Annotated in this window: 36 protein-coding genes and 5 pseudogenes; 31 read left to right on the top strand and 10 right to left on the bottom strand. The window is 56.6% G+C overall.

Translation table 11 applies throughout. The features are described 5' to 3' along the window. Together BHAP_RS09205 and BHAP_RS09200 are read right to left on the bottom strand one after the other, a co-directional pair. The coding region (locus BHAP_RS09205) for an IS110 family transposase (RefSeq protein ID WP_094730411.1) at positions 1–892 on the bottom strand (892 nt) is incomplete at its 3' end. Between the two features lie 892 nt (positions 893–1784). Beyond that, the gene (locus tag BHAP_RS09200) at positions 1785–3272 is read right to left on the bottom strand and encodes a C1 family peptidase (protein WP_094730404.1); all 1488 of its coding nucleotides are present in this window, start codon (positions 3270–3272) and stop codon (positions 1785–1787) included. A 295-nt stretch (positions 3273–3567) separates the two neighbouring features. On the opposite strand from BHAP_RS09200, the gene BHAP_RS09195 reads away from it, so the two are divergent. The 9 genes and pseudogenes from BHAP_RS09195 (at position 3568) to BHAP_RS09155 (ending at position 18642) form a co-directional block, all read left to right on the top strand. Further along, positions 3568–4551 (top strand): ABC transporter permease, encoded by a 984-nt coding sequence (locus BHAP_RS09195; RefSeq protein ID WP_169713200.1) that lies wholly within the window; start codon positions 3568–3570, stop codon positions 4549–4551. 36 nt (positions 4552–4587) lie between these two features. Next, entirely contained in the window at positions 4588–5595 is a 1008-nt protein-coding gene (locus BHAP_RS09190; RefSeq protein ID WP_094730403.1) for an ABC transporter permease, read from the top strand. 28 nt (positions 5596–5623) lie between these two features. Next, entirely contained in the window at positions 5624–7783 is a 2160-nt protein-coding gene (locus BHAP_RS09185; protein ID WP_169713199.1) for a dipeptide ABC transporter ATP-binding protein, read from the top strand. A gap of 364 nt (positions 7784–8147) precedes the next feature. Further along, positions 8148–9893, top strand: coding sequence for an ABC transporter family substrate-binding protein (locus tag BHAP_RS09180; RefSeq protein ID WP_094730402.1), 1746 nt, complete (start codon positions 8148–8150; stop codon positions 9891–9893). 1032 nt (positions 9894–10925) lie between these two features. Further along, positions 10926–11903 (top strand): aldo/keto reductase family protein, encoded by a 978-nt coding sequence (locus tag BHAP_RS09175; protein WP_094730401.1) that lies wholly within the window; start codon positions 10926–10928, stop codon positions 11901–11903. Positions 11904–12460: 557 nt separating this feature from the next. Further along, positions 12461–13507: pseudogene (locus BHAP_RS12170) on the top strand (ABC transporter transmembrane domain-containing protein); the annotation flags it as partial. 21 nt (positions 13508–13528) lie between these two features. Then, positions 13529–14308, top strand: a pseudogene (locus tag BHAP_RS12165) (ABC transporter ATP-binding protein); the annotation flags it as partial. A gap of 86 nt (positions 14309–14394) precedes the next feature. After that, positions 14395–16209 (top strand): ABC transporter ATP-binding protein, encoded by a 1815-nt coding sequence (locus BHAP_RS09160; protein WP_094730399.1) that lies wholly within the window; start codon positions 14395–14397, stop codon positions 16207–16209. Positions 16210–16416: 207 nt separating this feature from the next. Next, entirely contained in the window at positions 16417–18642 is a 2226-nt protein-coding gene (locus tag BHAP_RS09155; protein ID WP_244569379.1) for an alpha-galactosidase, read from the top strand. 240 nt (positions 18643–18882) lie between these two features. On the opposite strand, the gene BHAP_RS09150 is transcribed toward BHAP_RS09155, so the two are convergent. Continuing rightward, entirely contained in the window at positions 18883–19902 is a 1020-nt protein-coding gene (locus tag BHAP_RS09150; RefSeq protein WP_094730397.1) for a LacI family DNA-binding transcriptional regulator, read from the bottom strand. Positions 19903–19984: 82 nt separating this feature from the next. Beyond that, complete coding sequence (locus BHAP_RS09145) at positions 19985–20548, bottom strand: LacI family DNA-binding transcriptional regulator (RefSeq protein WP_244569378.1); 564 nt, start codon at positions 20546–20548, stop codon at positions 19985–19987. Positions 20549–20598: 50 nt separating this feature from the next. On the opposite strand from BHAP_RS09145, the pseudogene BHAP_RS09140 reads away from it, so the two are divergent. From BHAP_RS09140 to BHAP_RS09100, 9 genes and pseudogenes are all read left to right on the top strand, one after another. After that, positions 20599–21321, top strand: a pseudogene (locus tag BHAP_RS09140) (ABC transporter permease); the annotation flags it as partial. Positions 21322–21339: 18 nt separating this feature from the next. After that, the gene (locus tag BHAP_RS09135) at positions 21340–22296 is read left to right on the top strand and encodes a carbohydrate ABC transporter permease (protein ID WP_094730394.1); all 957 of its coding nucleotides are present in this window, start codon (positions 21340–21342) and stop codon (positions 22294–22296) included. Positions 22297–23201: 905 nt separating this feature from the next. Beyond that, positions 23202–26192, top strand: coding sequence for a beta-galactosidase (locus BHAP_RS09125; RefSeq protein WP_094730392.1), 2991 nt, complete (start codon positions 23202–23204; stop codon positions 26190–26192). A gap of 174 nt (positions 26193–26366) precedes the next feature. Further along, a complete protein-coding gene (locus tag BHAP_RS09120; RefSeq protein ID WP_094730391.1) occupies positions 26367–27452 on the top strand; it encodes a glycoside hydrolase family 43 protein in 1086 nt (361 codons plus the stop codon). Positions 27453–27821: 369 nt separating this feature from the next. Then, complete coding sequence (locus BHAP_RS09115; protein WP_094730390.1) at positions 27822–28841, top strand: LacI family DNA-binding transcriptional regulator; 1020 nt, start codon at positions 27822–27824, stop codon at positions 28839–28841. A gap of 274 nt (positions 28842–29115) precedes the next feature. Next, positions 29116–29241: a hypothetical protein gene (locus tag BHAP_RS12000; protein WP_275542110.1), complete on the top strand. Its 126-nt coding sequence runs from the start codon at positions 29116–29118 to the stop codon at positions 29239–29241. A 207-nt stretch (positions 29242–29448) separates the two neighbouring features. Next, entirely contained in the window at positions 29449–31884 is a 2436-nt protein-coding gene (locus BHAP_RS09110; protein WP_094730389.1) for an alpha-L-arabinofuranosidase C-terminal domain-containing protein, read from the top strand. A 74-nt stretch (positions 31885–31958) separates the two neighbouring features. Next, complete coding sequence (locus BHAP_RS09105) at positions 31959–33011, top strand: glycoside hydrolase family 43 protein (protein WP_094730388.1); 1053 nt, start codon at positions 31959–31961, stop codon at positions 33009–33011. A gap of 125 nt (positions 33012–33136) precedes the next feature. Continuing rightward, positions 33137–33664 (top strand): annotated as a pseudogene (locus BHAP_RS09100) (glycoside hydrolase family 127 protein); the annotation flags it as partial. 38 nt (positions 33665–33702) lie between these two features. On the opposite strand, the gene BHAP_RS09095 reads toward BHAP_RS09100, so the two are convergent. After that, complete coding sequence (locus tag BHAP_RS09095; RefSeq protein ID WP_094730387.1) at positions 33703–34068, bottom strand: VOC family protein; 366 nt, start codon at positions 34066–34068, stop codon at positions 33703–33705. A gap of 519 nt (positions 34069–34587) precedes the next feature. Here BHAP_RS09095 and BHAP_RS09090 point away from each other — a divergent pair. The 3 genes from BHAP_RS09090 to BHAP_RS09080 all read left to right on the top strand — a co-directional run bounded on the left by BHAP_RS09090 (position 34588) and on the right by BHAP_RS09080 (position 38318). Beyond that, the gene (locus tag BHAP_RS09090) at positions 34588–36180 is read left to right on the top strand and encodes a type 2 periplasmic-binding domain-containing protein (RefSeq protein ID WP_094730386.1); all 1593 of its coding nucleotides are present in this window, start codon (positions 34588–34590) and stop codon (positions 36178–36180) included. Between the two features lie 154 nt (positions 36181–36334). After that, a complete protein-coding gene (locus BHAP_RS09085; protein WP_244569376.1) occupies positions 36335–37342 on the top strand; it encodes an ABC transporter permease in 1008 nt (335 codons plus the stop codon). A gap of 13 nt (positions 37343–37355) precedes the next feature. Beyond that, positions 37356–38318 (top strand): carbohydrate ABC transporter permease, encoded by a 963-nt coding sequence (locus tag BHAP_RS09080; protein ID WP_094730385.1) that lies wholly within the window; start codon positions 37356–37358, stop codon positions 38316–38318. Between the two features lie 159 nt (positions 38319–38477). On the opposite strand, the gene BHAP_RS11765 is transcribed toward BHAP_RS09080, so the two are convergent. The 3 genes from BHAP_RS11765 to BHAP_RS09070 form a co-directional block, all read right to left on the bottom strand. Next, positions 38478–38636, bottom strand: a complete 159-nt coding sequence (locus tag BHAP_RS11765; protein WP_211279722.1) for a hypothetical protein — start codon at positions 38634–38636, stop codon at positions 38478–38480. 17 nt (positions 38637–38653) lie between these two features. After that, positions 38654–40252, bottom strand: a complete 1599-nt coding sequence (locus BHAP_RS09075) for a glycoside hydrolase family 43 protein (protein WP_094730384.1) — start codon at positions 40250–40252, stop codon at positions 38654–38656. A 485-nt stretch (positions 40253–40737) separates the two neighbouring features. After that, positions 40738–42156 carry an ATP-binding protein gene (locus BHAP_RS09070; RefSeq protein ID WP_094730383.1) on the bottom strand — a complete coding sequence of 473 codons (1419 nt, stop codon included), beginning with the start codon at positions 42154–42156 and terminating at the stop codon, positions 40738–40740. An 80-nt stretch (positions 42157–42236) separates the two neighbouring features. On the opposite strand from BHAP_RS09070, the gene BHAP_RS09065 reads away from it, so the two are divergent. Beyond that, positions 42237–42695, top strand: a complete 459-nt coding sequence (locus BHAP_RS09065) for a hypothetical protein (protein ID WP_143248777.1) — start codon at positions 42237–42239, stop codon at positions 42693–42695. A 95-nt stretch (positions 42696–42790) separates the two neighbouring features. Then, entirely contained in the window at positions 42791–43879 is a 1089-nt protein-coding gene (locus BHAP_RS09060; RefSeq protein ID WP_094730381.1) for a glycoside hydrolase family 43 protein, read from the top strand. 141 nt (positions 43880–44020) lie between these two features. Here BHAP_RS09060 and BHAP_RS09055 read toward each other — a convergent pair whose 3' ends face one another. Next, complete coding sequence (locus BHAP_RS09055; RefSeq protein ID WP_094730380.1) at positions 44021–45340, bottom strand: ATP-binding protein; 1320 nt, start codon at positions 45338–45340, stop codon at positions 44021–44023. 539 nt (positions 45341–45879) lie between these two features. Between BHAP_RS09055 and BHAP_RS09050 the strand changes: the two genes are divergently transcribed. The 8 genes and pseudogenes from BHAP_RS09050 to BHAP_RS11920 all read left to right on the top strand — a co-directional run. Further along, positions 45880–48069, top strand: coding sequence for a glycoside hydrolase family 127 protein (locus BHAP_RS09050; RefSeq protein WP_094730379.1), 2190 nt, complete (start codon positions 45880–45882; stop codon positions 48067–48069). 360 nt (positions 48070–48429) lie between these two features. Next, entirely contained in the window at positions 48430–50082 is a 1653-nt protein-coding gene (locus BHAP_RS09045) for an ABC transporter substrate-binding protein (RefSeq protein WP_158216463.1), read from the top strand. Positions 50083–50271: 189 nt separating this feature from the next. Then, positions 50272–51378 carry an ABC transporter permease gene (locus BHAP_RS09040; RefSeq protein ID WP_094730377.1) on the top strand — a complete coding sequence of 369 codons (1107 nt, stop codon included), beginning with the start codon at positions 50272–50274 and terminating at the stop codon, positions 51376–51378. Further along, positions 51375–52184, top strand: a complete 810-nt coding sequence (locus BHAP_RS09035; protein WP_094730376.1) for an ABC transporter permease — start codon at positions 51375–51377, stop codon at positions 52182–52184. The genes BHAP_RS09040 and BHAP_RS09035 overlap by 4 nt, the downstream gene beginning before the upstream one ends. Continuing rightward, complete coding sequence (locus tag BHAP_RS09030) at positions 52184–53878, top strand: ABC transporter ATP-binding protein (RefSeq protein ID WP_211279721.1); 1695 nt, start codon at positions 52184–52186, stop codon at positions 53876–53878. Before BHAP_RS09035 ends, BHAP_RS09030 begins: the two co-directional genes overlap by 1 nt. Before the next feature lie 110 nt (positions 53879–53988). Further along, the gene (locus BHAP_RS09025; protein WP_158216462.1) at positions 53989–55011 is read left to right on the top strand and encodes a peptidase C39 family protein; all 1023 of its coding nucleotides are present in this window, start codon (positions 53989–53991) and stop codon (positions 55009–55011) included. A 24-nt stretch (positions 55012–55035) separates the two neighbouring features. After that, complete coding sequence (locus BHAP_RS09020; RefSeq protein ID WP_244569375.1) at positions 55036–56079, top strand: AraC family transcriptional regulator; 1044 nt, start codon at positions 55036–55038, stop codon at positions 56077–56079. Between the two features lie 195 nt (positions 56080–56274). Beyond that, positions 56275–56445 (top strand): annotated as a pseudogene (locus tag BHAP_RS11920) (transposase); the annotation flags it as partial. 94 nt (positions 56446–56539) lie between these two features. On the opposite strand, the gene BHAP_RS09010 reads toward BHAP_RS11920, so the two are convergent. Continuing rightward, on the bottom strand, positions 56540–56761 hold the full coding sequence (locus BHAP_RS09010) for an IS3 family transposase (protein WP_476693456.1): 222 nt from the start codon (positions 56759–56761) through the stop codon (positions 56540–56542). Positions 56762–56780 lie beyond the last annotated feature (19 nt).

Here is a 56780-nt window from a genome sequence, read left to right as displayed (position 1 = left end):
TCGAGATGTTCCCGCCGATTGCGAGGAGGATGTTGCTTGCGGTCCTGGCGCCTATCCCGGGCATCGACGTCAGGACCGTGAGAAGAGGGTGATCGTTGAGGAGCTCCTCGACCTGCGAGGCGAGGTTGCGGCGCCGGTCCTTGATCTGTTTGATGTCGCGGGCGATCGAGGGGATGATGGTCTCGGCCATGTCGGTGCCGGGTACGGTAACGGTCTGTTCACCGATGGCCTTGAACATGTCGTCGATGATGCGTTCGGCACGTATCCCCTTGTCCTTGGCCCATCGTCTGACCTGTTCGATGCCAGCCTCGCGCATGCCCATGGGGCCTCCGTAGCGTTCGAGCAGGGCGAGGGTCGCGTCGCGGGTGACGCGTTCGCCCTTCAGGACGCGTTCGAATGCGGGGTGGGTCTGCAGGAGCAGGCTGCGTAGCCGGTTGATGTGGCGGGTGGATTCGTGGGCGAGGTCCTCGTCGTGGCCCGCGAGGATCTTCAGGGCGGCGAGGGTCTCGTCGTCCGGTCCTGCGTCCCTGAGGCTTTCGGGGATTTTGAGCGCGGCCCATGCGATCACGTACGCGTCCCTCCGGTCGGTCTTCGCGGTTCCGGGCAGCAATTGCGCGGTCCTGCGCATCGCGGTGCCGGGCAGGTAGGCGACCTGTACGCCCATGCTCCGGGCCACGGTCAGCGGCAGGGAGCCGATGGTGTTGGGCTGGTCGACGACCAGCAGCACGCGCCCGCGTCTGGAGAGCTTCTCCAGCATCGTGCGGATGGCCTTCTCGTCCTGTTTGAGTGGCTTGTCGTACAGGGTGTTGCCGTCGTGGTCGAGGGCGTGCGCGTGGTGCGCGCTCTTGCCCACGTCCAGTCCGACCCACACGTCGATGTCGTCCGGAGTCATCGTCATCCCTCCCGTCATGAAGGTTTCCGGCCGCCGTGGACCCTGCAAGAAGGTCCGGACGCCCGCGCCGCATCCACATTACGAAGAGACCTGCGCCATGCGTCCCGAAGCGTCCATACGGCCGGCCTGGTTCCTATCAGCGGTCTGCGAACGCCCCCGCTCCCGGCGACAACACCCCCCGGATCATCAATAACAGGGCAGGAAAGTCATACCGGAACCGGCGACCCGGCCCCGACCATTCGGGACCTACCAAACATAGTAATGGGTATCTGGTTGGTGCTCATACGAAGTGTATGTGGTTCAACGTGACGAAAACGGCAACATCACTGAAGTGCGTCAGTTCACCGAGGATGATACCGAAAGCGGCACCGATATCGCCCGCGAGACACGCGCATAACGAGTCCTTACTTGCAGGACGAGCTGGCTGCGAAGCTGACTGAGGGGTAGTTACACGGGTTGAACGTTCCAGTGGTGTGACTACGCCTCAGCCCGCTTCGCGGCCAGCTCCCCTGACAAGGGGAGCCGCGAACTCTTTAAATGAATTTCTGACGCAGGGTGCTGGACATAGCTATGTCAACTCGTGTCAATTCCTGCCACACAACGCAAAAATTGCCGTTTTTTGCGTTGTGTGGCACGGCAGTGTTGGAAGCCACAGCAGGCCCATTTTCAAGAATGGCGGATTTCCGCGGTTTTGCTGAATCGAGCATTGCCACGTAACAGCGTTTTACCGCTATAACGAGCTTGTGTGGCACGCCGTCTTGCCACACAACGCAAAAATCGTTAAAAATCGGTTGTGTGGCAAGAATGTGGCAAGAATGTGGCTCTGTTAAACCAACTTTGGCATATGTTTGTGAACTACCCCTCAGTCAGCTTTGCCGCAGCCGCCAGCGAATCACGCGCAGCGCTTGGTGAGTGGCTGCCACGGCTCGAGTTCAACCGGTTCAGCGGTGAGTAGAGTGCGCGTAGCGTCGTCGAGGTATTCCTTGCGAATAATGAGCTCGGTGACGAAGCGGTCGAACCACGCGTCGGACATCACGTAGTAGCCATCCACGCCGTTATCCTTGCCCCAGCTGTTCTCAACCTTCCAACGGTTCGGCTTGCCGTCTGCATCGAGATTCACGCCGGTGAACGTCATCGCGTGGTTGCTTGGGCTGTCGCCATATTCGAGCCCATCGGCCTTGTCGAGCGGGAAATCAGTACCGAACAGACGGTCAACACGCACGACGGACTGGTCGAAGAAACCACCCTTGCGCAGCGCGAATTGCGTGCAATCGCAAGCGAACCAAATCGGGTGACCGGCGGTAAGTTGATCCACGGCAGCCTTCTTGAACACGTCAAGCGGCACGTTGACGAACTCCATGTCGCCAGCTTCAGCCACGTTCGCGCTGTACTTGATACGATAGCGCTTGCCGAACGGCGTAGCGGCCATCGGGGAGTTGCAGAGCGTTGCGAAGTCGTTGACGTCGACTGGCACGTACTTCTTATAGAACTCGAGCGGCGTGATGCCGGTTTCGCGAATGACTGGACGATCGTCGATCCCGGAGTGCTTCTTATCGTCAGCCTTGTCGCCGCTGCACTTGCAGGACTTTTCAGCATCGGACTCAGCCGCATCCTTACCGCACTTGCATCCGGCGTCCTTCCCCGCACCCTTCTCCTTCTCGTCCGCGTCATCCTTCGTCCGCACAAACCAATCGAACGTTGCCGGCGGCTCGCCAAGCGAAATCGCGCAGATGCGGTACACAACCGACATATACTCGTCCTTCACCGCGCGCAGCTCGTCCGCCGAAGCGCCATCTGCAGCATGACGACGACGCAGCTCAGCCGCAAACGCGTGCAGCTTCGAGTTGAGATACTGCTTGAAATCCTCAGAATCGCGCGAGTTAGCAGACTCAGGGTACGCGCTCTTGGGCATAAGACCGTACTTGTTCACGAGAGCTGCGAACATCTGCCACCAGCCGCCATCGTCAGACGGCCCCCAGTTGATAGCCTCGAACACGCGGCTGTCGGTCGGCTCATCGAGCGTGGCGAGCACGTTTTCGAGATATGTGTTGGACTTTTCCATCGCATCCCAGAAGAACAGGTAGGTTTCGGAAAACTCGAAATCCTCAAGATTCCAACGATGCATAAGTTCGTAACGCAGCGTGTTGAGTGAAGCGAACATCCAGCAACGTCCGGAGTGCTCCTGATTGGTGATCGTGCCCTGCTTGAGTTCGATGGAGAAGTCGCGCGGCAGTTCGCGTGCACCGCGATAGTCGGTGGCGGCTTTGAGCACACCGGTGGATACGGCTGCGTCGGCGGCGATGAGGTTGGCGCGGTCGGCGTTGAAGTCGGCGGCGTACTTAGTCAGTAGCTCAGGTTTGATGGCTACGTTATTTGCCATGATGCTTCCTTTATATATGGCGATTATATAGAGCGATATATGGTGGGACAGTCAGCCGGTCATGAATGGTCATGCGTGAGATGAACCCTTGTCGCATTGTAGAACGCTTGTTCTCCACGATTATGAAATACAAAATTAACAAACGGGTCTAATACCGTTCAATTGCCCTTGTAGCAACGATTTGGCAATACATCTGAATCAAAGATACGTCAATACCCCATCTCATATAGTGGATTCTATTTTGCCTAGTCATCTCGCTGGGTTAATCCTTAATAAGTTTTATTGGAGGTGAAGGGTGCTCAAATACATCGTCAAGCGCATCGTGAATTATGTCGTCATGCTGTTCGTGGCAGTGTCGATGACGTATTTCCTCGCCAGTGCATTCATGGACCCGCGTTCAAACTACATGGATCGTCATCCGCATCCACCGGTTGAGTCGATCAATCATTCGCTGGATCTGGCTAACATCAACGATCAGACGCCGGTGATTCTTCGTTATTTCCGCTGGCTGAAGGGCATCTTCACCCGCTGGGATTGGGGTCTGGCTCCTGATCAGTCGCCGGTCGGCCCGGCTATCGCTTCGCGTATTTGGTCGTCGGTCGAACTGGTTACGCTCGCCACGATTATCGGCATTGTCGCTGGCGTGAGCATCGGCGTGTACACAGCCATCCGCCAGTACAAGTGGCAGGATCGCACGCTCAACATGCTCGCGACCTTCTTCCTCGTCATCCCGGCTGCCGTGCTCGGCTTGTTCGTAGTGATTATTGCTATCGCTATCAACAACGGCGTCGGCGTGCGTATCTTCTACGTCACTGGATTGTCGTCATATCAAGGCTCGAATCCGCTCATGTGGCTGCTTGACTTCCTGCAGCACATCATTTTGCCGACGATCGTCATGGCCATCCCGGGCACTGTCAGCTACCACCTCACGCAGCGCACCTACCTGCTCGACACGATGAACGCCGACTACGTGCGCACGGCTCGCGCTAAAGGCTTGACGCTCAACAAGGCCATCCGCAAGCACGCACTGCGCACCTCCCTCATCCCCACCACTGTGAACGTCGCATTCTCGATCACCGGCGTGTTCACCGGCGCGGTCATCACGGAAACGGTGTTCGCTGTCAACGGCCTCGGTCGTTACTTCGTTACGGCTATCAACACGAACGATATCAACGGTTCAGTCTGCATCGCCGCGTTCGGTGGCGTGTGCACGCTGACCGGCGCATTGCTTGCCGATATCCTCGCGGCATGGCTTGATCCGCGCATCCGCCTGAGCTGACGCACCAAGGCGCACCAAGGAAGGAAGCATTCGATTATGGCAAACGATAATCTCAATCAATCCGAAACTGCGGAAGCTCATCTCGATCTCGATCCGAAAGATGAGGCTGTTGCCGATTCTGTGCTGGCGCAGGAGAGCGAAGCGATCTCTGATTCCAATAAGGAAGAGGGCGAGTTCAAGCGCACAGGTCGCATGACGCTGTACGTGCGTCGTTTTATGCGTCGCCCGTCTGCCGTGTTTGGTCTTGTGCTGTTGCTGGTGCTCATCTTCTTCGCACTGTTCGGCTCGAAGCTGGGCAAGTATCGTTACGACGATATCGATTTCGCAGCACTGGCATCTGCGCCGAACGCTGATCACTGGCTGGGTACCACTTCTGGCGGTTCTGATATGTATGCGATGATCGTGCATGGCCTTGGTCGTTCACTGATTATCGGTATTGTCAGCTCGATCGGTACGACGATTCTCGCTGCGATTATCGGTACGTCGATCGCGTTCTTCCAAGGCTGGTTTGAGCGCGTGGGCATGTGGCTTCTCGATATGCTGCTCGTGGTGCCGTCCTTCCTGCTCATCGCTATGATGGTGCGTTCGTCGTCTGGTATGAGCGGCTGGATCTGGCTGATCTTCGGTCTCGTGGTGTTCGGTTGGATTGGTTATGCCCGTGTGTTGCGAACGTTGACGTTGAGTTTGCGAGAGCTTGATTATGTGCGCGCGGCTAAGTTCATGGGCGTCGGTTCGTTCACGATTATTCTGCGCCACCTTGTGCCGAACCTTGGCTCAGTACTGATTATTAACACGGTGCTCGGCGTGGTTGGTGCCGTTGGTTCTGAAACATCGCTGAGCTTCCTTGGCCTTGGTATTAAGGCTCCTGATACTTCGCTCGGTACGCTACTGAACGATGGTCAGTCGGTGATTTTGACTGCTCCGTGGGTGCTGATTTTCCCGTCGATCGTGCTGATCATGCTGACGTTCTCTGTGCAGCTGATCGGTGACGGTCTGCGCGATGCTATCGATCCGTACTCTCGTTCCGCTGGTAAAGCCCAGTGATGACGGCCGCACAGAAGGTAGACAAGTAATGAATATGTTCCGTAAAACCAAACCTGCCGAGTCGGCCCAGTCGTCACGGCAAACTCAGACCGCAACGTCCACGTACGATCCGAGCGACCCGAACGCGCCCGTACTCGAAGTCAAGGATTTGCGCGTCAGCTTCGCGTCTGAAGCTGGTACGGTTCGCGCTGTGCGTGGTATGAACTTCCAGCTGCACCGCGGCGAGACGCTCGGTATCATCGGCGAGTCCGGTTCTGGTAAGTCGGTCACGTCCATGTCGATCATGGGCTTGCTGGATTCGAACGCTAAGGTCGAAGGTTCCATCACATATCACGGCGAGGAGCTGCTGACCAAGTCCGACGCTGAAATGAGTAAGATTCGCGGCAACGGTATCGCGATGGTCTTCCAGGACCCGCTGTCCGCGCTGACTCCAGTGTTCAGCATCGGCGAGCAAATGGCCGAGGCTCTGACCATCCACAATCCGCAGATGAGTGCGGAGGATGTGCGCAAGCGTTCGATCGAACTGTTGACGATGGTCGGTATTCCGAACGCAGAGGAGCGACTTAAGTCTTACCCGCACGAGTTCTCCGGCGGTATGCGTCAGCGCGTGGTTATCGCTATGGCTATTGCCAATAATCCTGACGTGATTATCGCCGATGAGCCGACCACCGCACTCGACGTGACGATTCAGGCGCAGGTGCTCGACGTACTGCGTAAGGCACAGAAAGAAACCGGCGCTGCGTTGATCTTTATCACGCACGATCTGGGCGTGATCGCTGGTATTGCTGACGAGATCATCATCATGTACGCCGGCCGCCCGGTCGAAAAGGGCTCGGTTGACGATATCTTCTACCGTCCGGTCATGCCGTACACGATGGGCCTGCTCGGTGCGGTTCCGCGTCCGGACAAGACCAAGTCCAACCGACTGGTGCCGATTCCAGGCTCGCCGGTCAATCTCGTGAGTCTGCCGAAGGGCTGCCCGTTCGCGCCGCGTTGCCCGATGGCTGAAGATCGTTGCCGTACCGCAGAACCGGACCTGCTGCCGGTCGCTGGCCGCGACGGTCAGGTTGCGGCCTGCTACCGTTCCAAGGAGATCGTCGATCGCAAGCTCACGTTCCTCGACGTGTACAAGGTCGGTCAGGGCGTGCACTCGAAATTCGAGGGCGTGCCGCGCGAGCAGCGTGGCGTCGTGCTTGACGTCAAGGATCTGAAGAAGACGTTCCCGTTGACGTCGGGCGGTTTCCTGCGCCGCAAGATCGGCGTAGTTAAGGCTGTTGATGATGTCACGTTGGACGTGCGCGAAGGCGAGACAGTCGCACTGGTAGGCGAGTCCGGTTCGGGTAAGTCTACGACGTTGCTTGAGATCATGGACTTGAAGAAGCCTGAAGGCGGTTCGATCACGTTGTTTGGTCAGAACGTGGGCGAGAAGATGAGCCGTAAGGTGCGCGCTGAACTGCATAGTCACGTTCAGTACGTCTTCCAGGACCCGATGAGCTCGCTGGACCCGCGTCTTCCGGTGTACGATATTCTCGCCGAGCCGCTCAAGGTGCTGCACAAGTCCAAGAGCGAGATCAATACGCGCATCGATGAGCTGATGAAGCTCGTCGAGTTGAACCCTGATCAAGTGGATCGCTTCCCAACGCAGTTCTCCGGCGGTCAGCGCCAGCGTATCGCTATCGCGCGTGCGCTCGCAGTCAACCCGCAGTTGGTGCTGCTGGACGAGCCGGTGTCGGCACTGGATGTGTCGATTCAGGCTGGTGTGATCAACTTGCTGGAGGATTTGCAGAACAAGCTGGGCGTTGCCTACCTGTTCGTGGCGCATAATCTGTCGGTGATTCGCCATATTTCCAGCCGTGTGGCCGTGATGTATCTCGGTCATATTGTGGAACTTGGACCGACTGATGATATCTTCGATCATCCGCTGCATCCGTACACGGAGGCGCTGCTTAGTGCTATGCCGGTGCCGGACCCGCAGTACGAACGTACGCACAATCGTATTGTGCTGCAAGGCGAACTGCCTAGCCCAACCGAAAAGATCGAAGGTTGCCCGTTCGCATCTCGTTGCCCGCTGCGTTTGACATTGAGCGAAGAGCAGCGTCGCATGTGCGATACGCAACCGCCGAAGCTGCACGAGTGGGCTGGAGTGGATGATCGTCAGGTAGCGTGTCATTTCGTGGCTACTGCCTGAATCAAACCAACCGTAATAGCGTGCCCCGTTTAAGGAATCTCCAACGTGAATCACGTCACATTGTGTGGTTTTCCGCGAAGTGGACATGTGGTATCACGAAAGACCTAGACGGGGTAGGAATAAACACAAGACTTGGCGATGTCTATTTCTGTGGGACGCGATTGCTTATGCGTTGCATGTGCGATTTGTGGTAACACAGGAAGGATAGAGTCGGGGCCAGTTTGTGTCTGGTTCATCGATCAGCCAGATGCACAGGTCGTGTGAGTCATAACGGCACGCACGACACAACCCGGGCGGATGTGTCGCCTATGGTCGAAAAAGCCGGGAGCAGTACGTGACCGGCGAAGTAATGAGAGGAAACACAATGGATAACACGATGAAGAAGCGGCTGCTTGCTGCTGGTGCTGTCGTGTCGGCGCTTGCTATGTTGCTGTCTGGCTGCGGTGCAAGCAACTCCGACAATGGTAACGGTGGTTCCAACACCGCCTCGACCGCAGAAGAGCCGGCTGAGGGCATCGATATCGCCAACTGGAAGGGCACGCTGCCTACTCCGGACCCGACCAAGGTCTACAACAACCCGCAAGATCGCGACAACATCAAGGATGGCGGCACTCTGACGCTGGGCAACACCTACACCGCCAACTGGAACAGCTTCAACACCGACGGCAACACGCTGTACATGAACACCTACTGGGCAATGTACATGCCGTCTCTGTGGGATTACACCGCTGACGGTCAGGTTTCCCCGAACAAGGATTACCTGACCGACGTCAAGGTCACCAGCTCTGATCCGCTGGTCGTGACCTACGACATCAACCCGAAGGCCAAGTGGAACGACGGTACCGACATCACGTGGAAGGACTTCGAAACCACGTGGAAGACCAACAACGGTTCCGATCAGAACTACACGCCGGCTTCTACCGACGGCTACGATAAGATCGCTTCCGTCAAGGCTGGCACCAGCGACAAGCAGGCTGTGGTCACGTTCTCTGAGCCGTACTACCCGTATCAGGCACTGTTCAGCTCCCTGCTGAACCACAACTCCGAGGATGCAAAGACCTACACTTCTGGCTGGATTGACAACCCGCACAACGAGTGGGCTGCCGGCCCGTTCAAGGTTGAGTCCACCGACAAGGACAGCACCGTGTTTGTGCCGAACGAAAAGTGGTGGGGCGACAAGCCGAAGCTGGAGAAGGTCACCTTCAAGTACATGGAAGACACTGCTGAGATCAACGCCTTCAAGAACGGCGAGATCGACGCTGTGGGCGCCGGTTCCAAGGACAACCTCGAGGCTGTGCGTACCGTCAAGGATACTCAGCTTCGTCTGGGATACTCGCTGGCTACCTACGTGTTTACCTACAACGCTAAGGCTGGCGATCTGAAGGATATCGCCGTGCGTAAGGCTATCAGCCAAGCGTTTGATTCCTCTACTTGGAACAAGGTCGCTTATCCGGGCATGGACTGGAATCCGGAGCGCCCGGGATCTGAGGTCTTCCTGCAGTTCCAGAAGGGTTACAAGAACAACCTGCCGGCTGATATTCAGAAGTACGACGTGAGCGCAGCTCAGAAGACGCTTGAGTCCGCTGGCTACACCAAGGATGACGACGGCTACTACGGCAAGGATGGCAAGGCCATCGAGATCTCCTACGTCTACTACGGCGACTCCGCTACCACCAAGGCCAAGGCTCTTGCATATCAGGCTATGATGAAGAAGGCTGGCATCAAGGTGAAGGTTGATAACCGTCCTACCTCGCAGTGGTCTGACGATATGGCCAAGCACAACTATGAGGTCATGGCTATGGGCTGGTCTGCATCCAACCCGTTCGGCCAGACTTCTATCTACCAGCTCTATGGTTCCGACTCGCCGTCCAACTACGCGCAGGTCGGTTCTGATGACGTCGATAAGCTCGCCAAGGTTCCGGGCACCATCGAAGACAATGACAAGGCTGTTGAGGCTGGTAACAAGGCTGAGGCCGCAGCGTTCGAGCTGTACGGCACCATCCCGACCGATACTCCGCCGAGCTACGTCGCAGTCAAGAAGGGCCTCGCCAACTACGGTCCTGCTGGCTTCCAGACCAAGCACTGGGAGAACATCGGCTGGCAGAAGTGAGCTAACCTTGTCGGCTCCCTCTGACAGGGGGAGCTGGCTCGCGGTAGCGAGACTGAGGGGAGCGCGCGGGATGAACCTGTGTTGACAGTGTATTTACTGCTGGCATCTCCCTACATAATTGAACTTCCCGCCATGCCGGCCCGTTTAGGGAACATTCGGGCTGGCTAGTGGCGGGATGCGATTGCGTTCGTGCGTGTCTTATCTCTCCTTATTCCGCGCGCGCCCGCGATCCGCGTATAACCTCCCGTTCGGTGCTTTTCGCACCGCGGGAGGTTTTTTATTGTACCGTGCGACCATGCGCCTCCGCTGTCCGTGTGCTTCAGTTGTTCGTGCGTGGCAGAAAACGCTCGCTGAGAGTGCCCTCAGCGAGCGTTTTCTGCCATTCGTATTGGTGTGGTGTGTGGTTGCGTGTTTGTGTGGCTGGTGCGTGGCGGTTTTTGCTCGCTTACGGTGTCCTCAGTGAGCGTTTTCCGCCACGCGCTTTGATGATGCGTGGTGGTTTGGTCACGCGATGGAATTGACTCGTTACAATTCATCGCGTGACTATGCAAGCGTGACATTCTGGCGGACATTGTCTTATTTCCGCCGGAATGTCACAAAAGTAGGGGCTCAGATGTGATATTCCGGCGGAAAGAATGTGATCTTCCGCCGGAAAATCACAATATGCACCTTATTTCTGTGATATTCCGGCGGAGAACCGCTTACCCTCCGCCGGAAAATCACGCAAACAGGCAGTTTTCTGTGATATTGCGGCGGAATATACTGCCTTTCCGCCGGAATGTCACAGAAACCTCTTCATTCCTGTGTCTTAGGGTTCAGCTGTGTTCAGTAGTGCTCCACAATAGCGTTTGTACTGGCTGATATCGGAAAAAAGCCCAAAAACAGATCTAGCCCCACCCATCCAAACATCGGCGTTTCGTGGGTTGCGTTCAAGTGGGGTTGAACCTCTAGTGTTGTTAGCGTAAACATCGACACAGTACCGTGCACAAGACATATACATTCATATACATTCATATACATTAAGGAGTAACAATGAAGTACCGTAGCGTGGGCAAGGCCGGCATCAAGGTCAGTGAGATCGCCCTTGGTAGCTGGATGACCCGTCTCGAAGACACTGCAGCCGTCGACAACGCAATGGCCATCGCCGACGACGCGTTCGACGCTGGCATCAACTTCTACGACTGCGCCGACGCATACTCAGGCGGCGACGCAGAGCGCTTCCTCGGTCGGTTTATCGCCAAGCATGATCGCGAAGACCTCGTCATCTCCAGCAAGGTCTTCTTCGGTACCGGCAAGAGCGTCAATGGCCGCGGCCTGAGCCGTAAGCACATCTTCAACAACTGCGAGCGCAGCTTGAAGAACCTCGGCACCGACTACATCGACCTGTACTACTGCCACCGTTTCGATACGACCACCCCGCTCGAAGAAACGCTGCAGGCGCTGAGCGACCTCGTCGATCAGGGCAAGATCCTGTACTACGGCGTGTCCGAGGAGTGGAGCGCCGCGCGTCTCGAACGCGCCGAGCGCATCATCTCCGAGCGTGGTCTGCATCCGCTGACCGTCGTTCAGCCGCAGTACAACATGGTTGATCGTTATATCGAGCATGAGATCATCGAAACCTGCGAACGTTACGGCATCGGTATCACCCCGTTCTCTCCGCTTGCGCAGGGATTGCTGACGGGCAAGTATCGTAAGGGTCAGCCGCTGCCGGCTGGTTCGCGCGCGACGTGGCAGTCCGATCATCAGATCAATGATCTGCTCACCGACGAGAATCTCGACAAGGTTGAGCAGCTGAGCAAGATCGCTGATGAGCTGGGCGTGAAGATGTCGGTGCTTGCTTTGGCTTGGATTCTGCGTCTGCCGGTGATCAGCTCGGTGATCGTCGGCGCGAGCAAGCCGAGTCAGCTTGAGTCGAACGTGGCCGCGTCCGGTCTGGAATTGCCGGCCGACGCGCTCCAGCAGATCGACGCGATTCTCGGTTTCAAGCGCTTCGAGCGTCACGTAGGCTGATTGCGTGTCAACAATCGGGCACCTACAAACAGCTCTGCTGTTTGCTTAATGGTGCTGTCCTGGCAAGGGGAGCCGATAAAGGAATCGCTCGTGGCAGAAAATGCTCACTGACGAGTGTCTCAGTGAGCATTTTCTGCCACGCACATATAAGGCTCGAGCATATGACTACGCTCGCATACATCAGTGCGCATACATCAGTGCGTACGCGCCTGTACGCATACACCCGTGCGCATACGAGCGCAACACCGATCATTTCGCGACGAGCCGAAACAACACTCGCCGCACGCCCGACGAACACCCGTAAACCCGCATAAAACCGCCAAAACCCAAAGGCGACACGCCAAATCACCCAGCTTGAAACCTGCCACGGTTCGACTACGCTTATATACCGTTTGCGAATCCGAACAGAGGTTTCGGCCGGCGAAGAGAGCGCCGGTAGCGGGACGCTCGAAACACGACGGACGTGAATCGTGGCGGCAGCGAATGTCGCGCATGGCGAGGAGAACGCCATGCCATACCACAAGCAAACAAGACAAGAATGCGGGGGATTTCCTCACATGTACGTCGATCCGACGAAGAATCAAGACAAGGGCAATCTTAGGTGGATTATGCCCTATTGCAAGCCTGACCTGCCTCGCGTAGCTGGCTCAATCGTGCTGTTCTGCGTGAACAACACGATGGCGTTGACCATTCCGTTGATCACCGGTATGCTGGTCGATCAAGTCATCACGCAAGGCCACACCGAGCGGCTCATCCATTTCTGCATGCTGATGATCATACTGACCATCATCCGCGTAACCTCACGATACGGCTACCAAATGTGGATGGAACGTTTCGGCCAGAACTCTATCTACCGACTCGTATCTGACGAATACGAGAAGCTGCACGAGCTTGACTTTACTTACTTTAATCACACGCGCACCGGCGATATTATGAGCCGCTTGACGTCTGATACGGACGCCATCCGTCACGCATTGAGCTGGGTGAGCTATCAGGTTGCGGACTGTGTGGTCATGTTTATCGGCGCGCTGGTCGTCATGTTTTCGATTGACTGGCGACTCGCGCTCGCACTGTCTTGCGTGACGCCGTTCATCTTCCTGCTTACGCGCGGCCTGTCTACGCACGCGCATCCGCTGTTTTTCGCGATTCGTAACTCGCTCGCGTCGCTCAACTCGATGGTCGAAGAGAATATCGAAGGCAACCGCGTGGTCAAGGCGTTCGTGCGCGAGCCGTACGAGACGGAAAAGTTCGACGAGCGCAACGATGATTACATGCAGCGCAACATGGCGCTCGCGTACAACTCGCGTCGCTACATGCCGTGGCTGGATGGTTTCGGCTTCAGCTTGCAGTTGATCACGCTCGGCCTCGGTGGTTTCCTCGTGATCAAGGGCTACATGACGCTCGGTAATCTCGTGAGTTTCAACTCATTCCTGTGGATGATCGACGGCCCGGTGCGTCAGTCTGGCTGGTTGATTAACGATTGGCAGCGGTTCAACGCGAGTTGTATTAAGATTCGCAAGCTCCTGACTGCACAGTCTCGTATCGTTGAAAAGCCGGACGCGAAGGAGTCCGTCGAGCAAGCGGTGACGATCGCTGAGCAGGTTGGCGGCTCGCACCCGATTGCGCCTGATCGTATCAGCGGCGAAATCCGTTTTGAACACGTCAGTTTCGCGTTCCCCGACGATCCGAAGACGCCAATCCTCAAAGATATCGACTTCTACATTCCAGCCGGTGCGAAGCTCGGCATCCTCGGCGAAACGGGCGCCGGCAAGTCCACGCTCGTCAGCCTGATCTCACGTTTCTACGATCCGACGGTCGGCCATGTGCTGATCGACGGCATCGACGCACGCGATTGGCCGTTGACCACGCTGCGCTCGCAAGTGTGTATCGTCGCGCAGGATACGTTCCTGTTCTCCGACACGATCGGCAGCAACATCGGTTTCGGTGCGGGCGACGACGCAGCTCACGATGAGCGTTACATTCAGCGCATGGCTCGCATCGCCGGCGCGGATAGCTTCATCCGTTCGATGCCAGACGGTTATAACACGGTCGTCGGCGAGCGCGGTGTCGGCTTGTCTGGTGGTCAAAAGCAGCGTCTGAGCTTGGCTCGCGCGCTTGCAGATGACCCGAGCATTCTGATTATGGATGACACGACGTCGGCTGTCGACATGGAAACTGAAGCTGAGATTCAGAAGCACTTGCGTGAGATGGACGGTAACAAGACGATTATCACGATCGCGCACCGTATTTCGTCGGTGAAGGATTCCGATCTGATTCTCGTCCTTGAGCACGGTCGTATTGTCGAACGCGGTACGCACGAGCAGCTTGTCGCACAGCACGGCCGTTACTGGGATATCTATCACAAGCAGCTCGGCCTGCAGTCCGGTGCCGCGCAAGGGTACTGATCCGCGCGAGTATTCGAGTAGTCGAGTAAATCGCGTAATAGTCCGTAACCGCAAGTTTTTGCAGGGAATAGGAAAACACATTTATCATGGCACAACGCAATACTTTCCGCGAGGATGAGGAACTCGAGGAGTCGATCAACCTCCACGACATCCTGCGCGTTGGCAAATATCTCCAACCGTACTTCGGCAAGGTGGCTCGCATTCTTGCCGTTGTTATTTCGATGAGCGGCATTATTGTCGTCGTCCCGTATCTGACCAAGATCATGATCGATCAGGCGATTCCGAACAAGGATCTCGGCCTGCTGGGTATGCTCGCAGCGCTGTTTTTTGCACTGATCATTATTTACGAGCTGTGCTTGCGTTACCGTACGGTGGCGATTACGCGAGTCGGTCAGATGATGCTCAAGGATATGCGTCGTGATATTTTCACGCATATTCAGACGCTGCCGTTCAGCTATTTTGATTCGCGCCCGCACGGCAAGATTTTGATTCGCGTGGTCAACTATGTGAACACGCTGTCGGATACGCTGTCGAGTGGTTTGATCAACGTGATTTCGGACGTGTTCACGTTTATTATCACGCTGATTGTCATGTTTGTGATCGACTGGCGACTGGCGCTGTGGAGTTTGATTTTGTTCCCGGTGCTGATGGTTTGGGTGTATGTGCTCAAGATTTTCCAGCGTCGCGCGTATCGCAAGCTGTCGAATAAGCAGAGCAACCTGAACGCGTATATTCACGAGTCGATCGCAGGCGTGAAGACTACGCAGACGTTCGCTCAGGAGAAGGCGCAGTTTGATACGTTCCAAGAGCAGCAGGGCGATGTGCGCGCCGCATGGATGAAGGCTGTGCACATTCAGTTCCTCATGTGGCCTGGCGTGGCGACGATTTCGATGATGACGATTGCGTTCATCTATTTTGTTGGCGTCACGCATTTTGGCGGTGTGAGCGTAACCACTGGTGTACTGATTGCGTTCGTTGGTTACGCGAACAACTTCTGGAACCCGGTGATTAACATCGCGAACTTCTACAACCAGCTCATCACCTGCTCGGCGTATCTTGAGCGTATTTTCGAGACGCTCGACGTGCACCCGGAGATCGAGAACAAGCCTAATGCTGCTGATCTGCCGCAGATTCGCGGCAAGGTTGACTTCAACGATGTTGTGTTCCGGTATGAGGAGGGCGGTCGCAATATTCTGAACCTCGTCGACTTCCATGTTGAGCCAGGCCAGACGATTGCGCTCGTTGGTCCAACTGGTGCCGGTAAGACGACGATCGTGAGCTTGCTGTCTCGTTTCTACGATGTGTCGGAAGGCTCGGTGACGATCGACGGCTACGATGTGCGTGATGTGACGCTTGAATCGTTGCGTCGTCAGATGGGCGTGATGTTGCAGGATACGTTCATCTTCTCCGGTAACGTGCGCGAGAACATTCGCTACGGACGATTGGACGCGACTGACGAGGAGATTGAGGCGGCGGCGAAGGCTGTGCATGCGCACGAGTTCATTATGGAACTGCCTGACGGATATGACACGGTGGTTGAGGAACGTGGTTCGACGTTGTCGGCTGGTCAGCGTCAGCTGATTGCGTTCGCTCGCGTACTGCTTGCTGATCCGCGTATTTTGATTCTCGACGAGGCTACCTCGAATATTGATACGCGTACGGAGGAGGCGCTGCAAGCTGGTTTGCAGCACTTGCTGAAAGGTCGTACGAGCTTCATTATTGCGCACCGCTTGTCGACGATCGAGAACGCGGATGAGATCTTCTACATCGATCACGGTCAGATCGTTGAGCACGGTTCGCACGCCGAGCTGCTCGCGAAGAAGGGTGCGTACTACCGACTCTACGAGTCGCAATACGCGATGATCCGCGTCGCCACCGGCGCCGACAAAGTCAGCCAATAAAACGCACGCGTAAGCGCGTCTTTAATTGCAGGACGAGCTGTCAGCGTAGCTGACTGAGGGGTAGTTCACACCCTTGGAACGCTCCAAGAGTGTGAACTACCCCTCAGTCAACTAACGCCGCCCCAAAGAGAAACCCTCGCTACCCATTCACCCCGCCTATCTGGCATAATCGAGCATGACATGTATTTTCATCAAGGGGGAGCGCCCATGTCCATCATCGTTAACGATAATCTCCAGCAGTTTCACCTGACCAACGGTACGGTCAGCATGGTCCTCAAAGTCGTCGATGGCAAACTTGTCAACCTGTACACCGGCGCAGCAGTGCCCGATAGCGACTTCAGCTATCTCATTGACGATCATTTCCGCGTCCAATCAGCCACGCCGAGCGACGAACATGAGGGACGCTTCGCTGAACATCAGCGTTTTGAATATCCCGAGTTTGGCCACGGTGATTATCGTCACCCGGCGATCGAAGTCGCACAGTCGAACGGCTCGCGCCTGACCGATCTCAAATTCACTGGCTACGCAGTACACGACGGAAAGTCACCATTGCCGGGAATGCCGTCTACGTTCGCCGCTGTCAACGCCGACGGTCGCACGATCAACGATGCGTCAGACGCTGCAACCACGCTCACCATTGATCTGACCGACGAACTGACCGGCCTGAGCGTCCGCCTGTTCTACACAATTTTCCGCGATGAACCGGTTATCGCCCGCAGTGCGCATATTCGCAATAACGGCAACCAGCCGCTCACCCTCACTCGCGCGGCTAGCTTTAATCTCGATCTGCCGGATGCAAACTGGGACATGATCGAATTCACTGGCGCGTGGGCGCGCGAACGCGAACCGCACCGCCAGCCGCTGCACCAAGGTATTCAGCAGATCGAGTCGTTGCGCGGCGCATCAGGCCCGTATTTCAGCCCGGCCGCCGTATTCGCACGGCCAGAAACCAACGAGGATGCTGGCGAAGCGTTCGGACTCACGTTCGTCTACTCCGGCAATTTCGATCTTCACGCCGAAGTTGATACGTATCAGTCCACTCGCCTGCAACTCGGCATCAACCCGTTCGGCTTCGCATGGCATCTTGAACCCGGCGAATCATTCCAGACCCCGGAGGCGCTGCTCGGCTTCTCCGCCAACGGCCTGAACGCGCTCAGCCAAACGTTCCACCGCATCGTGCTCGATCATCTGCAGCGTCCGACATGGGCGCGCCGTGAACGCCCGGTGCTGATCAACAACTGGGAAGCCACCTATTTTGACTTCACCGAAGATAAACTCCTCGAACTCGCGCGGCTCGCACAGCAAGCCGGCATCGAACTGTTCGTGCTCGACGATGGCTGGTTCGGCGCGCGCACCTCCGACAACGCTGGCCTCGGCGATTGGGTTGCTAACCCTGACCGCTTGCCGCAAGGAATCGCCGGTATCGCAAGCAAAATCAACGATCTCGGCATGAAGTTCGGCCTGTGGTTCGAGCCGGAAATGGTCAACAAAAACTCCGACCTGTATCGTGCACACCCCGACTGGGCGATCGCCACGCCCGGCCATATCCAGTCGGTGTACCGTCACCAGTACGTGCTCAATTTCGCCAATCGGGACGTGGTCGACAATATTTACGACCAAATGCACGCGATCCTTGCGAACGCGAACGTGGCGTACATCAAGTGGGATATGAACCGGTTCATCACTGAAGCGTTCGACGCTACGCGCGGCGCTGAACATCAGGGCGAGCTTATGCACCGCTACATTTTGGGCGTGTATGCGCTCTACGAGCGACTGTTTGCCTCGTTCCCCGACCTCATTATTGAGGGTTGCGCGTCCGGCGGTTCGCGTTTCGACTACGGTATTCTCGCGTATTCGCCGCAGATTTGGACGAGCGACGACACGGATGCGGTCGAACGCATGTCGATTCAGTATGGCACGAGTTTCTTCTTCCCGGTTGCCACGATGGGTGCGCATGTTTCGATTACGCCGAATCATCAGACTGGCCGCAGCGAGCCGCTTTCGACGCGCGCGAATGTCGCTATGTTTGGTACGTTCGGTTACGAGATGGATTTGACGTCGACATCGCAGGAGGATTTGGCCGAGATCGCTGATCAGGTTGCGTTCTTTAAGAGTCATGCTGAACTGTTGCACAACGGTGATCTGTACCGTTTGGTTGCGCCTTTCGATCATCGTCGCATGGCGTGGATGAGCGTGTCGGCTGATCGTGCGCACGCGATCGTCGGCGACTATGTGATTCTCGGCGTGCCGAATAAGCCGAAGTCGCGTCTGTATTTACGTGGTTTGGACACGGACGCTCGCTACCATGTGACCAGTACGGATGGCAAGTTTGACGCGGTACGTTCCGGCGGTGAGCTCATGCACGTCGGCATCGACGACACCGATCTCGGCCCCGATTTCGCCTCCCGCATCTACCTCGTCGATCGCGCATAGTCGGGTGCCCGTGGATGGCAGGCCCTTTTACGTGCGTGGCAGAAAACGCTCGCTTAGGCTACCGTCAGCGAGCGAAAACCGCCACTAGGATGTGTGCGTGGCAGAAAACGCTCGCTGAGACCACCGTCAGCGAGCGAAAACCGCCACTAGGATATGTGCGTGGCAGAAAACGCTCGCTGACGGTAGCCTAAGCGAGCGTTTTCTGCCACGCACACGGGGTGACGTGCGATCACTACGTCCTTATCGCGTGGACTCGCGCACCACGAGGCGCGTGGCAACGGTCATATCGCGCACCGGCGACTTATCACCCTCAATGCGCGCGATCAGCGCGTCCACGGTCTGCCGCGCGAAATCATCATAATCAATTGCGATAGTCGTCAGCGGCGGCGTATAAAACTTGCCCTCTAAAATCCCGTCAAATCCGATTACCGACACGTCTTCAGGAATCCGCACTCCGCAGTCAAGCAACCCACGCATCACGCCGATCGCTGACTCATCGTTCACACAGACCACGCCGTCAAACGTCACTCCAGAATGCCGCGCCACGTCAACGATTGCCGCATACGATGACTCGCGGTTCCATGACCGATGCGGCACGAAATGCGACGGCGTAGGCTCAATCCCATTGCGTAGTAACGCTCGCTGGAAGCCGGCCACGCGCTGCCAGCCAGAGTCGCGCGCGCATTTAATATCGTCATAATCGGCGTAATCAGAACAGTAAAACAGTAGCCGCTGGCATCCGCGCGACAGCAGGTACGAGGTCGCCGTAAACGCTCCCTGCTCACACGGTGCGCTCATCGTGTCATATCCAGTGTGATATTCGAGCGGACTAAGTAGCACGGCTGGCTTGCCGGCGAGTCTCGCGTGCACATCAGCGATGGGTAGTTTGGTTGGGCTGAAGATCACACCGTCACAGATCGCGCTCGAAATATATTGCAGTACGGATGATTCGTTTTCGGTGGCGGACTGTGTCTGCTGAACAAGAATCTGATATCCACGGCTGAATGCGTACTGTGAAACCGCGTCCGACAGGTGCATTGAGTATGGGTTATGCAGATCCTGTACGACGAGTGCGATGGCGTTCGACCGGCCGGAGCGCAAGGTTCGCGCAGACAAGTTAGCGCTGTAGTGGAGCTTTTCGGCGACTTTGAGTATTTTATCGCGCGTGGCTGCGGAAATACTGGGGTCGTTGCGTAGCGCGTACGATACAGTGGCTTGGGAGACGCCGGCTTCTGCGGCGATGTCGCGCATAGTAACCATTGCCGGTGCTCCTTTCGTGGCAAGTCAGTGCCGCTATATTGTACTGCACAGTGTATCGTCGCGTGTCGGCACGGAGCCACCCCTACCGCGTCGACTCGCGCACCACGAGTCGATAGTTGGCAATCAGTCGCTTAGGTTCGCGCTCGCCGGCCGGCAATTCGTCGTCGCTGTTCAGCTGCGCCAAAATCGTATCAATAGCTTGATGTGCGATGTCATCGAAGTTGAATGCGATTGTGCTTAAGGTCGGATTGCTGAACGCGCCCTCGTTGATCCCATCGAAGCCGATTACGGACACGTCGTCAGGGATACGCAAGCCGCGATCTTGGATGCCGCGCATCGCGCCGAGTGCAAGTGCATCGTTCGTGCATACGACGCCGTCGAACTGAACTCCTTGATCAATGAGGGCAATAATGTTGCGATATCCATCTTCTGTCGTCCAATCGCAGAGCGTGAATTGTTGCGCTGTGGGCTGGATACGGTTGCGCAGGAGTGCTTGCTCAAATCCAGCCATGCGCTGAATGCCGGTATTAGGGCTTAGCGAGGCTTCTTCGTAAGGAAGATAGTTTATTCCAAGGAAGAATAGTTTGCGGCATCCGCGCGAGATAAGGTAAGACGTTGCAGTAAATGTGCCTTCGAGACAGGACATGACAATAGAGTCAAGTTCCGGCGCGGTCTCAGAAGGGGACAGTAGTACGGCTGGTTTACTTCCAGCAGTTCTTTGAAACCCCACAGTTCTGGGACATCATGCGCAACACTGTTGTGATCGCTCTCGGAACGCTGGTCCTCGGCTTCCTCGCCCCAATTGTTCTCGCCCTGCTTATTAACCAGATCGGTTCCAAGGGCGTCAAGGGTTTCGTGCAGACCATTACTTACATGCCGCACTTCATTTCGACGGTTGTTATGGTCTCGCTCATCAACATTTTCCTCGATCCGAACACCGGCATGATCGGTAAGCTGTTCCCCGGTCAGATTCTGATGGAATCTACCAATGCGTTCGCCCCGATTTACTGGCTGACTGAAGTCTGGCAACACTGCGGATGGAACGCCATCATCTACCTTGCGGCACTCTCTGCTGTGGACACGTCACTGTACGAAGCTGCCAAGATGGATGGCGCCGGCCGACTCCAGCTCATCCGTTACGTTGATATTCCAACGATTCTACCGACTTGTATCGTCCTGTTGATTATGAACATGGGTTCTGTCTTGGCCGTCGGCTTTGAGAAGGTCTGGCTGATGCAGAACGCTATGAACCTGCCGGTTTCCGAGGTTATCTCGACGTTCACCTACCGCATCGGTATTATCGGCTTCCAGTTCAGCTACGGTACTGCTATCGGTCTGTTCAACACCATTATCAACTTCATCTTCGTGGTCACCGCGAACTACATTTCCAAGCGCGTCACCGAGACGAGCATCTTCTAAGGTGGGGAGGGTTCTATTATGAGCGCAACAACAGCAATGCCCGCCGAGAAGCTCGACGGCAGTCAAATTCCGTGGAACAAGCACAAAATGCAGTCCAAGGGCGTTGGCGATTGGATTGTCGACGTCATCATGTGGATTATTATTGCGTTGGTCGTCATTGCGGTGATTTACCCGTTGTGGTTCATCGTGATCGCATCGTTCTCGAATCCGCAGATGGTCAGTAGTGGTGAGGTTACTCTCTTGCCTAAGGGCATCACTACCGCTGGTTATCAACGAGTTTTCGCTGATGATCGTATCTGGCAAGGCTATCTGAACACGATTATTTACTCGGTTGTTGGTACTGCCGTCAACCTGATCGTGACAATTCCGGCCGCGTTCGCCCTATCTCGCAAGGACCTGTGGGGACGCCGTGTGATCATGTTCCTGTTCACGTTCACGATGTACTTCGCGGGCGGCATGATCCCGAACTACCTGCTGTTCAAGGACCTCGGCCTACTCAACTCGATGTGGGTGTTCATCCTGCCGACTGCAGTGTCTGTGTGGAACCTTATTATCGCGCGTTCGTTCTTCGACACGTCTATTCCTGAGGACCTGCACGATGCAGCTCAGATTGATGGTATCGGCTACTTCGGTTACTTCATGAAGATCGTCTTGCCGCTGTCTTCAGCGATTATCGCCGTGCTTGCACTGTACTACTTCGTCGGCCACTGGAACGATTACTTCACCGGCTTGATCTACGTGAACAAGGAAGAGAAGTATCCGTTGCAGAACGTGTTGCAGTCGATTCTGCTCGGTGCGCAAACCGCTGCTACTGGTTCGACCGGTTCTGGTGTGAGTGCGGTTGCTCAGCAGCAGATCGCCGATCAGATCAAGTATGGTGTGATCATCGTCTCCACCCTCCCGCTGCTCATCCTCTACCCCTTCCTCCAGAAGTACTTCAACAAGGGCGTCATGATCGGCGCGGTCAAGGGCTGACGCGTTAAGCGCGAAGCCCGGTGGGCTTCGCGTAGCGTCAGCCTGAGCGAGGTGATAACCGAGCGAAGGTCGGATTGAGCCCTCGCGTCAGCGAGGTCCGTTGTTGCAGGACTGAGCCTACGGACAGTCCGGTGGGCCAGCCCTTCCGGAGGCCGTAACTGAGCGCTATCCGCCCACTCTCCTTGAGTTACGGTCTCCTGCGGGCCTTTCGGAGGCCGTAAGTCAATGAGAGCTTGCTGTTCCTGCTGAGTTACGGCCTCCCACAGGACTTCCAAAGGCCGTAACTGAGCGCTATCCACTCGTTCTCCTTGACTTACGGCCTTCTGCGGCCCCTTTGGAGGCCCTAACTGAGCGCTATCTATCCGTTCCTATTGACTTACGGTCTTCTACCGGCCTTCCCGAGGCCGTAACTGAGCGCTATCCATCTGCTCTCCTTGAGTTACGGCCTTCTGCGGCCCCTTTAAAGGCCGTAACTCAGCACTATCGGTCCGTTCTCATTGAGTTACGGTCTCCTACAGGCCTTTTGGAGGCCGTAAGTCAATGAGAGCTTGCCTTTCCTGCTGAGTTACGGTCTCCCACAGGCCTTTCGGAGGCCGTAACTGAGCACCATCCGTCCGTTCCTATTGACTTACGGCCTTCTAAGGGCCCTTTGGAGGCCGTAAGTCAATGAGAGCATGCTGTTCCTGCTGAGTTACGGCCGTCTGGAGGGCGGCACGGGGAGTGGCGTTGATGCCCTTCGCTCCTAGATATCATCAAGTGCTGAGGGGCTTTGTTCAATTCCGGCCCGCGCGGGTTTTCTCTCCTTTCGCCCCGCGCGGGCCTTTTTTCATACCCGTTTGTTCAGGTTTGCATTTGAGCTACAAACAATGATCCAATACAGTCATCCGACAAGAAAGTGACCAATCATGATCGAAACCACACATGAACCCACATCAACGGTCACACACGCCGTCACCTGTGACCACAACCGTATCGTTATCGATGGCAAACCGCGTGTACTCCTATGCGCTTCGCTATTCCCGTTCCGCGTGCCGCGCGGCCAGTGGAAGCAACGACTTGAAGCGGTTAAGCGTCTCGGATACCACGCGATCGACGTCTATATTCCGTGGAATTTCCACGAAACATCGCCCGGTGTATGGAATTTCTCCGGTCGCCACGATATCGAGGAATTTCTGCGGATGACGCACGCTGCCGGCCTGTACGCGATGGTGCGACCCGGCCCGTACATTTGCTCCGAGTGGGATGGCGGTGCAATCCCTGCGTGGGTGGCCACCGATCCTGAACATGGCGGTGGCGACGCGTTGCGGCAAGACGATCCGCGTTTCTTGAACGCTGTGCGCGAGTGGTACAACCACATCCTGCCGATCATCGCGCGTCAACAATACGGTCACGGCGGTCCGATCATCGCCGTGCAAGCTGACAACGAGCTCGATTTTTACTCTTGCCGCGACCCGCGCGGTTACATCGGTGCACTTGCTGACATGATGCGCGCCGCCGACATTGACGTGCCAATCGTTGCGTGTGCAGGTCAAGGTGACATCGAGCGCGCGTTCGGTGGTGCGGCCGGTGTTACTCCAGCTGTCAACTTGTATGCGGACGATAATGGCGTCGACATGGATGCGCATATTCGTTACTATCGCGCGGCTGCTGACCGCTACGATGTGCCGCTGATCGTGACGGAAACGAATCGTTGGCATCGCACGCTGCGCCGCATGGTTGGCAATGGTGCGCGGTTTATCGGCCCGTTCTTGCAAGTGTCTGGTTGGGATTTCGATTTTACGACGTCGGTGAATAACTGGGGTCGTCTTGAATCGTTTATGACGCATGATTATGATTTCGGTGGTGTGATCGACCCTGCGGGTCAGGAACGGCCGGACGCGGACGATGCGCGCCGTCTCAGCGCCATCATCGGCGCGCTCGGCGTGCGTTTGGCTGATGCTGAACCGGCTGAGGAACAGTCAGTGATGTTCCGCACGGTTGCGGATGGTACATGTTGCTGTACCAGTACGTCTGGTGAAGCGGTTAAGTCGTGCGAACAGGCTGATAATTGCGCGGCCTATGTATCGTCTGCGACGAGCACTGCGCTTGGTGTTGGCATACTTGACTTGGCTGGTGGTGGTCAGCTGCTCACGTTGACGAATGTGTCGAAGTGTGCGTTGGCAGTACGCACAGTATCTGATACGTGCAAGCCTTCGCTGCCAGACGTGACGTTACCGGCTGGTGCTGGCGCGATGATCGTGCGTGATCTGCCCGTTGATGATCGGTTGATATTGCGTGCGACCAGTGCGGAATTGACGGGGTTGCGTAATGCAAAGTCGTTGAGTGATGACAGTGTTGCGACGATCGGTGATCGAATGATCACTGCCACGATCGAGTTGTCCGCGCCGACTATGCGCGAAGGTAACGTGTGGGCTGCGTTCAAAGTCGGTGACGATACGGCGATCGCAGTGAGCAATCAAACTGGTGATGTGGATACACATATTGACAATGGCGTATTACTGGTTACAGGCACCGAAGGCGCGGTTACATTCACTGCTTGTGACGGCGAACGTTCGTATCGTGTCGTGATTGCTCAACCGGTTAAGCAATACGCACCAACGAGTGCTCCAACTACCACCCTCACCAGTGTTGATGAATCGACGGCAAGCAACGAGCATCCGGCATGGTCGCCAATCGCAAACACTGACGGCCGTGCGCTCGCGATGGAAGACGTTGGTATCTATGCCGGATCTATGCGTTATACCGCCGAACTGAACGATAGCAATATCACTGGTATCGTCCTGCGCGACGCTGCCGATACGATCAGTGTACAGTGCGGCAGTGTTGTCACTCCGTGGCAAGTCAACGGTGGTGGCGCACTCTATGTACCATTTGTTGACGATCATGATCGATCACAAACGATCAATGATCAAATGATCACTGCCGACGATGCTGTGTCAACCAAATCGGCTGCATCATCAGCGCACACACTGAGCGTTACTGCACGTATCTGGGGTCACTCGAACTTCGACGATGCGCGACTACCATCGCTACGACTCACTGCGAAACGCGGTATCACCGGTGCGCTCGCTGTCAAGCAGTTCTTCGATCTCGGCTCAGGCTGGCTCACTGTCTACGATCCCGACGATCCAGCAGAAGAACAACATCTTCAGCGTGCCGGCTTAGTACTCGGAGCCAACCCTGAACCGCGCGGCGGACTTGGCGGACGCACCACCGACGTATGGCCGCACAAACTCGCGTACACGCAGGCGCTACATGTTGGCGACACTGCAGCGGCACTGCATGTGCGTCACGGTCAAGCTCGCCTTGACGTGCGACTCAACGGTCATGCAATCGGCTCTATTACGCCGTTGTTGCCAACGCTATGGCTTGGTGATATACACGACGGAGACGAACTGACGGTCGCTGTTTGGCGTACATGGGGCGAGGACGCAGGCCGCATGACGCTACTCACTGGTCGCGAAGTAACCGGCTGGTCGATGTCCGCACAAGGACTTGAGGAGCTGCATGCGTCTGCTGATCGCGCGTTTGATCATTCCACCACTTCGACTGATCGTAAAATCGCACAACTACCGCTCGACGTGCAACCCGGTGATGGCGTATGGCTGCGTGTACCGGCTGCGGCGCTCGCTGATGCGCTCTGCTCGATGAATACGGTGGTACGCTTCGACGGCGATGGCTTACAGTTAACTGCATTCACCGATTCGCTGTGCTTGGGGCGCGTTGTACTCGGCGGACTGCCGGGCACAGTGTTCGGCGGTGGTCGCGGTGACCTATTCCTTGTTCCGCAAGGCGAGGGCGATCTGCGGCTGTACGTCGAATCCACGGGGGACGTTCCGGGGCGGCTGACGGGCATCACGATCGGCGGTCCCGTCGATCTTCCGCGCGGGCGGTGACCCGCGATGCCGGGCCGCACGCCGCGTCGGCCCGGCATCGCGGGGGATGATGCGGCGGACATTGACGGCAGATGGAATTCCACCATCCCCTGTAGCATTGTTATCGTTAACGGAACAGATTTGGCCACATCGACGCGCATCGATCGCGCGTGGCCGATGGCAAGGAGGCATTGCATGAAAACACCCATCGATCTGACCGATCCATACGGCTACCTGTTGGTCCACTTCATCGAAGATCCGAACGGATATGCGGAACGCATCTATCTGGACCTGTCTGAGGGGGACAATCCCGAACGCTGGCACCCGCTCAACGCGGGCAATCCGATCCTGACGTCCCCGCTCGGCACGACCGGCGTGCGCGACCCATATCTCGTGCGCAATCCCGAAACCGGCCGCGTATACGTCATCGCCACCGATCTGCGCGTCTTCGACCCCGGCAAGGACCAATCCAAGCAGAACTGGAAGTTCTGGAGCCATCACGGCAGCACGAATCTGATCATCTGGCATTCCGATGATCTGGTCCACTGGAGCGAACCGCATACGCTTGACGTTTCGCGCCGCGCGAACGGCACCCGCGCCCAGCTCGGCATGGCATGGGCTCCCGAGGCGCTGTGGGTGCCGGATTACTATCCGGCCGGCTCCGAAGCCGAGCACGGCGGTAGCCGTGGCGCGTTCGTGCTGTACTGGTCCAGTAAGCTGTTTGCCGACGACGATCTCGACCACGCGAATCCGGACGTGTACGACCGCGTGTTGTGGGGTGCCACCAGCGACTTCACCGACGGCACGTTCTCGTTCGGTGGCGTGTTCATCGATCGCGGCCATGCGACGATCGACACGACCATGATCCAGCGCGTGCTGCCGGACGGCTCCATCCGTACGTACCGTGCGACCAAGGATAACGGTCCAAAGGCCAACATTTGGCTTGATTCAACCGATGCGAAGCGTTGGTGGGAGTCGGACGCGCAGTGGCATGTGATTCAGGAGAACATTGGCGTTGATTGGGAACCGAATCATCACCCCGGTGGTGTGGAAGGCCCAGCCTTGTTTGCCTCTCACTCTGATGATCGCGTGTATCTGTACGTGGATGTCATTCCGTCCATCGGATATCGGCCGATGGTCTCGCACGACCCAGATAAGGGCTTCGATTACCTGCGTTCCGACGACTTCTACATGGCTCCGCACACCAAGCATGGCGGCGTGATCTCGCTCACCCGAGCCGAATACGACCGCGTCGCCGCGGCGGACGGTACCATCGGCTGATGCCGTAACGGATCGCCGCTGCTCGAGGACAAGGGTGCGTACTACCGCCTCTACGAGTCGCAGTACGCGATGATCCGCGTGGCGCAGGATTAGCGCGGCTCTGGTTCCGGTTCGGTTGCGGTGGGTGCCCTGAGCGGGGCATCCCTGTGACCCTCTATCGGTTTTGCCTCGGTGGGCTATGGCTCTCCGGGGCATTTCTTATAGAGGCTTGGGGTTTTGCGTCGGGTAAGATGGGAGACTGTTCGATCAGGAACCGTCCGGCATCGATCCATGCCGGGGCGGGCGACTGATCCCGGAGCGACTGATCCCGGAGCGATCGATACCGGGACGAGGCCGATATCGGGACAAACAAATACGGGGTGGTGACGCATGGCTGTGACGATGAAGGACGTGGCGAGGCGGGCTGGTGTCTCCGTGGCGACGGTGTCGTATGCGCTGCGCGGCGGCCAGTATGTCTCCGAGGAGGTGGCCGCAAACATCCGGGCGGCCGTCGAGGAGCTCGGATACGCGACCAACCAGTCGGCGCGCTATCTGCGCAGCGGTCGCACCGGCGTGATCGCGGTCGGCGTGCATGAACTCGATATTCCGTATTTCTATTCGCGGTTCGCACAGCACATGGTCGATAGGATCGAAAATGCCGGATACAAGGCGCTCGTCGCCCGATCGGGGTGGAATGCGTCCAGCGTGCGCGAATCGTTGGAGCGGCTGTCCGATCAGCCGAGCGACGGCATCATCGTCCATGCCGGGGGGGTGCCGTCGTCGGAGCTCAAGCGTCTCGGCAAGGGCAGGCAGGTCGTGCTCATCGACGATTTCTCGGCAAGGCCCGGGCTGGACACGATCATCGTGCCCGGTGAGCAGGGCATCCGCATGGCGACCGAGCATCTGCTGGATCGGGGGTGCCGTGACATCGCGATGGTCGGGGTGCCTTATATGCCGAAAAGTCGGCTCGGGCAGCGGGTCAGCGAGGTCATGCGGCTGCGCGGCTATGTGACGGCGCTGGAACGGTCCGGGATCGAGTACCGGCGCGATTATCTGTATGACGGCGAGTGGAACATGGACGTCGGCCGTGAGATCGCGCATCGGATCGTCGCCGACGGCATGCCGTATGACGGCATCGTGTGCGCGACCGATTCGCTGGCGGTCGGATTGGTGCGAGGTTTCGCCGACCGCGGCGTGCGCGTGCCCGACGCGGTGCGCATCGTCGGATTCGACGGCATCTCGCTGGATGACTATGTGGTGCCGTCGATCACCACAGTCGCGGTCGATATGGACGATCTTGCCGACAAGGCCGTCGGCATGCTGATCTCCCGGATCGAGGGGGATTACGACGGTGCGCCGCGGCACGAGGAGGGACGGCTCAAGCTGTGCGTGAGGGAGTCGAGTCGCTGAGCAGTATCGTATCGTTTTGATATCGCCGAAATGGTTATTTATCGGTATAGTGGTGATTTATGCCGATTTTTTCTTTATATTCTTCGAGAAAAAATTATTATTTCTGAGTAATCGTTGGAATTACGCCATTATCTCGTGTCGTATCGATTTGACAAAAAGGCCGGACGGTCGTATCGTAATGGGTGTCAGAACGATATGAAATCGGCGAGGACGATCTCGCCGGCATCGCTCTGCCACGAGGAAAGGTGGATGACATGTACTCACGTACAAGGCAGTGGGGTCGCATCGCGGTGGCTTCGACGCCGCCGCGTGGAACGACTTCAAGGCCGGCCTCAAGAAACTGAACATCGACCAGAACGTCGAACTGTGGCAGAAGTGGTACGACACCTACACCAAGTAGCGACGACGTGACGGCCGCTGGAGCGAACGTCGGCGGCCTGACCACAACTGTGCGGGCCGAACGGTTGCGTCATGTGGGATTCGCGGGACTCTTCATCATTGTCATTTCCTCCCCCCGCCCATCCTCCGGATCGCAGCCGAGCGGCCCGTCTTTCATCCGAAAGCCATACCAACGACAACCAATGCAAAGGAACTAGGAATCATCATCATGAACGATATCGATCGAATCACAGTACGGCCGACAAGCGATTGGCGTGACATCAGCCCCGACCTGTGGGGCGTGTTCTTCGAGGACATCAGTTACTCTGCAGACGGTGGGTTGGCCGCGGAGATGGTGCGTAACGGGTCGTTTACGTTCGACCGGCGCGATGGGCTTCGCTGGAGCGGATTCACGGCATGGAAGAAGACGATCCCCGCGGGATCGCGCGGCGCGTTTTCGTTGACCGAACGCGGCGCGCTCGCCGACGAGAATCCGATGCATGCGGTCGTCGAAGTGGAGAAGGCCCCGATCGTCCTGACCAACGAAGGATTCGACGGCATGCGCGTGCGCGGTGGCCTCGGTTACCGCTGCTCCTTGTGGGGCGTGACGCGCGACGCGCAGGCGGTGCGCCGTGGTGCCGACGGCGGGACGACGGCGATGCGGGTGCGCGCGTCCCTGATCGACGATGACGGCGGCATCCTCGCACAGGACACCATGACCTTCGCCGGCGCGGCCGACGGCACCGCCGGGCAGTGGACGCAGCGAAGCGTCATGCTGCACCCCGACCGGGACGCGGCGAACGGCCGGCTTTCCTTCGAATTTCTCGATGCCGGTACGCTGGAGATTGATTTCGTTTCGTTGGAGCCGGATGAGGCGTGGCATGGTAACCCGTTGTTGCATCATTTGCGTGCTGATCTTGTGGACGTGCTCGCCGATTTGCACCCGCGTTTCATGCGCTTTCCTGGTGGATGTATCGCCCACGGATACAGCTTGGCGAACATGTATCACTGGAAGCATACGATCGGGCCGGTGGAGCATCGCCGTCAGCAGTTTAACTGTTGGGGGTATCATCAGTCGTATCGTCTGGGATATTTCGAATACTTGTGTCTGTGCGAGGCTATCGGTGCGAAGCCGTTGCCGATCGTATCCGCTGGTGTCTGCTGTCAGAACACTGATTCTGGTCCTGTGCCCATCCCGCAATCTGAAATGGGTGAATACGTGCAGGACGTGCTCGACCTGATCGAGTTCTGCAACGGCGATGCGACGACTGGTTGGGGTGCGAAGCGTGCCGAATTGGGTCATCCTGAGCCGTTCAAGCTGGAGATGATCGGCATCGGCAATGAGGATCGAATCGACGAGGTCTTCGAAAATCGATTCATGCAGATCTATGACGCGGTTCGGGAACGTTATCCGCAGATTAAGGTGGTCGGCACTGTCGGTCCGGCGCTGTTTGGCGAGGATTACGACAATGGCTGGGAGGTGGCGCGCCGTCTTGGTGTCGACATCGTCGACGAGCATTCGTATCAGGCGCCCGCATGGTGGTTCCAGCATCTTGACCACTATGATGACATGCCGCGATCTGGTCCGAAGGTGTATCTGGGTGAATATGGGTCGTGGGGGTCGACGTTGCTTAACGCGCTTAGTGAGGCTGCGCTCATGACTGCCATGGAGCGCAATGGCGACGTGGTCTCTATGGCATCTTATGCGCCGTTGTTTTGTAAGAACGGTCATGCTAGTTGGAACCCGAACCTTATCTACTTCGACAACGACCGGGCGTACCACACCTACAGCTATTGGGTGCAACGCATGTTTGCCCACAGCGGCGCGAACCGGGCGCTGCCGGTCTCGACGACCGGCGATGTGTCGTTCGAGCGCCCGTTGACGGGTCCGTCGGTGCTGCGTTGTCTCAGCAAGGACGGCCATCGTCTCTCCGATATAGTGGTCGGGGATCGCGACGGTGAGCTCGGACGGTGCGCGGAACTGGTGCTCGCCGACAACGATCGCTGGACGGATAGCGGCATCAGCTGGCAGGCCGACGAATACGACATCCGATGCAACGTGACGGTGCCCGACGCCCGATCTTACTGCCGGGTCGCATTCGGCGACGTTGACGGGAAGGACCACTGGTCCATCGGTCTGAGGACGGAGCCGTCGAAGATCACATGCGCGATCTCGGTGATCCGAGACGGCTACGGCACCAGCTATGTCGAGCCGGAACCCATCGACGCGTCGGTCGTCGGCGGCCAGACGATCGCACTCGCCATCCATGTCGGGGACGGCGGCAGGACGGTGCGGGTGACCGTCGACGGAGGACATGAGATCGTCAGCGTCGAACCCGTGCGCGAGATCCGTCGTACGGTCGGCATCGTGCATGATGACGCGAAGGCAATGACGTTGGTCCGCGTGGTCAACGCCACGGATCGTCCGATGGAGGCCGATTGCTCGGCCTGCTCGGCTTACTCGGCGATCTTCGGCGGACGGGCACTGCAGTCCGTGCGGGCGTTCCGGACGGTGCTCACGGGCGAGCCGGACGCCGGGGTCGGAGGGGAGGAGCCCCCGACGGTCCCGGTCCGGGAGCGGGTGGATCTGTCCGACGCGCGGTTCGAATGCCCGGCATGGTCGTTCACCGTGGTGGAGATCCCGGACTCCGGCTCCGACGAGTGACGATCGCGGCGACCTTCGCCGGTGCGCCGGTGCGCCGGTTGAGGCGTCTTGACGCAGAAAGGAAATCAGCAATCATGACCATCAGCACCGTTGAAGCCGCGGATTCGACCGAGTGCGGCGCGGGGACGATCGCTTCGCCCGGAGTGGGCGATCCCGTGACCGCGGGACTGGCGCCGGGTGCGCTTGCGGGGTACTGCTACGTGTATTTCGCGGCACCGGACGGCCGGCCTGAGAACGACCAGAAGGTCTACTTCGCGTTCAGCCGCGACGGCCTGCACTGGAACGGGCCGATCTCCGACATGACCATATGCTCCACGATCTCCGAACGGGCCGTGCGCGACCCGTTCCTCATGAGACGATCCGACCGCGACGGATTCGTGCTGATCGGCACGGATCTCGACTTCAACGCCCCGTGGTATGCGAAACCGGACGGCGGTATTGATTTCGCGGCCACGGTCCGCCGCGGCAGCACCGGCATATGCGTGTGGGAATCGCCGGATCTGGTGCATTGGTCGAACGAGCGGGTCGTGGACGTCGCCTCCTGCGTCGGCGCAGGCAACGCATGGGCGCCGCGGGCCATATGGGACGGCTCGCGCGGCGAATACCTCGTGTACTGGTCCAGCTGCACCAAGGCCGACGACTACGGCAGACAGCGCATCTGGGCCGCATGGACGCGGGACTTCACCGCGTTCGGCGAGCCGTTCGTGCTCATCGAACGCGACCATTCGGTCATCGACGCGGCGTTGAGCGTCTGCGGCGGGCGGATCGTCATGTACATCAAGAACGAGGACGAGAAATACGTGTATGTCGAGACGGCCGACGACCTGCTCGGACCGTATTCGCGACTGTCCAACCCCACGTTGGAGCGGTTCCCCGGCGGATTCGAGGGGCCGACGTCGTGCGTGCTGCCGGATGGCCGCATCTTGCTGATGACCGACGAATACCTGCCAAGGTGGGTGGGATACCGTCCGTTCGTCTCCGACGATCCTCTGGCGGAGGACTCGTTCCGGGCACTTGGTCCGCAGGAGTTCTCCCTGCCGGCGGGCGCCAACCATGGCAGCATCGTCGCGTTGGATGCGCGGCAGTGGGCGATGGTGAACGATGGACGATGGAATCGCAAGGGCTGACCGAGCTGCGCGTATCCGCCGACGCGGCGTTCTCGTACAACTACGACCTGCCGAACGATGCGGCGTACTCCGAGTCGTGCGTGGCGATCGCGCTCGCGGTGAAGCTGTCTGTCGAGGCGGATGGTCGTGTGTCGCGTGAGGTGCGTGATGGCTACCTGTATTTGACGGGTGAGTGGAACGATGGTGATGTGGTGTCGTTTGATTTTGCGATGCCGGTGCGTATGTTGGCTGCGAATCCGTTGGTGCGTGAGGATGTTGGTCGGGTTGCGTTCACGCGTGGTCCGGTGACGTTCTGTGCGGAGGAGAAGGATAATGGCGCGAATCTGCATTTGCTGCATGCGGATGTGGATGAGGTGTTGGCTGATCCGTCTTCGGTGAAGGTGGAGGAGTTTGCGTTCGAGGCTGGCACCTCGGGTATTGATGATCAGGGTCAGGGTGAGGTTGATCCTGTCTCCCGCCGGATGGTGCGTTTGGAGGTTCCTGCGTGGCGTGAGCCGGTTCCTGCTGGTGTTTCGGCGGAGTCTCCCGCGTTTGCGCCGCTGTATGCGGATTATGCGCCGGTTCGTCGTGAGCCGGTGACGGCGACGTTGATTCCGTATTTTGCGTGGGCGAATCGTGGTGAGAACGAGATGACCGTGTTCCTGCGCGCGTAGTGGTATCTCCGCGCGAAGCGCGGAGATACCGACCTCGCTTAGTCCAGCATCGCCTCGATGTTGTTGCCGTCGGGGTCGTGGATGAACGCGGCGTAATACGTGGGGGAGTAGTTCGGGCGCGGGCCCGGTGCGCCGTTGTCGACGCCACCCGTCGCCAATCCGGCCTGATAGAACGCCTTGATGGCATCCTCGTTCTTGGCGCGGAACGCGATATGCGTCGGCACGACGGGATTGCCGTCCTTCGGCGACTCCAGCCAGATGCTGTCGCCGTCCTCCGTGTTCGCGAAGCACACGGCACCGGGGAACTCATGCTTCTTCACATAGCCGAGCGGTGCGAGCAGCTCCTCGTAGAATCCGGCGCGCTCGTTCGCATCCTTGACAAACAACCCAACATGATCGATCATGGCCAGTCTCCTTCGGTGATTCAGTCACTTCGCATTATAGTCGTGGCGAGACGCAGTCGGGTTCGGTGCCCGCTATATCATATCGTTATGATATAGCGATGTCCATGCACGGCGAATGAGACGCCATGCATGACGAATGACATACGCCGATCCGGGTGCATGGACCCTATGAAAGAATGCGGTGCCGTCTCTGACCACGGTGTCGGCCGACATGGACGATCTGTCTGAACGTGCGGTCTCGATACTGATCGACCGTGTCGAGAACCGCTATGAGGGCGTGCCCGGCGAGTTGCAGCAAAGCTTGAGCTTATCGTGCGTGAATCCTCCAGGTGAGGTGTGCAGCACTGCTCCCGTCTGACTGCTTGTCGGACGGATTTTTGATGGGGCAGTTCTTCCGGACAATTTCTCATAACGATTTGACGAGGAGGCGATGATGTAATATTGTTTGATATCAGAACGATATGAGAGTTGAGAAAGGTCTCATACCGTATCGTTCGGCCACAAAGGAAAGGTGGGGTAATGAGCAAGGATGCAAGACTATGGGGTCGTACGGCGGCGGCGCTGGGTACGGCGGCGGCCATGATAATGGTCGGCGGCTGCGGTGGTGGTGACAAAGCCGCCACCGACGAGAACGGCAAGCCGATCGTGACGATCATGTCGTCCAAGAACAGCACGACCAAGATCAATCCGGATGAGACCAAATGGTTCAAGGAACTCGAAGCGGCGTGCGACTGCACCATCAAGTGGGATGTCGTCTCTGTCGATGCATGGCAGCAGCAAAAGAACGTCGTGCTGACTTCGGGCGAAGTCGCGGACATCTCCATCGGTCTGTTCGAGCAGTCTGATCTGGCGGCGTACCCGTACTTTGAGGATCTGTCCGACGACCTTGACAAGCTGCCTGCGGTCAAGAAGTTCTTTGAGTCGCGTGATTACGCCCGCAAGTCCGCTACCTCGGTGACGGACGGAAAGATCTACCAGATCCCCAACGACGTGGTCTCTTCGGGCGAAAGCAACAGCACCGGCCAGAATCTCATGATCAACAAGGCATGGCTGGACAAGCTAGGTCTGGAAATCCCCCAGACGTGGGATGAGCTGACCAAGGTTCTTGAGGCGTTCAAGACACAGGATCCGAACGGCAACGGCAAGGCCGACGAGATCCCGTTCAATATCCGTGCAATGGAGACTCAGGGCTTCGGCTGGTACTCGCCGTTCCAGCTCATCGATTCGACTGGTATCTCCACCGCCATGACCTCCCAGGCCGGCATGGAGGGCGTATACGTGAAGGATGGCAAGGTCGGTAACTTCCTGCAGACGGACAACTTCCGCAAGACGGTCGAATACCTCCGAGATCTGACCGCCAAGGGACTGATTCCCAAGGACGGTTGGAGCAAGGACAGCTCCAAGTGGGAATCCGAGCTGAAATCCGACGGCAAGACCGCGATCACCGGCATGGCGATCAATTGGAACACCGCTTCGTTCGGTGACCTTCAGGATCAGTATGAGATGATCCCGATCCCGTCCGCGACCGACGACCCGGCTGACGCCACCGCCGAACAGGCGCAGGACGCGTCCTATAACGGTTTGGAGATCAGAGCCGACGCCCCGAACAAGGAGGCCGTCTTCAAGGTCATCGAAAAGATGATGGACACGGACATCTCCGTCGGGCAATACTTCGGCGATCTCGGTACCTATGTGGAGAAGATCGGGGATCTCCACTACAAGATCAAGGAGGATGCGTTCGACGGCAACAGCCTCCTCTACGGCATGGGCAACCGCGGCTACGCGTATTTCCCCAAGGGGATCAAGATCGAGAACAACCCCGGCGAGCAGTTCGACAGGGAGACCAGAGTGTACAGGGAGCAGGCTCCTGGACTTGACAGCGACGACTTCTGGCCTGGCTACGTGACCCCGAGTGACGAGGACACCAAGACGCTCGCCGACAACCGCACCCAGCTGCTCAATTACGTGGTGACTCAGACCGCGCAGTGGGTCAGCGAAGGAGGCCTTGACGATACCAGCTGGAAGGAATTCCAGGACAAGATCAAGACGCTGGGTGTCGAGGACAACATCAAGCTGTGGCAGAAATGGTATGACGAATACGCCAAGCTGTGACGGTGGCGGGGCCTTCGCTTCAAGATGAGGCCGGTGCCTGTTGCGCCCGGCCCGCCGCCCTGGACACAGGGTGTCCCTTGGCCGGCGGTCTGACCGATCTCCATCATGCGATCGGCGAGCCGTCGGCCAAGGGGACGTTCAGAAAGAGAATCTTATGACAGATACAAGCATTCCGATGCGAAACGTTTCAATGCACCGTGACGCCGCCTATGCCGACGTGGCCAAGAGCGGCAATGAGCTGCAGGACCACCGGTCGTTGTTCGCCCGCCTCGGCGCACGGATAGACGCCTTGGTCGGGCCCAAATGGAGGCTGTGGGTGTTGTCGTTCCCCTGCCTCGCCTTCGTGGCCCTGTTCGCCTATGTGCCGATGTACGGCCTGCGGCTGGCGTTCTTCGACTTCAATCCTAGGGAAGGCATCACCGGCGGCAAATTCGTCGGTCTGAAGTACTTCGCGAAATTCGTGAGTTCGCCGATGTTCGGGCAGGTATTGAGCAATACCATCCGTATCAGCTTGTGGACACTGGTCATGAGCTTCATCGTGCCGATCTTCCTTGCATTGCTGATCAATCAGATCGGCAGCGCGAAGGTCAAGAACTTCGTGCAGACCATCACCTACATGCCGCACTTCATCTCCACCGTCGTGATCGTGGCGATGATCAACATCTTCCTCTCCCCGAAATCCGGTATTCTCGGCCGTTTCTTCGGCGATGTGAGTCTCCTGTCCAATCCGGACATGTTCACGCCGATCTATTGGATTTCCGACATCTGGCAGCACATGGGCTGGGACTGCATCATCTATCTGGCGGCGCTCTCGAGCGTCGACCTAGCTCTGTATGAGGCCGCGAAGATCGACGGCGCGGGCCGCTTGCAGCTCATTCGCTACGTCGACATCCCTACGATCATGCCCACCATCGGCATCATGCTGATTCTCAAGATGGGTGGCGTGCTGTCCGTCGGATTTGAGAAGGTCTTCCTCATGCAGACCGCACTGAATCTGTCGAGCTCCGAAGTCATATCGACCTACGTGTACCGCATCGGTATCCTCGGCAACCAGTTCAGCTACTCCACGGCCATCGGTCTATTCAATACCCTCGTCAATTTCTTCTTCCTGATCCTTGCGAACTTCATCTCGAAGAAGGCCTCGGACACGAGCATCTTCTAGAGGAGACAGTCAAATGACACATGCAGTTGCAACACCGGCCGGAGTACATACCGTCAACGATACCATTCCTTGGAATCCCAAGGTTCGTCAGCGTAAAACCCTCGCCGACTGGATCGTCGACATCATCATCGCATTGCTGCTGATTGGCATCGTCGCCGTGATCGTCTACCCGATATGGTTCATCGTCATCGCGTCGTTCTCGAACTCGACGATGGTCAATCAGGGTCGTGTGACCGTATTGCCAGTGGATTTCAGCGTGGCTGGCTATGCCAAGCTGTTCGAGGATTCGCGCATCTGGCAAGGCTATGCGAACACGCTGCTGTACTCGATCACTGGCACCGCCGTGAACATGATCGTCACCATGCCAGCTGCATTCGCGCTGTCCCGGCGTGAATGGAAAAGCCGCCGTGTGATCCTGTTCCTGCTCACCTTCACCATGTTCTTCGCCGGAGGTCTGATTCCGAACTACCTGTTGTACAAGGATCTCGGCATCCTCAATTCGATCTGGGTCTTCATCCTGCCGGGTGCGGTGTCCGTCTACAACGTGATCATCGCGCGTTCCTTCTTCGAGACGTCCCTTCCGGAAGATCTACACGATGCGGCCCAAATCGACGGCCTGTCGTATTTCGGATACTTCTTCCGCATCGCACTGCCGTTGAGCGCCGCGATCATCGCGGTGATTGGACTGTACTACTTCGTCGGCCACTGGAACAACTTCTTCACCGGCCTTGTCTATATCCGAGATTCCTCGAAATACCCATTGCAGAACGTCCTGCGTGACATCCTGCTCGCCAACCAGACCAACGCTCAGAGTGGAGGGGGAATGAACGGCGCATCCGCCGCCGAGCAGCAGGAGCTCGCCGATCAAATCAAATACGGCGTGATCATCGTCTCCACTCTGCCTCTGCTGGTGATCTACCCCCTGCTGCAGAAGTACTTCAACAAGGGCGTCATGATCGGAGCGGTCAAGGGCTGACTCGTTGGGCAGACAGCCCTGTGGGCTGTCTGTAGCGTCAGCCTGAGCAAGCCGGTAGGCGGGTTCGTAATTGCATGGCTGGCAAGCCCTTGAGTGAGGCCCGATGGGCCTCCCGACGGCGACGAGCGAAAGGGTTCGTCAATATATATGAACAATAAATCAACCAAGGCGCCAACCATCCATAGATACACTCACCGTGCGGCCGTCTTCGATCGAAGTGTCCGCATGGTCGTTCTCCATTCTGGAGGTGCCGGACACGCGATGATCGTCCGGAATATGTGAAGCCCTTCCGCTTGCCAAGTGGAAGGGCTTCTTCATTGGCTTGTTCGTACTCGCTACTTGGCCGTGACCGGGCGCAGGCCGGCGAGGCAGCCCAAGTAGCCTTTGGACACCTCGGTGCTGAGGAAGGCGGCGTCGCAGGAGGCCAGCAGGCGGATGTGGGGCAGACGGTCATCGGCGTGATCCCGGTAGATCGGATAACCGCCAACGGAGATCGCATCGTACGGCAGATCGTTGGTGCGTGTGACCAACGTGACGGCTCCATCGCGGATTTCGGACTCGTGTGCGTTGTCCGACTCGTCCGGCTCTTCGCCGAATTCGAGGATGGTGCCGTTGAGCCTGATCGAATATCTGCGATCGCCGCGGTATGCTCCCTCCCACACGGTGAGGGATTCGCCGTTGTCGTACGTTGTGGCGCTCGCCGTGTGCGCTGCCTGGTCGAACGTCAGCGATGCGTAATGGTCGTTGTCTTGTCGAATGCGGATCTCGTCGGTTTGCTCCGGGGCGGCGATGATTGTGAAATCAGTGTGGTCCACTTTCGTCCACAGCCAATCCGGGTGGAGGGGGATACGCAGTGGTTGCGGTTCGCGCTGCGCTTGGCTGCTCCGGGTCGGTTGATCGCTGCCTTGCCGTTCTCCTTCGCCTGATCGTGGATTCCCGATCGCGGTGATGTGCGGCACGAGTCCTGTGCCGGGGGCGAATACCGGCCAGCCATTCTCCCATTCGACGGGGAATACAAACGGTTCGCGGCCCATGAAACTGTAGCCGTTGACGATTCGCGAGCCGAGGCAGACACCCCACCATCGTCCGTCGCCGTCCTGCATGATGTCGCTGTGACCGATATTCTGCACTGGGAATCTTCCGCCGAGAGTCCGGTGGGAAAGGATCGGGTTGGCGGGGTTGCCCTCGAAGTAGTCGGTCAGCGAGTCCGACCGTGCGACGGATTGCGCGTGCTGACGTTCGGTGCCCGCTTCGGCGGCGAACAGATAGTAATGGCCGTCCTTGCGCAGCAAATGCGGCGCTTCGGCCCATACCGCACCTTCGAGCGCGCCGTGCCACAGCACATGTTCGGGGCCGGAAAGTGACCATGTCGTAAGATCGAGACTGCGCAGGTAGATATCGGATTGGTAGGGCCACTGCTTGTCATATGACTGATGGCTGGCGAGCCACCATGCCGAGCCATCCTCATCCACGAATACGTCCGGGTCGTTGCCCACGGCACCAGTGACCCAGTGAGGTCCTTCCCATGTCGCGCCGTTGTCGTGCGATAACAGGACGAAATTGCCGTGGGCCTCGCACATACGGCGCAGTTCATCCGGGTCGGCACCGCCGGCGAGCGCGCGCTGCCGGTCGATGCTGGTGACGGTGCTGACTATGACGATCGCGTCGCCGATCATGCGGATGCTGGGCGCGAATACGCCGCGGTTGTCGGATTCGAGGTATTTGAGGAACAGCCGTTCGCCCATGTCTTCGTCGATGGCTGGGCCGGCGTAGTCCCAGTGGGCCAGATCGTGTGAGGTGTAGATGGGCAGGCCTGGCACCAATCCGAATGAGGATGTGACCAGCCATGCCTTGCCGTCATGCCACATCCATGAGGGATCGGGGTGAAATCCATGCAATACGGGGTTGATTATTGGTGCCGATGCGGTCATCATTGGGCCCTTTCTGGCATTTGACTTGTGCGAAAGCGTCGAGCGAGTAGCTTTCAATGTTGCTCATATCGTTATGATATCATAACGATCTTATATTGGTGCCGGCTTGGAACTTTGGGCTTCGGGGTGGCTGTGTCGTGGCGTCTCCGCGTTTCGCGCGTTGATGCTGTTCTGCCTATGCATCCTCGATCTGCTATGCGGGCGGCGTCCCGCAATTGCGGATGGCCTACGCCGCGTTTTTTGCTCGCCTGTCGGCTCGCCTTCGCCTAGAAACGTCCCCGGCGTTTCCTTCACAGTTCAGCCCTTAACGGGGGGTAAGGAGCCCCTCCTGTTTCTGGTAATAACTAGTTACAAGGAACAGGGAAGTTTTTTGCTCCCCTTCAGGGGCGGTCGCAGACCGACTGAGGGGGTACGCCAGTAAACAGAGCCGACGCGTGAAGCCACCTAGGCGCAGCTGTCCCGCGGTCTAAAGTCCCCGCCGAGCCGGATCATCCCATAGTGGCGAAATCGACGAGCGTCACGGTGCTGTCCTGCGCCGCGTGCTCCGTTATCTGCTTGTCGAATCCGGTTTTGGAGAACAGCATGTAGTGGCTGTGGCTGGGGTGCAGCAGTTCGGATCGACTGCGCAACGTGTCGAGTTGCTTCATTCCGATGGGGATGCTGCGCCATTTGCATTCGCAGAACAGCAAAGTCCGCAATTCCTCCCCGCGGGCTACGATATCGATTTCCTCCTGGCTTCTGGTCCTCGGACTAGCGCCCCACCATCGTCCCGCGTCGAGAATCAGGAATGGCAGATCACTGGTGTCGTTGCGAGCCCATAGCCATTGCATGCAGATGTCCTCGAACACTTGCCCCATGAAATCATTGATCGTCCGCATGATGCGATCCGTGGCGAGCTCCGCATGTCCGGATTGGATCAGTGACATGTTCGTCGGAACATACCGGTACCAGAACCGGAAGAACGAATCCTCGATCCGATAAACCGTCTTCCGTGGCGAATCCTCTGCGAATGGCGTTTCCTTGCGTATGATGCCTAGATCGATGAGATTGCGCAGGTATGTGGAACACGTCGATGTCTCCATGTGGCAGGCTGTCGCGATTGTGTTCAACCGTGAGGCGCCGGACGCGATGGCTTGGATTATGGCGTTGTACTCGGCCGGATTGCGCAGCTCCTGTTTGAGCAGGTTGTCCGGCTCCTCGAAGAGATAGCAGTCCGGGTCGATGATGTTCCAGCGAATGTTGTCACGGATGCTCGCACCATCATCGATTTGCCGCAGGTATTGCGGGATACCGTCGGTGATCCCGTATGCGATCGCGGCGTCCTCGTTGCCGTACTTCGGCAGGAATTTCCGCACGTCGACGTACCCGAACGGTTCCACTTTGATCTGTGCGGTTCGTCGGCCGTAGAGGGGGCTTTCGTATCCGAGTACTTGTCGTTCCATGAACGACATCGACGAACCGCACAGAATGAGCATGAGCCTGCTGTCGTCCTTGTGCCGATCGATGGCGTGCTGCAGGATGGAGTTGATGGAGCGGTCGGCTTTGGCGAGGTAAGGGTATTCGTCGATGACGAAGGCCATACGCTGTTCGTGGGCGAGCGCGAACACGGCTTCTAGTGCTGAGTCGAAATTTCGGTAGATGGGCGCGGTGTCCAATGAGCGGGCCGGATCGGGGTCGGCGGTGCCGCTGCTGGTGTACATGGCGATGCTATGGCTGAGGGCTTCGAGGTTTCTGCTTATGTTGGATTCGATCGCAGAGAAAAATATGGTGGGGCGATCGGCGAGGAATTGGTTGATCAACGTGGTCTTGCCGACTCGGCGGCGTCCGTACACCACCACGCATTCGAATTGTGCGGAGCTCCAGCGGCGATTCAGTGCCGTGAGTTCCCTGTCTCTTCCGACGAACATGCATGCCTCCTCTTGGTGTGTTTCCCTGCCTCAATGCAAATTGTAGAATCGTAATTTACTAAATTACGATTCTACAATTTGTGGTAGCGGAGTGCAATCCGAGTCGCGGCTTGTCGCCGATGTCGGCGCGCTGTCGTCAGCATGAGCCGATCGGCAAGCAGCGTGCAAGACCTCCATTCTTCCCCTCACACGGGAGTGTGAACGCACAACTACCGCTCGACGTGCAACCCGGTGACGGTGTGTGGCTGAGCGTGCCGGCTGTGGCGCTTGCTGATGCGCTCTGTTCGATGAACATGGTGGTGCGCTTCGATGGCGACGGTCTGCAGTTGACTGCATTCACCGATTCACTGTGCTTGGGACGCGTTGTCCTCGGCGGATTGCCGGGCACGGTGTTCGGCGGTGGTCACGGTGACCTATTCCTGGTGCCGGAAGGCGAAGGTGATCTGCGACTCTACGTCGAAGCCACGCGCAACGTCTCCGGTCGACTCAACTCCATCACGATCGGCGGTCCCGTCGATCTCCCGCGCTTTCATCGCTAGGCCACCCACCTTAAATACGCTATACTATAGTACTTGACACGATTCAATTACGATTCCGCTTACCTACCAACGCTACATACACAGAAGGGTTCACTATGAAGACTCCCATTGATGTGACTAACCCGTACGGCTACCTGCTCGTCCATTTCATCGAAGACCCTGAGCATTACGCCGAACGCATCTATCTCGACCTGTCCGAAGGTGATAATCCTGAGCGTTGGCACCCGCTCAACGGCGGCAACCCAATTCTGACATCCCCGCTCGGTACTAAGGGTGTGCGTGACCCGTATCTTGTGCGCAATCCTGAAACTGGTCGCGTCTACATCATCGCTACCGATCTGCAAGTGTTTGCGCAGGGTGGTGGCTCAGACGGTAGCAGTGACTGGTACGCGTTCTCGCATCATGGAAGCACTAATCTCATCATCTGGTATTCCGATGATCTTGTTCACTGGAGCGAGCCGCACGCGCTCGATGTCTCCCGTCGTGCGGACGGTACGCACGCTGAACTCGGCATGGCATGGGCTCCTGAAGCCTTGTGGGTTCCGGACTATTATCCGGCTGGTTCCGAGGCTGAACATAACGGCAGCCGTGGCGCGTTCGTACTCTACTGGTCAAGTACGCTGTTCGTTGACGATGATCATGATCACTCAGATTCGAGCATTTATGATCGCGTATTGTGGGGCGCAACACAGGACTTCACCGACACGACGTTCGAGTTTGGTGGCGTATTTATCGACCGCGGCCATGCGACGATTGATACGACGATGATTCAGCGCGTGCTGCCGGACGGCTCCATCCGTACGTACCGTGCGACCAAGGATAACGGTCCAAAGGCCAACATTTGGCTTGATTCAACCGATGCGAAGCGTTGGTGGGAGTCGGACGCGCAGTGGCATGTGATTCAGGAGAACATTGGCGTTGATTGGGAACCGAATCATCACCCCGGTGGCGTGGAAGGCCCAGCCTTGTTTGCCTCTCACTCTGATGATCGCGTGTATCTGTACGTGGACGTGATTCCGTCCATCGGATATCGGCCGATGGTCTCGCACGACCCAGATAAGGGATTTGATTACCTGCGTTCCGACGATTTTTACATGGCCCCGCACACCAAGCATGGCGGCGTGATCTCCCTGACCCGCGCCGAATACGACCGTCTCGCCGCTGCCGACGGCACCATCGGCTGATCTTTGTTGACTGCCTCTTCGCTGGAGTGTGGGCGTGGGCTGATCATTACTGGCGATTGTGGGTGTGGACTGTTCATGAAAACCCTGTTTATGGGTCTTTCATGAACAGCTCACACCCACAATCGCCCTTCCGTTGCTTCCTCAAAGCGCTCGTTGCTTACCTTGAAGACAGCCAACCATATAGATTGGCAAATATAGCAGTTTTCCTTCTTGCTCGACATTGCCGTCATAGAAAACGATGGCTTCATTAATATGCCAGTTATCCGTGCGTAGTGCGTTGTTGAGAGCACTGTGTCGTTTGTAATCTTTTCCTGATTTCACTTCAATTGGCACTATTACGTTGTCGTGTTCGACGAGGAAATCTAACTCGCCAATGGTGCGCGATTTGTAGTAGTAAAGCGGATTATTATGTGCTTTAAGTTCTTGCGCTACAACATTTTCATATATGGAGCCGTAATTAATGTCGGAGCGACCGATGAGTATGTCGCGCACGACGTCCATACCGCAGGCATATGTAAGTAGACCTGTGTCAGCCATGAATAGTTTAAACTTGGTTGAGGTCATGGACATGGCTAATGGGTATCGTGGTTCACTCACGTTATATGTAGGTAAAGCGACGTTGGCATCTGATAGCCACATGAAATCGTTGTCGTATCGATTAATTCGAGATTGTCCTTCCACATCGCGAATGACAAACCGTTTATTCTGATCGTTGAGTTCAGCAGGTATTAGATCAAAGATTCTGCGCACGATGCGAGCTCTATCTCCAGCGTATTTGGAGATATCTTGACGATATAGATCAACGATACCTTCTTGAACTGCCCGAGTTCGTTGGATGTCGTTAGTCTCGATGAATGTATGTACAGCGTCTGGCATGCCTCCACATATAAGATACTGGTGAAAGAGCTGTAGTAATCGACGGTGGATAAACTCGTCCACTGGTGTACATGTATTGAATGCTTCACGTACGGTATCAATAACGTCTGTTCCGATACCATTGGCCCATGCGAATTCTTCAAAATCCATCGGATACATGGTGGTGGTCATGAGATATCCGACTGGCTGGGAGCGAATGTTTTTTGGTTCCACGCCAAGCATAGAGCCAGACAGAATGTAATCATAATCGTTACGTTGCATGAGGAATTTGATCATAGTAATGATCTGTGGGCATTCTTGCACTTCATCAAGGAAGATGAGTGTTTTGCCGGGAATCATTGTGGTTCCAGCAAAGGCGGAAATTCTTAAGAATAGATCTTTGGAATTCGTTGCGGAGGACAGTGCTTCGCGCGCTTCGTCGTTCTCATAGAGATTGATTTCGACCACATGATCGTAGTTATCATGAGCAAATTGTTCGATCAGCGTTGTTTTGCCAACCTGCCGTGCACCATCAACCAGCAGAGCCTGAGTGGTTTTGTATTGTTTCCAACGCTTTAGTGATGTCATTGTTTTACGGGTGAACATGATGTGATTGTAGAACAATGAATCTTATATTGCAATTTGCAAACCAAATAAACTGACTTTTTTGACAGTTTGCAAACCTCAAAGAGTAAGTATTACTGCAATTTGCAAACCAAGGAGATATGGCTGTATTGCAATTTGTTGGAGAAATAAGGAGAAAGTAGTTGCGCAGATTTGGTGGTCGAGTGTGGGCGTGGGCTGATCATTACTGGCGATTGTGGGTGTTGACTGTTCATGAAACCCCTGTTTATGGGCTCTTCATGAACAGTCCGCACCCACACAGTCAGTCGATACCCACACGCCACCTCAGTCATATGAACAGTCCGGACCCACAGTGTCTGCCCATACCCACATCCCCACAAGATCATAAAGTCCGCCTTGTCAACGATTTATCCACCTCAACGATGAGATAACCGCGCATACAGTAGACCATGTCAATCCGATCAACCGGATGAACGCATTGATCAGTCAGTTTCGATCAATCGGAACTCCCCAGTCGATCATCGATTCCGCACTATCAGACATAAGTCGAAGGAGCCGATATGTCCACCCAACCGCAGCACAGCAAGCCGCTCGCACTGCGCAACGTCACTGTCACCGACCCGTTTTGGCACGCCGAGCAGGAGCTTGTGCGTACGGCCGTGATCCCGTTCCAGTGGAACGCTCTGAACGATAACGTTCCCGGTGCCGCGCCGAGTTATTGCATGCACAACTTCAAGGCAGCGGCCGCGCAGAACGCGCGTAAGGATACTGAAGGTAAAAAGTTCGTCCCGCCAGCCTATACGTACCGCGGATTCGAGTCCAAGCCTGACGATCCGAAGAACCCGGACCCAGATAAGTTCTACGGTTTCGTGTTCCAAGATACCGATTTTTCCAAGTGGATTGAGGCAGTCGGCTACAGTCTCACCCAGCATCCGGATGCTGAGCTCGAAAAGACCGCCGACGCGGCCATCGACATCGTGTGTGCTGCCCAGCTCGACAACGGATACCTTGACACATACTACATTTTGAACGGTATGGACCGCGCGTTCCACAACCTGCGTTGGCACCACGAACTGTACTGCCTCGGCCACCTCATCGAGGGTGCTATCGCCTACTACGAGGGCACTGGCAAGGATAAGCTGCTGAAAGCCGCCGAGCGTTTCGCTGACTACGTGGGCGAGGTGTTCGGTCCCAACCCGGACCAGCTCAAGGGCTACCCGGGCCACGAAATCGCCGAAATGGCGCTTGCTCGCCTCGCTGACTTAACCGGTAAACAGAAGTACCTCGATCTTGCCAAGTTCTTCATTGATGAGCGCGGCACTGAGCCGAACTACTTCCGTTACGAAGGCGAACGCGACAAGAAAGACGGCTACTCCGACACTAACTGGACGTTCGACTACCCGTACGCGCAGGCTCACAAGCCGGTGCGCGAGCAAACTGAAGCGGTTGGGCACGCAGTTCGTGCGGGCTACCTGTATTCCGGTATGGCTGCAGTCGCTAAGCTTACTGATGATCCGACGCTCGTTACTGCGTGTGAGAACCTGTGGCGCAACATTGTTGACAAGAAGCTGTACATTACCGGCGGTATTGGTGGCACGGTGAACGGCGAAGCGTTCTCGTACAACTATGATCTGCCGAACGATTCCGCATATTCTGAGTCGTGCGCGGCGATTTCGCTCGCGTTCTTCGCGCGTCGCATGCTTGAAATTGCGCCGAAAGCCGAGTACGCGGACGTGATGGAACTCGCACTCTACAACACGACGTTGGCCGGCATGGCGCTTGACGGTAAGAGCTTCTTTTACGTCAACCCGCTCGAAGTTAACCCGTACGCTTGCCACAAGGACAATCGTGTTGGTCACGTTAAGCCGGTGCGTCAGAAGTGGTTCGGTTGTGCTTGCTGCCCGCCAAATATCGCGCGTATTGTCGAATCGGTGCAGGAATACGCATATACGATTTCGGATGATGAGACGACGCTGTTCACACACCTGTACATGGGTGGCGTGGCGCGCGCTGAGCTTGGCGGGGCTGCGGTGACGTTGGATGTTGCTGCTGAACTGCCGTGGAAGGGCAATGGCGTAGCGACTGTACGACTGGGTGACGGTGATGGTGCTGGTTCGACTTCGCCGGCAACGTTCACGCTCGCATTCCGTCTGCCTGGCTGGACCGGTTCAGTTGATGCTGCTGCCGCTGCGATTTCTGCAACTGGCGAGGCTGATGGTGCGCGCGTAACTCGTGAGATTCGTGACGGCTACGTGTACTTCACTGGCGAATGGCATGACGGCGACGAAGTGACGTTCGACTTCCCGATGCCGGTGCGCATGATGGCTGCGAACCCAATGGTACGTGAGGATTCCGGTCGTGTAGCGTTCGTGCGCGGACCGATCACGTTCTGCGCCGAAGGTGCAGATAATGGAGACAACCTGCACCTTCTGCATGCTGATGTGGATGCTATTGTGGCTGATCCTGAAGCGGTTAAGGTTGTGCCGTTCACGTTCCACGCTGGTGCAGCCGGCATCGACGCCGACGGCCAAGGTGAGGTTGACGAGGTAGCTCGCGACATGGTACGTCTCGAAGTGCCGGCGTGGCGTGAACCGGTTCCGTCCGGTACTACCGCTGATTCTGCGGCGTTCGCGCCGCTATACGCACCGTATCAACCGGTTAAGCGCGAGGCGACGACTGCGACGCTTATCCCATACTTCGCATGGGCCAACCGCGGCGAAAACGAGATGACCGTGTTCCTGCACGACTGATTTGTCATGTAGCACTCGTCTGTTTCACATGTTGCCGCGAAGCGGTCTGAGGGGTAGTTACACTTTCGGAATGTTCCGAAAGTGTAACTACCCCTCAATCATCTTCACTGCAAAGCCTGCCGCCACGCCGCTAAACTCGCCATACCAATAACCTATAGCGGGCATGAAATCGTTGATACCTCAACCGGCACACCCACTCGTCTTCATTTCCTCTTGGTCCATGCATCCGGTACCTTGTATACCGATGGCGCACGCGGAACCTCAAAAACAGATAACAGATACAACAATCATCCGCAGTGCCGACCACAGACAGACCTAGAGGGCAAACCTCAGGAAATGCCTAGAGGGAAGAGGACAATTATGGTTCATACAACTCGAGATATTGCAAAGAAGGTGTTCGCACCTATCGCACTTGCTCTGTCGCTTTCGCTGGCGCTCGCCGGCTGCGGCAACACGGGCACCACGAACAACGGCACCGCGCAGCCCAGCGAAACCGGTGCCAAGACCACGTCAGGCACCCCACTGAAAGATCTCAAGATCGCCAGCGCGTCAGCCGTGAGCACTCTGAGCGTCAATCAGGAAGCTGGTAGCGCCAACTATCAGCTTGCGGCTCTCTATCAGGAAGGACTCACCGGCGTTGACGCAACCGGTAAAGTCGTTCCTGCGCTTGCTGAAAAGTGGAGCAGCGACGATAACAAGACGTGGGTATTTGACCTGCGTCAGAACGTTAAGTTGCACGATGGTAGCACGCTCACCACCGACGACATTATCGACTCTATCAATACCGCTCGCGACGCTAAACTCTCGCCTGGTCTGTCTGTCTACTGGCCGGATTATGTCGATAAGGTTGAGAAAACCGGCGACAACCAGATCACGATCACGTTGAAGACGCCGCAAACTGAATTCCCGACGCAGGTATCCAACGTCGCTGGTTTGTTTGTCACCTCGAAGAAGTTCCGTGAAGAAGCCGGCTCCGACTACGGTTCTTCCAAGAAACTCATCGACGGTACTGGACCGTATCAGGTCACTGAATTCGACCCGTCCAGCCACGTAACGCTCAAGAAGTTCAAGGATTACTGGGGTGAGAACGACGGTCCGGACACGGTTCGCGTGGATTTCATTACTGAGGATTCCACTCGTCTGCTCGCCTTCCAAGACGGCAAAGTCGACGCTTCGTTCAACGTGCCGGTTACCGGAGTGGACCAGTGGACTAAGAACGATGCCAAGGTTACCGCGTATTCTGATCGTTCGTACTACGGTCTGACCTTCGATCAAGGTGTGAAGCCGTTCGATGATATTCACGTCCGCAAGGCGTTCTCTTACGCGCTCGACAAGGCGAGCATCGTCAAGGGCGTGCTGAAGGGCTATGGCGAGGTTGCGACCAGTATTGATTCGCCGGAGCAGCTGGCCGGCTGGACCGACAATGATAAGGACAAGGCTGCTGAAGCGGTTAAGGATCTCGGAGCGCTCGATTACAACATCGACAAGGCGAAAGAAGAGCTGAAGCAGTCTTCGCAGGCATCTGGGTTCACGACCACACTCACGTATCCGACCGGTTACCCGGCTGTTGGCAAGGCATCCCTTGCGCTTGCTGAATCGCTTAAGCCGCTTGGCATCACGTTAGACGTCAAGGAAATTCCGCTTGAGCAGTGGCTGAGCGAGGTTGGCAACGGCAAGCAAGGTGTTGCTTGGATGATTTACAACCCGACCACTCCGCAACCGAACGAGGTCACGTCGTGGCTGCTCGCTGCCGGAGGTGCGGGTGCAAATCCTGCCAACTGGAAGGATGATGAGGTTGCCGCGAAGACTGATTCGATCGGTACACTCAGCGACACGACTGAAAAGCTGAACATTGTGCTCGAAACCACGAAGACCGCTCTGGAGCAGGATATTTACTCGCCGGTCTACTGGGGTAAGGCTGCTGTCGCTACCCGCAAGGGTGTCGGTTTGAAGAATATCGACACGTTCTGGCTCGGCACGAACTGGGCTGCTGACTTTGTTGAGCAACAGTAACTGAGCACAGTAACTGAGCGTCCGTTGATCATGCGGCAGATTGTTCGGAAAAACCATTCCGCACTGTCTGCCGCATGATCATATGATCATATATTTGCAACACAAAATGGCTCTCCTTCGGGGGAGCCTGGCCGTATATATTAAGGACTGAGCAATCATATATAAGGTATATACGAACGAGACACACTCATGAGAGGAGGACTGTTGCGCGCGTTGAAGTTCCTCGGCAGACGGCTGGTGAATCTGCTGTTGTTACTATTCGTGCTGTCACTGGTTACGTTCAGTTTGCTGTATGTGACCAACAGTGATCCGGCGCGTACGCTGGCCGGTGCGAAGAAGGTCAGTCCGGAACAGCTTGCTGCGATTCGCGCACAGTATCATCTCGATGAACCGTTGTGGCAACAGTATGTGCGGTGGGCGAATAATTTGCTGCATGGTGATTTTGGTGTGTCGATTCGCACGCAGTTGCCGGTTGGTCAAATGATCGGTCAACGTGCGTGGATTACGTTGGCATTAGCGGTAATGGCATTGGCGATTGCGTTGATTATTGGCTTGCCGCTGGGTATTCTTGCTGCGCGACGTAACGGTCGTTGGCAGGATCGGCTGGTGACTGCACTCGCTGTGGCTGGCTTGAGCGCGCCGAGTTTCGCAATCGGTTTATTACTGCTGTATGTGCTGTCTGTGCAGCTTGGTTGGTTTCCGATTTACGGTTTAGGAGACGGCGGTTTTGCTGATGCGATTTGGCATCTTCTGCTGCCGTCGATCACATTGGCGATTGGCTTAATCGCTTCAGTGGTCAAGATTTCGCGTGCATCGTTGATTAAACAGATCGATACTGATTACACGCTGTTCGCACGATCACGTGGAGTATCACGTCGCACAATTCTACTTGCGCAACTGCGTAACGCTGCGCTACCAATCGTCACGTCGTCTGGCTTGCTGATTGCGACGTTGGTTTCCGGTACGGTAATCGTTGAAACGACGTTTTCGATCGGTGGACTCGGTACGTTACTACAGTCATCGGTGACGTTTAAGGATATTCCGACAGTGCAAGCGATCACGATGATCATGGCGACGATCATTTGCGTAGCGACGGCGATTGTCGACGCACTAGCTGCACTCATTGATCCACGGTTACGATCACGAACGATCAGCGCAAACAGTCGTGCAGGTTTGATCAGTAACGATCAGAACAGTAATGATCAACTTGCTGATAACGCAGACCGTACAAACGTGACAAGTTCAACTCAAACCACAGCCACAACAAACGATCGTGCACAGGAGGTGACGCGATGATCACTAAACTTTGGCATCGATTGCCCCAAATCATCGCGCTCGCGGTGCTCGCGATCGTGATCATACTCAGCGCTGTGCCTGCACTCAGCGCCGGCGCGCTCAACCAAAATATCCTCCTGTCCACTGCGCTACCTGACGCAGATCATCCACTCGGCACTGACGCTCTCGGACGCGATGTGCTCAAACTCACCCTCGCTGGTGCACGCACTGCAATCACTGGACCGGTGACGATCGCAGTCGGCGCAATGGCAATCGGACTCATATTCGGATTAACCGCAGCATACGTCGGCGGCTGGGTCGACTGGCTCATCTCACGCGTGGTCGAACTCATGCTGTCGTTACCGACACTGTTGCTCGCGATCGTTGTCGCAGGCGTAATCGGCGGCGGATATTGGACGAACGTGCTCGTATTCGTGATTTTGTATGCCCCTTACGAGGTGCGTCTCGTACGATCGGGTGCGCTCGCACACATCAATGATCCATTCCTTGACGCGACGCGTCTGCTGCAACTGGGTCCACTGCGCACGCTCACATTCCACCTATTCCCAGTGATTCGTCCGTTGGTGGGAGCCGCTCTCTTCCTTGACATGAGTAACGCGCTCGTCTCGCTCTCATCGCTGTCGTTTCTTGGCCTCGGTGTTTCACCACAAGATGCAGACTGGGGTCGGCAACTGTCTGACGCGCGCAATCTACTGTTCGACAATCCGTTTGCAGCAATCGCGCCCGGCGTGGCCATTATCGTCACATCAATTGCGCTCAACATTGTTGGCGATTGGATTACTGAAATCAGTGAACGGGAGGCCTGATGACTCGCGCAACTTCATCGTCATCTCTGACTTCATTAACCGCTTCAGCAAACGCGTCTGATACATCAGTTACAGCGGCTGCAGTGGCAGACGTCAGTTCTACTGTGCCGACGATGCCGACTGCTACATCCGTGCCGCCTGCCATACAAGTACGCGGACTACATGTTGCGATTGATGGCAAAGATATTATTCGTGGCGTTGACTTGACGATTCCAACCAACGCGACGGTCGCTGTCGTCGGCGAATCTGGTTCCGGTAAGTCAGTAACTGCGAAGGCACTGTCTGGACTGTTGCCTGAACGATCACAGACGAGTGGTGAATATGAGCTGTTTGGTGAACCGGTTAACCTCGCTGCTGGCGAGCGTGCGTGGCGAACGATTCGTGGGACTACGATTGTGTGGCTACCGCAAGACCCGTTCTCCTCACTTGACCCGCTGCGTCGCATCGGTCAGCAGATTGCGGACGGCTTACGCAAATCTGATCAGTCGTATGACCATCGCAGTACTCGTGATGCGGTTATTTCACTGCTCACTGATGTAGGTCTTGACCCGGCTGTGGCTGACGCGTATCCGCATGAACTGTCTGGCGGTATGCGTCAGCGCGTTGCAATTGCGGCCGCGCTCGCACCACAGCCGCGTATGTTGATCGCAGACGAGCCGACTACGGCATTGGACGCGTCAACGCAGCAGACTGTGCTCGACTTGCTGGAATCATTGCGCGCATCACGGCACATGACGATGTTGCTCATTACGCATGATTTAGCTTTAGCGGTTGAGCGAGCTGATCATTTAGTGGTGTTTCATGATGGTCTGGTTGTGGAAGAGGGTGATCGTGAACAGGTAATGCATCATCCGAAGTCGGCGTATACGCGTGAACTGCTTGAAGCGCATGCTAAATTGCATGTTGGCACGCGTACTGAACCGGGTAAGGATGTTGTCATAGCCGAGCATGTGGTGAAAACGTTTGCTGGTGCGTCCGTTCCGGCTGTTGACGATGTGTCATTGCACGTGCGTGCCGGTGAAATCGTGGGATTGGTCGGTGAATCTGGTTCGGGCAAATCTACGGTTGCGAGGTGTTTAGTCGGACTTGAAACGCCAGATTCCGGCAGTATTGCTTACGTGGATGCGCAAGGTAACCATGTTGCGTGGTCGCGTGAGCAAGCGCAGCTGGTATTCCAGAATCCGTACGGTTCGTTGAATCCGACCATGACAGTGCGACGCACACTTACTGAAGCGCTTAAGATCTCTGGTAAACCGCATGATGATGCTGCGATTCGATCATTAATGAGCAAAGTCGGTTTGGAGTCGAATCTTATTGATCGAAAGCCTGGCACATTGTCTGGCGGCCAGTGTCAGCGCGTGGCGATCGCTCGTGCGCTTGCGCCTGAGCCAAAACTGTTGGTTGCTGATGAGGCAGTGACTGCGCTGGATGCCAATATTCAAACACATGTGCTCGAAACGATGCTCGATTTGCGAGAACGACTCGGTTTAGCGATTTTGTTCATTTCGCATGATCTTGATACGGTACGGCGTATTTCCGATCGCATTGCTGTGATGTGGCATGGACGAATCGTTGAAACCGGCACCACTGATCAAGTCATGCTTCATCCGCAGCATGATTATGTACGCACGCTCATCGCCGCTATGCCGCCCAGCCTTGACGATGACACGGCAGCTACGCCAACAACGCACTAGGTTTTGACCGCCATAATTGACATAACGCGCAGCAGTTCCCCTTAAAGGACGTTGCCACGAGCATGGTAAACGAACGATTGATGCAAGATACTCAAAGAAAGGAGCCCCACATGACTCGATATTGTGCTGTTACTGTTGCACAAGGCGAGTCGCCGCGCGCGATCAACGGTATTGCTTTGCCTGAGAACACTGCGGCTGCGCTGGCCAAGGCTGGTGGAGCACTCGTGCGCACAGTCTATCTTGCGATCGCGGATACTGAAGATGATACGTTGACAACTGAATCGGTTGAGGTAGCTGGCCGAGCGTCAACAACTGAGCCAACAGCAGAACCCCAGATCGCGGCGGTACTCGGTTATCATCGTCCACACACCGCTCAGCAGAAGCTCACCGCAATCGGCGGTGATAAGCAACTGTGGGATGGCTTGATCACGTTCGCTCAGCAACAATCATTGCAAGAACCAGACATCACGGTGATCAAATATGATCTTGATCATAACGGTACGGAACTGACCACCAACTCAGACGAGCATTATCGGCAAACTACAGAATTTACGTGCGGTCCGGTTGCCGTGCTCACTGCCATGTACCGACTTGGTATCGCACCTAAACCTACACGCGACGAAGAATTGCAAATGTGGCGTGAAGCGACAATTGCGGTTGCCTGCGAGCCGTACGGTTTAGCATTGGCAGCCGAACGACGCGGTGCACATCCCACGATTCGCGTGTCAAACGCTGGACCAGTTCTGCATCCTGACAGTCGGCTGGGCATTCTCGACGCTGCGATGGCTCGCGACACACAGCAGGCATTTGAGCGGCAAGTGCACGAGCGCGGCGTCCCAGTAGAGACTGAGCCTTTTGACGCGAATGATATCGCTGCGCTCGTAGATGCCGGTCATATGGCGGTGGTGTTGATTGACGAGCTGCATATGCACGGCGAGGCTTGCCCGCACTGGATTACTGTAACCGGTCGCGATCAGTCGAGTGGCGCACTGCTTATCGACGACCCGTGGACTGATGCTGACTTTGGAGAAACTTCAGTCGACGCATGTCAGATGCCGGTTTTGCCGAAAGATCTCGACTTGATGATCCGCTACGATACTCCTCGTTCTGCTCAAGCCATGCTGATTTTCTAATACAGCTACGCTAAGGAGCGCTGTATGAACATGATGATTGGTCGTCTGAAAGGACCAGTGGAATTCGTATCGATCGGCCAATTCGTGTCCGGTCCAGGGTGGCGTCATGCCCAGCGCACTATCGACTCGTTTGAACTCATGTTCGTACGTCGTGGCGTATTGCCAATTCGTGTGGGCGAGCGTACGATGCGTGTTCATGCAGGGGAGATTATCTTACTGCCGGTTGGTGTAGAGCATGCTGGAGCTGATATCATCACCGATGATCTCGAATTCTACTGGATGCATTTTCGGATGCCAGACGCGCAGATGGTTGACGACTTCACCCTACCGCAAGACGACCATGTAGTGATCATTCCTGATCGAAGTCGCGTGATTGATCCTGATCGTGTGGCAGTACTCTGTGGTCAACTTATCGATTTGTATGCGCGATTCGGTCCGCATCGCAATGTGTACTGTGATTATTCCGCAACAAGTCTGTTGCTTGAAATTAGCGCGCAAATTCGATCAGAAATAAACACTGCATCAGTGAAACCTACAGGTATTGTGGGCATTCGTGCGGATGGTCGACCAATACTCGCGACAGACGCCGATGTAGCTGGCCGTTGGCATGGCGGCTCATACGCGGGTTCCAGTCCAGTGGTTGGTCCGACCACTCAGTCTTACCTGAACGTTTCAGCCGATTCCGCGCAGTCCACCATCACACAACAACACTCAACCAGTCAATCCGGTCTTGCGCCAATGTTAGCCGTACGCGCATGGATCATGGCCAATGCGTGCGATAACATCACCGTCTCCGGTATCGCAGCACGATTCCACTATTCACCGAGTTATCTCACGTCAGTGTATCGGCGTGCGTTCGGCATCAGCGTCGTCGAACAAATCGCAGAATATCGTATCGATCGCGCTCGCGAACTGCTCAGCTCTACCGCGTCACCAGTAGCCGATATCGCCCGCGAAGTTGGCTACGACGATCCCAAATATTTCATGCGCGTTTTCAAGCGTCGCACTGGACTCACTCCACGTCAGTACCGCGCCGCTTTTCCCAAACGTCTTTACAACACTGTCTAAGCAGTCATCCCAACAACTACCTCATTAATCTCAACTGGTAAGATAAAGTTACCAGTTGTGACAATTACTGCGATAAGGCCCGAAATTTTGCGCACTTTGGCTTGGGCTTGAGATGAAAGGGCATGGCTCGTGTCCTGTGTACGATTTTCTGTCGCCAAACAAAACAAATCGCGATTGGAAAGAGGGCACGAAGCCATGTCACAGCAGATTCTACAGGTCGACCAGGCCATGTTGGAGACCACCCTGGACCGGATGGTCCGTAGAAGCGTCGAGGAGACGTTGAACGCAATGCTCGACGCCGAGGCCGACGAGATCACGGGCGCCGCCCGTTACGAGCGCAGCGGGGATCGCAAGGCGTACCGGGCCTGTGTTTTGTCAAGTTGGTATCCGCGTTTGGGGGTGGTGACGTTTTGTTGGACTTCGTTGTCTGAATGGTCGTTCAGAACGATATCACATGTGTTCAGGCGACGAGCCCGAGCTGGATGCGCTTGTCCATGATGCTCATCCCGTATTCGAGTTTGATGCGCTTGTCCCGGTACCAGACCATGTACTCGTCCAGCATCGCAATGAACTCGTCGATCGTGACGCCCTGGAAGCTCCTCTTGTGGAAGAACTCTNGCTTGAGCCGGCCGAAGAACCCCTCGGCGGCGGCGTTGTCCGGACTGCAGCCCTTCGCGCTCATCGACCTCGTCAATCCATGA

Origin of the sequence: Bifidobacterium hapali, assembly GCF_002259755.1 — a bacterium.
In the GTDB taxonomy this organism is placed as follows: Bacteria; Actinomycetota; Actinomycetes; order Actinomycetales; family Bifidobacteriaceae; genus Bifidobacterium; species Bifidobacterium hapali.
This window is presented reverse-complemented; position numbering and strand designations above follow the sequence as displayed.

What these genes read in the sequence shown, in the direction of transcription:
- BHAP_RS09025 (WP_158216462.1), top strand. Translation starts at nt 53,989, where the DNA reads ATGACTCGATATTGTGCTGTTACTGTTGCACAAGGCGAGTCGCCGCGC.
- BHAP_RS09155 (WP_244569379.1), top strand. Translation starts at nt 16,417, where the DNA reads ATGTCCATCATCGTTAACGATAATCTCCAGCAGTTTCACCTGACCAAC.
- BHAP_RS09145 (WP_244569378.1), bottom strand. Translation starts at nt 20,548, where the DNA reads ATGTCCTGTCTCGAAGGCACATTTACTGCAACGTCTTACCTTATCTCG.
- BHAP_RS09115 (WP_094730390.1), top strand. Translation starts at nt 27,822, where the DNA reads ATGGCTGTGACGATGAAGGACGTGGCGAGGCGGGCTGGTGTCTCCGTG.
- BHAP_RS09185 (WP_169713199.1), top strand. Translation starts at nt 5,624, where the DNA reads ATGAATATGTTCCGTAAAACCAAACCTGCCGAGTCGGCCCAGTCGTCA.
- BHAP_RS09045 (WP_158216463.1), top strand. Translation starts at nt 48,430, where the DNA reads ATGGTTCATACAACTCGAGATATTGCAAAGAAGGTGTTCGCACCTATC.
- BHAP_RS09030 (WP_211279721.1), top strand. Translation starts at nt 52,184, where the DNA reads ATGACTCGCGCAACTTCATCGTCATCTCTGACTTCATTAACCGCTTCA.
- BHAP_RS09020 (WP_244569375.1), top strand. Translation starts at nt 55,036, where the DNA reads ATGAACATGATGATTGGTCGTCTGAAAGGACCAGTGGAATTCGTATCG.
- BHAP_RS09160 (WP_094730399.1), top strand. Translation starts at nt 14,395, where the DNA reads ATGGCACAACGCAATACTTTCCGCGAGGATGAGGAACTCGAGGAGTCG.
- BHAP_RS09090 (WP_094730386.1), top strand. Translation starts at nt 34,588, where the DNA reads ATGAGCAAGGATGCAAGACTATGGGGTCGTACGGCGGCGGCGCTGGGT.
- BHAP_RS09085 (WP_244569376.1), top strand. Translation starts at nt 36,335, where the DNA reads ATGACAGATACAAGCATTCCGATGCGAAACGTTTCAATGCACCGTGAC.
- BHAP_RS09060 (WP_094730381.1), top strand. Translation starts at nt 42,791, where the DNA reads ATGAAGACTCCCATTGATGTGACTAACCCGTACGGCTACCTGCTCGTC.
- BHAP_RS09035 (WP_094730376.1), top strand. Translation starts at nt 51,375, where the DNA reads ATGATCACTAAACTTTGGCATCGATTGCCCCAAATCATCGCGCTCGCG.
- BHAP_RS09080 (WP_094730385.1), top strand. Translation starts at nt 37,356, where the DNA reads ATGACACATGCAGTTGCAACACCGGCCGGAGTACATACCGTCAACGAT.
- BHAP_RS09095 (WP_094730387.1), bottom strand. Translation starts at nt 34,068, where the DNA reads ATGATCGATCATGTTGGGTTGTTTGTCAAGGATGCGAACGAGCGCGCC.
- BHAP_RS09190 (WP_094730403.1), top strand. Translation starts at nt 4,588, where the DNA reads ATGGCAAACGATAATCTCAATCAATCCGAAACTGCGGAAGCTCATCTC.
- BHAP_RS09120 (WP_094730391.1), top strand. Translation starts at nt 26,367, where the DNA reads ATGAAAACACCCATCGATCTGACCGATCCATACGGCTACCTGTTGGTC.
- BHAP_RS09050 (WP_094730379.1), top strand. Translation starts at nt 45,880, where the DNA reads ATGTCCACCCAACCGCAGCACAGCAAGCCGCTCGCACTGCGCAACGTC.
- BHAP_RS09075 (WP_094730384.1), bottom strand. Translation starts at nt 40,252, where the DNA reads ATGATGACCGCATCGGCACCAATAATCAACCCCGTATTGCATGGATTT.
- BHAP_RS09200 (WP_094730404.1), bottom strand. Translation starts at nt 3,272, where the DNA reads ATGGCAAATAACGTAGCCATCAAACCTGAGCTACTGACTAAGTACGCC.
- BHAP_RS11765 (WP_211279722.1), bottom strand. Translation starts at nt 38,636, where the DNA reads ATGAAGAAGCCCTTCCACTTGGCAAGCGGAAGGGCTTCACATATTCCG.
- BHAP_RS09150 (WP_094730397.1), bottom strand. Translation starts at nt 19,902, where the DNA reads ATGGTTACTATGCGCGACATCGCCGCAGAAGCCGGCGTCTCCCAAGCC.
- BHAP_RS09135 (WP_094730394.1), top strand. Translation starts at nt 21,340, where the DNA reads ATGAGCGCAACAACAGCAATGCCCGCCGAGAAGCTCGACGGCAGTCAA.
- BHAP_RS09105 (WP_094730388.1), top strand. Translation starts at nt 31,959, where the DNA reads ATGACCATCAGCACCGTTGAAGCCGCGGATTCGACCGAGTGCGGCGCG.
- BHAP_RS09175 (WP_094730401.1), top strand. Translation starts at nt 10,926, where the DNA reads ATGAAGTACCGTAGCGTGGGCAAGGCCGGCATCAAGGTCAGTGAGATC.
- BHAP_RS09180 (WP_094730402.1), top strand. Translation starts at nt 8,148, where the DNA reads ATGGATAACACGATGAAGAAGCGGCTGCTTGCTGCTGGTGCTGTCGTG.
- BHAP_RS09040 (WP_094730377.1), top strand. Translation starts at nt 50,272, where the DNA reads ATGAGAGGAGGACTGTTGCGCGCGTTGAAGTTCCTCGGCAGACGGCTG.
- BHAP_RS09070 (WP_094730383.1), bottom strand. Translation starts at nt 42,156, where the DNA reads ATGTTCGTCGGAAGAGACAGGGAACTCACGGCACTGAATCGCCGCTGG.
- BHAP_RS09110 (WP_094730389.1), top strand. Translation starts at nt 29,449, where the DNA reads ATGAACGATATCGATCGAATCACAGTACGGCCGACAAGCGATTGGCGT.
- BHAP_RS09055 (WP_094730380.1), bottom strand. Translation starts at nt 45,340, where the DNA reads ATGTTCACCCGTAAAACAATGACATCACTAAAGCGTTGGAAACAATAC.
- BHAP_RS09125 (WP_094730392.1), top strand. Translation starts at nt 23,202, where the DNA reads ATGATCGAAACCACACATGAACCCACATCAACGGTCACACACGCCGTC.